We start from the raw sequence: 49015 nt of genomic DNA, 5'->3' as shown, positions 1-49015 counted from the left end.
CTCCCTCTCCCATTCTCCCCCTCTCCCCCTCTCCCATTCTCCCCCTCTCCTTCAACTAACTAAGTTCTCATCTTTAATTCATCCTGTGCTTCCCGTCGTAGTTTAGAGGCAATTCTAAACAGTTCTTGACCTGTGTGTAAGTGGCGATCGTCATAATTGAGGGTAAATAAATGCAATTCTTCTATGCCATCGCCGACTTGATTGATACAATAGTAGAGATGGGCGGCTACTCCGGCTAGATTAGATGGATTGGGCATCGATCTAAGACTGTTATGAGCTTTTTCAAGAAATTCGCGGCTGTTATCGATATAGGCTTGAAACTTTTCTATCAGTTCGTCATCGAACGGATCTGCTGACAATTCGTTTATTTCCTTTTTCAGCGGCTTCAAAATGTTGTTGAGCATTCTATTGACTGGTTTATATACTTTAATCAGCCACTGTTCCATTTGTTCGTCGGCATCCCGCGCTGTTTGTTGTCGCTGGCGGCTGAAGTTGGACGTGCTGGGCGATCGCAATTCTTCGCTTTCTGGGGAAATTTGGCGATCGTAGGATTGTCTTTGCTTGGCATCTCCTAATATTTCATAGGCTGCATTGAGGCGGATAATTTCTTCGTGACCGGCTATTTTACTCTGGCTGTCTGGATGAAATAATTTGACTAAACGGCGGTATGCTTGTTTAATCTCGGCTTGTGTTGCTGTTGGACTAATTTTTAGGGTTTTGTAGTGATTGCTAACGGAAGACACGCTCTTATTTCCTTGAAATCTAGATAATCTGCGAAAAAATTCTTGACAAAAATATCATTTTTTGCTAAAATATTAGTTATTTATTTGATATCAATGTCAAAAGTTGTCGGTAAAAAACTTTTGTTTTCAAATTATTATAAATCGATTTTATAAAAATATTGAGTTTTGAAAAAGTTCGCAGCATCCGACTTTGCTCTTCTCTTGACGGATTTGTGTTAAACAGGACTTGCATTCCTCTGACTGGCACAATTGCGATCGCCGACAATATTCTTTCTGCAAATTTGATATTAATCATGACTTGCATTCCTCACTACAAACAACAGCAGGGCGTAAACTCTACGCCCTGCTAAAAGTTGCTGCGACTTGCGCCGGAAGCTGATTTAGTTGACAGCCACCGCTAGATTGAGTTCTGGATCTTGGAACAAGGGAGTGCTCAGATAGCGTTCGCCAAAGCTAGGCTGAATCATCACGATCAATTTCCCGGCATTTTCTGGACGCTTGCCGACTTTTAAGGCCGCACAGAGTGCCGCACCGCTGGAAATACCCGACAAAAGTCCTTCTTCTCTGGCTAGGCGACGCCCGTAGGCGATCGCCTCGTCATCGGTAACAATTATCACCTCGTCGATCGCCTCCACATTCAGCACCGGCGGCACAAAACCCGCACCAATACCTTGAATTTTGTGAGGCCCGGGCTTTCCGCCCGACAGTACCTGACTGTTGGCCGGCTCAACGGCGATCGCCTTAAACTCGGGTTTCCGCGACTTGAGTACCTCTGCAACACCCGTAATCGTACCGCCAGTGCCGACTCCAGAAATCAGGAAATCCACCTCACCGTCGGTATCTGCCCAAATTTCCTCAGCCGTTGTCGAACGGTGAATCTCCGGGTTGGCTGGATTCCGAAACTGCTGCAACATATACGCATTCGGAGTTTTGTCCACAATTTCTTGAGCGCGGCGGATGCAGCCGCTCATGCCCTCAATGCCGGGAGTCAGTTCTAGTTGGGCTCCGTAAGCTCGCAGCATCGATCGGCGTTCCGTACTCATAGTATCCGGCATTGTCAAAATCAACTGGTAGCCCTTCGCCGCCGCCACCATTGCCAAAGCAATTCCGGTATTGCCAGAAGTCGGTTCTACTAAAACCGTTTTTCCTGGAGTAATCAGCCCTTCGGCCTCGGCTTGATTGACCATACTGACACCAATCCGGTCTTTTACCGATGCTGCCGGATTCATGCCTTCGAGTTTGACCACAATCCGAGCCAAGCAGCCTTCGGCTTGGGGAATGCGGTTGAGTTGCACCAGGGGTGTGTGTCCGACCAATTCTGTAATGTCGCCAGCAATACGCATAATCTTTGTCTGTTTGTTGAGAGTAAATTGTTAATTGCTCGTTGGCAATAGTAACTAGATGTAATACATAATATCGAGCTGCCGCCTGCCATTGCGCTTTTCGCACAGATCCTGTAGCGTATATTTTTGCAAAACCGAGTTGGCCTGCGATCGGGCTTCTTGCCAAACTTCCCAAATTACAGCACTTTCTACAGTTTGAGCCGGCGAGTCTTTTTGGGAGCGATCTAATTCTGAACCTTCGAGACAGTTAATAATTTCCAGCAGTGTAATTTTCCACGGTTCCCTCGCCAAGATATAACCGCCCTTAGCTCCTCGCTGGCTGCGAATCAGCCCGCAGCGTCTCATGGTAGCCAGCAACTGTTCTAAATATCGATCGGGAATATTTTGCTGAGCCGCTATCTGGCGAATTTGCAGGGGCTCGCCCTCATCGTAGCAATCAGCCAGCTCCAGCAAAGCTAAGATTGCGTATTCGCTTTTACAGGAGAGTTCTACCATGATTTCACTTTTAAATACCAGAATGCTCAACTTTGAAGTTAGATTTTAGAATCATTCTCAATTTTGAGTTCCAAATTCTCACTCCTCACCTTTGATTATACCCCGGTTCTCCACTGGAGTTTGTTGAGTTTCATAGATTTATTGCAAAAGAGGCTCGCAGGGCGATCGTATGTATCGCTCATTAATCCACAGTCTTATTCTCGTGGTGGCTTCCGTCAAGCACTCTCATCTACAGTAGAAAAGTTAAGTAATGATGGAACATCAAAGCAGGGAAGTTCAACTTGCAAATACTTATCTCCACACAGATTCTCTGGCTTACCATCTCTATACATAATCAGAGCTTGAGCCTCTGCCCACGTTACCACTTCTGAACGTTCCGTGTCATTAAGTCTAGAGGCAATTGTTTGCAAAGCTTTCAGCGTCAACGATCGATCAATTACCCCAGATAGCATCGTTGCTTCATAACAATGTTCCATATATTCGTAGGGAATCTGCTCGTATGGAGGTGGTGGAGCAACACGCTTCAAAGCGTCCCCGATCTCGGTTCTGCGATCTAGAGCTACCATTTCAGCAATAAGAGGCAATATCGGCACTAAGACGGCGGGTGGAGGAATTTTTCTCTGATACTTACGGGAATTTGGCGAAAAATAGGCAATCCGAAGAGTTCTTTCCCACTCTCTCATCGCTCTTTTGGCTTCAAGACAGAAGAAGTGAAACCTGACCCATTTCTCTAAATCAATTGCCACATTCCGTCCCATCTGCTGTGCTAGCAGGGGCAACGCCTTCACAATTACCTGCCGTACAAGCTCGCCTCGCTCACCATGTGTACCTGTCCAATCTCTCATCCGATAGCGAGTCTCATGCTCAATAAAAGCCTGGGTATAAATAGACTCCCAGATAGACGGTTGCTCTAATAGAGCATTTGGCCATCCTAGCAGCGGTAGAAAAGGAGCAGCCCACGGTAGAGTTGGTAAAGACAAAGCCTTAAAATATTCTCCGCTTTCCCCATCTTTCCAAGAAAAATCAAGTTCCAAACTGTTCTGTTTTGTCATAAATAATAGTGTCTATAAAGACATCACGCAATACTAACCCCAGAAGCCTTGCAATTACTTCCAATGCGATCAGAACAGCTCCTGCTACCCCCGCTCCTACCCATAAAACAAAGTGGGGAAAAAAGTTTTTAAATAAGATTTATAAGATACGACGATCGCGCGATCGCTTCTTTGAGCAATTAGACTTTCGGGTTTTGGAGTCAGGTGAAGAAGGTGTCACCTTTAACGTTTAGCCCTCTGCAAAATATGGGCTTCTCGCAAGTTTTTTGAAGGGATTAATTTCCTTATTCGTCCACCTCACAAAAAAGCCCTGCAACAAGCAGGGCTAAATTTGGCTAGAGTTGCAGAGATGGTATGACCCGTCCTGCCTCCTCTAATCGGCTCTTAGAACGTGAAAGTAGTTCTCAGAGTACCAATAATGATGTCATCGTTGCGATCGTTTTGATTAGGGTTAGTAATCCAAATTACGCCCGGAGTCACAGCAATGTTATCCGAAACCTTGAACTTGTAGAAACCTTCAAAGTGCCACGAAGTATCGTTTTTGAAGTTATCCAAATTGCCGGGAGCATCAAGTTTATCCAAGTAAGGCTCGCGACCTACCACAAAGCCCAGCAAGTTGCCTTCTTTTCCTAAATCAGGCAAAGCCAAGGTGACAGCGTAGTTCCAAATTTTCGCATCGCCGATGCCGAGAATGCGAGCATTCGTTAAACCACCCCAGCCGCCAATGATAAATCTCGGGCTGAGACGGAAAGAAGCCTGAGCGCCGTAGGAGTTGCTGACCACTTTGCGAGCCCGGAAACCGGGGAAGCCGTCGCTCAAACCGTTGAGGGAATTAGCCACACCGGTACCAGTGAAACCGCCGAGATTATCGGGGCCGCTTCCCAAAGCATTGTCAAACCCGAAGTTACCTCGGCTAAAGTAACCGTGGTTGTAGTTGAAAGCAACTTGCAAGTTGCGTCCGGGGGTAAAAGTCAACTGTCCCATCGCGGCGTAGTCGCCGTTGAACAAGCCTGAACCCTTAGCAGGACTGGCTGCACTTGAGGCCAAATAGCCGAAGGACAGAGAAGTCGGGCCGAACACGCCGCCCAGCAAGCCCCTGCCACCGAAGGCATAGTCAAAGCCGATACCCGCACCGCCACCCAAGCGGTAAATCGGGTTGCGCTGTCCGAAGGCGCTCAGGGAGCCGTTGCCACCGTCATAGTCTTCAAAGTAAGGGTTGACAGTCGGCATAATGTCGTCCCAAACGCCAGCGTTAGCTGCCAAGGTAACGTTCAGGTTTTGACCTACAGGAAACTTGTATAGCAAGCTGTCTAGGGCAACAACGTTGTCGGTTCTGCCAACTACGTTCCAAGTTTGAGTGCCTTCGCTGGTAGCCCCAAGGTTAAATCTTTGACCGTTGCCGACTTGAAGTCTGGTAAGTAACAAGTCTCTGCCGGTAAAGCTGGTATTTAAGTTGAGACGTACCCGCTGTTGGAAGACGGTCTCATTGTTACCCTTGCCGATGATTCTGTCATTGCCTCTGCCAAACAAGCCATCGTTGCCGCCAAAGTCGTCGCTGAGGGCAAAAATTGCTTCCCCAGTCAGCTTGGTAGTAGTTGAGAATTGGTTGGCTTCTAGTTCGGCTGTCCGAGCATCGAGAGCATCGACGCGGCCGCGCAGGGTTGCCAGTTCTGCTGCAAATTCTTCTTGGAGCCGTTGGAGGGCTGCCAAGTCATCTTTCGTAGCTAAGTTGCCGCTGCCTGCTCTGATCAGCTCGCTAACCTTGTCTAAGCAAGCGTTTAAACCGGCTGCGAATTCGTAGCGGGTCATTGCCCGGTTGCCGCGGAATGTGCCGTCGGGATACCCGGCAATACAGCCGTAGCGCTCGACTAGGGATTGCAGTGCTTGGAATGCCCAGTCTGTAGGCCGCACGTCAGAAAGTTGAGATACTGAGGTGACTTGACCTTGAGTTTCGCCACCTGCTGCACCTTCGCTGCTGTACTGATTGAGCTGCTCTAAGGTGGCGGCTGGGTTTTGAGCTTGTGGTGCGACAGTTTGGGCTACAGGTTCAGCCTGTGCTGTTTGGGCTACAGGTTCAGCCTGTGCTGTTTGTTCTGCTGGCGCTGCCGCTGTTGGTTCTGCCGGGGCTGCCGCTGCCGGGGCGGTAGTTTCTAATTGAACTGCACCGAGGAACTCTGGGATAGCCGTAGCTGTCGGGGCTGGATTTTCTAGTTTCGCAGCCGCTGAATTTTCTACCGGTTGAGCGACTGTGGGCTCAACTGCTGCTAGAGATTCAGTTGCAGGTTTTGGTGGTGCCGCTTCGGGATTTTCCGCTGCGGGGGCTGTGTTGGCTGTGGCGATCGCGCTTTCTGTTGCAGCCGTGCTTGAAGCTGCAATCGCTGGCTCTGTTTCGATGCCAGCGGCTGGGGAATTTTCTGCGATTCGATCTGCTGCTGCGGTAGTTTCGTCAACCGCTGCTACAGCATTGACTTTCGCTTCCGAGGTTTCAGCAGTTTCAGCTTTGGCAGCTTGAGGCTTGAGCGCATCAGCACCGGGCTGAGCGTTTGCTGCCATCGCGCTCGAAGAAACTACTAGGGTAGCTCCTAAGACTGCTGGGCTGATTAATAGGTAACTCCACAAAAATTTCGACATATTCACTCTCATCCTCACACCGATTACAGAGAAACTTTTCTAGTCTTCTATGCCGTCAGTAGTTGCTCCACTAGCATACTGCAAAAAAAGACCTAAAATTCACTTTTTCTTTTGATTCTTTTGGTCTGACTGAGTGTATGGATGCGATCGGCTGCTGCTGAGGGCGTATTTTTTACCCTGCCATCGACTGCCTCAAAACCTGACAAGACTTAGGCTGTCGATTGATTTGACTGCTTGCATCCAAAAGCCCGATCGCCTCTGTACTTTTTTAGCACAGCACGCCCGAATCGTCTAGGCTGATTCGACTTTACCATCCAAGCTGTGTCCGAGGACGCTAAAGACTTGGCGGCAATCGAACAATTCTAACAAATCGGCGTTAATTTTGTTGTGAGCTGCTTCTTGCCGCAAAATTTTCATCGCTGCCTCTGTCTGCAGAGCTCGTTTGTAGGGACGATCGCCCGCTGTCAGGGCGTCGTAAATATCCGCGATCGTCATTAATTGCGCCTGAATCGGGATTTCAGAGTTTTTCAGTCCTCGCGGATAGCCGGTACCGTCGAGTTTTTCATGGTGTCCGTAGGCGATTTGGGGAACATTTTTTAAATCTTTTGTCCACGGAATTTGGCTGAGAAATTCGTAAGTGTGAATTACGTGAGATTCTATTGCCGATCGTTCTTCCGCTGTCAGGTTGCCCCTCGACACCATCAATTGCACGATCTCGTCGGGAGTCAGCAGGGGTTTAACTGCCCCGTCGATATCTTTATAAGTTTGCCCAGCAATTTCTCGCAGTTGAGCTAAGGGTTCTTCTGCCAAAATGTGAGGTTCGTTGGCTTCGATCAGGATTTCCCAATATTGAGCCAATCTGGTTTTTGCTTCTGCTAGTTTAGTGTCTAGCTGTTCTATTTGCTGGCATTGAACGCACTCTGGCTCTTCGCTGGGATGTTTTCGGTAGGCTGAATGCTCTAGCAAATATTTATATTTAGACTGGACGCATTCCATTTCCATTGTCCGCTGAGCTAAGCCAAAGCGGTGGCGGATGATTTCTAGCTGTGCGGGGTAGAGCTTTTTCTGTTTGGTCAAAACTGCTTCTGGCACTCCGATTTTACCAAAATCGTGCAGCAAGGCTGCGTAGCGAATTTCTTGAATTTGGCGGTTGTTAAAGTAGACCGAGCGCAGCCATCCGTTGCTGACTGCGTTTACTTCTTCTGACAGGCGCACTGTCAGGGCTGCTACTCGTTCTGAATGGCCGTAGGTACAGGGGTCTCTGGCTTCTATGACTTGCACGCTGGCTTTGACGAAGCCCTCGAACAAATGTTCTATACTTTCTTGGAGATGATTGCGCTCGATCGAGATTGCTGCTTGAGATGCGAGCGATCGAACTATTCTTTCTTCCCATAAAGAATACTCCTGCGTCGATTCCCAGGCATTCTCGGCTGTCAGCACCGCATCTGCCTTTGTTTTGCGATTGATCAGTTGCAGTATGCCGATTGTCTCGCCTTCTCTGTTTTGCATCGGTAACACCATTACCGAGCAAGTGCGGTAATTAATATCCCTGTCAAAACTGGTATCTAGCTGGTAAGGTACGGCTGGGGGTAAGTCGTAGGCATCCGACAGGTTCAAACTTTGACCTGTAATTGCTACGTAACCTGCCAAACTTTTGTCTGTCAGCGGCAGCGCAAACTCCTTAAACGACAGGCTCGGTTTAGAAGCATTTTGGGCTACCTTGAACAGCAGCTTAGGTTTTTCGTCGCTGCGGTCTACTAAGTAAACGCTACCCGCATCGCTGCTGGTAATTTCCCTACTTTTGGATAAAATTAAATTTAACAAACCGCCTAAATCTTGAGCGCTCGACAGAGCAGCACCAATATCCAGAAGCTTTTCTATCAGATCGGTTCTTTCAGCAGGCTCGTTCAATAACTCTGGCTTTTCAAATACGATCATGGTCGGAGGATGGCGAACAGCCTTTCATACATTGGACTTTTTGCATCTCGACTTTCTCACCCCCGATTTTAACCCAGAGTCGATTTTTTTATTGGCGAGCTTGTGGCGATTGTGGACTGTCGCTAGATGCAGCGGCTCCTGTCGGACAAAGCCGAACTGTTTTAATGTAGCGTAGAAATTTCTTGGGCTAGGGCAAAGTCTTTTTCAGTTAACCCTCCGGCATCGTGAGTTGTCAAATTAACTGTTACTTTGTTGTAGGAGATTTTGATATCTGGGTGATGTCCTGCGGCTTCTGAGGGGGCGACCAATTTATTCACAAAGGCGATCGCTTCGATAAAATCTTTAAATAAACGGGTACATTGCAGTTGCTTGCCTTCAACTGTCCAGCCTGACAATTGACTAGCGCGCTCTTGAATTTCCGTATTGTTAAGTAGGTCAGCCATATTTTTTTTGGTATTTTGGGATGAGTGTGGCATATTCACAGCCCACCTGCGGAAAATCCTACAAAAAACTATCCGCTCTCAAAAATAGTGTTGAGGCTCAAGTTTTAATACTCAAGATGTAACACTATTTATGAGAGCGGTCTAGCGGGTCTTCAGATTAGAACCTGACTGCCGGGAGAATCCCTAGCTCAGCCTGGTTCCCCGTGGAATTCGTTTCCCGTTGGAAACGACGGCTGACTGCTAGTGAGCGGCCCCGGCGCACAGCCGGTAGTTTCCAATCTGATGACCCATGCGTTTACTACTTTCTATCATGGGCATCACCTCCAAGTTTTACTAAATGGTTTATATTTGAACGCACCTGACCCAAATACAAGATTTGGTGTCAGGATTTGTGCGCTAGCTATTGCCAGCGTTACTGAAAGAACCTGCGTTCTGAGTATCATTCCAGCAATCACAATTACTAGAATAACACAAGGAATCAGAAGTGGGGGAATTCAAATTGATATTTTTGCCAGCTTTGGGCAAATTACTGCTGCGGCGAGATTTTCGCTCGATCGTCCAATTACCAGCGGACGATCGAGCTTTTGAACGGATTGCGGGGCTGTTGGGTTCGGTGTCAAGCGGGAAATGCGCGGCTTTGAAACAAAAAAAGCGAAACAAAAAAGCTCCCACCAATCGGTGGGAGCTTTTTCAACATTGAGGATAAAACCTAAATTGCTTGATCTTAATCCTTTGAGAATGTTGACTTTTTTGATAACTAGCGCTGATTACAGTGCGTTACCGCGAGGAAGAACTTCTTCTGGGAACATGAAGTTTTCGTGAGGTTGGTCGATCGGAGACATCCAAGCACGAATACCTTCGTTAATCAGAATATTCTTAGTGTAGAACGTTTCAAACTCAGGATCTTCAGCCGCGCGCAATTCTTGAGAAACGAAGTCATAGGCGCGGAGGTTTAATGCTAAACCTACGATGCCAATGGAACTCATCCACAAGCCTGTTACAGGTACGAACAGCATGAAGAAGTGCAACCAACGCTTGTTGGAGAAGGCAATTCCGAAGATTTGGCTCCAGAAGCGGTTAGCTGTAACCATCGAGTAGGTTTCTTCTGACTGAGTTGGGTTGAAGGCGCGGAAGGTGTTTGAACCTTCGCCATCTTCAAACAAGGTGTTTTCTACAGTTGCACCGTGGATAGCGCACAGCAGCGCGCCGCCCAAGATACCTGCTACCCCCATCATGTGGAAGGGGTTGAGCGTCCAGTTGTGGAAGCCTTGCAGGAATAGCAAAAAGCGGAAAATTGCTGCTACGCCGAAACTAGGGGCGAAGAACCAACCTGATTGACCCAAGGGGTAAAGCAGGAACACCGACACAAACACGGCAATCGGGCCGGTGAATGCTAGGGCGTTGTAGGGACGGATGCCGACTAAACGGGCGATTTCGAGCTGACGCAGGCAAAACCCGATCAAAGCGAAGGCACCGTGGAGGCCGACGAAGGTCCACAACCCGCCGAGTTGGAACCAGCGGGTTAAGTCCCACTGTGCTTCCGGGCCCCACAAGAACAGCAGGGAGTGTCCGAGGCTGTTGGCTGGGGTGGATACTGCGACGGTGAGGAAGTTGGCTCCTTCGAGGTAGGAGCTTGCCAAACCGTGGGTGTACCAGGATGTGACGAAGGTGGTGCCGGTCAGCCAGCCACCGATGGATAGGTAGGCGCAGGGAAATAGCAGAATCCCAGACCAGCCTACGAAGACGAAGCGATCGCGCTTGAGCCAGTCGTCGAGTACATCAAAGATGCCTCTTTCGGTCTGGGCGCGTCCGACTGCGATTGTCATTTACGCAAATCTCCAAATAGATATAATTACAACGGATTTTTCTCTAATCATCAGTCTGCTACCGTTGCCTCTGCTTAGCAGAAAACAAGTAGGATTATGAACAGAGTTTACTTTTCTTTACCGTATTCACAATTATAAAGGTAATTCTTTACAAAAGCAAGCCTTTCTTAAATAACTTCCTGATTTTGACTTGTCCTCGGAAGTTCTCGAAGTTCTCGAATCAACCGGGAATGGGAGCATCTGGGGCTTGGCAAAAAGCATTTTTTTATTTTAGTGCTGTCCTCCTACAGCGCTGGTTATAGGAGCTCGAAGAGTTCGTGAGGACACGCTAAAATGCTGGCGCGCCAATGCTGGCGCGCCCAGCAGGGCGCGCACTCACGAGCATTGGGCTACAGAAACTGGGTTTTTTCTACACAATACTTCGTTACATCTATATATACTGAGGAGAGAGCTCCAAACTTAGGTTTTTAAGACTATATGTTCAGCATTGACATGATTGTGAAGAACACGCCCGTCTCGCTGTCGGTGCAGCGGAAGCTAGCCGAGGACGCTGAGGCTGTTTACCAGCAGGTTGTAGAAGCGATTCGCAACTCGCAACCGCAAATTTTGGAACTCACTTGCGAGAAAAATCCTGAGAAAAAGGTAGCTGTGCTCAGCAGCGAGATTTCTGGGGTGGTGATTTCTCAGAAATCGGGGGCGGCTTCTTCAGGTAGGGCTCCCGGTTTTGTCTCGATGACATTAGGAGAATGAGGGCTGGGGGTGTTGGTGCCGGTATGGGCCAGTCAGCGGTTGCTGTGCGGGATTTGGGTTTTTGCTGGCCGTCGGGCGATCGAGTTTTGCAAGGTTGCTCTCTGGATGTACCAAAGGGCGAGTTTTGGATGCTTTTGGGTACTAACGGTAGCGGCAAATCTACGCTGCTGAGGCTGATGGCTGGGCTGCTGCACCCCCAGTCGGGCGAAATTGATCTGGGCGGGCGTGTGGGTTTTGTGTTCCAAAACCCGGATCACCAGTTGGTGATGCCGACGGTGGGTGCTGATGTGGCTTTTGGTTTGGTGGAGGAAAAGCTTTCTAATCTTCAGGTGCGCGAGAGGGTGGCTGAGGCTTTGGAGGCTGTGAATTTGCTGGATTTGCAACGGCGGCCGATTTATGCTTTGAGTGGGGGACAGAAGCAGCGGATTGCTTTGGCTGGGGCGATCGCCCGTCACTGCGAAATTCTGCTGTTGGATGAACCGACGGCTTTGTTAGATCCTGATTCTCAGTTGGATTTGGTGGCGGCGGTGCAGCGGTTGGTGAAAAATCGCGGGATTACTGCTTTGTGGGTGACTCATCGTTTGGATGAGTTGAATTATTGTGATGGGGCCTTTTTGTTGGAAAAGGGCCAAGTTGTCGATCGGGGAGATCCGGCGCGTTTGAAGCAGCGGTTGATGCAAAGCCAGGATGTTTAACTATTTGATGAGGTTTGTAGTTAAGGACTTGAGTCCTAATTCATCAAAAGAGGACTGCAATCGGAACGATCGAACAGGTGTTCATCGCAATTGGCGATCGCGCAACCAAGCATCAGCCAAACAGGGATTACTCGCCAATACCAAAGAAACCGCGTTTTTATCTAATCGGCGGGTGACAGAGAAGGATTTTCGTAAAAAACCCGGTTTCTGGCTGCTCGTCCGTTCAGGATTGGCAGATAATTTCAAGAAGTGCGATCGAATGAAAGCCATCTTATCTAGTAGAATAGTTGTTACGCAACCTCTTCTAACTCAGGAATATGTTCAGCTTCATAGTTTTCGATTAAAACACCAATAACATCCATCATCGAAGCAAGGGGATGGCTTTTGTTCTCGCCGATTCTATCGATTAGACTATCTAGAAGCTCGACTAAATGCTCGTATTCTTCTTCTGTGCAAGGAACAAAAACCGTTTTAGAAATAGATGACCAAGCAGCAATTGTTCGATCGATATCAAGATTTTGCATTATTTTTTCCACCTCTCTTCTTCTTTGGTATCAACAACAAGGCAATGCCCATTGGTATCAACTTAAGGTAAAACTCATAGTCCGGCAAGGGTTGAAACCCCTGCCTCAAAGCGAAAGTCCTCTCAAAGAGGACTAATGAGTTCTTCAGTCCTCTGAACAGGACTTTAGCTATTAGACAGGGAATTCATTCCCTGGCGGACTCGCGGGATGACTAACAGACTTGGTGGGCTGATAGCTTAAATTCACATTAATGGGCATTACCTAACTCCCTTACCTCATCTCATATCCAAACAAATTCGGATCGACTTCTCCCAAATTCAAATCAGCCAAACCGTACTCCGCCCAACGCCTTTCTACCATCGCCGCCACATCCGGATCGGACTCCAAAACTTCACCCCATTCGTGATCCGTTTCCGGCGGCATCTTCGTAGTAGCATCAATCCCCATTCTGCCGCCCAAACCAATCTTTTCACTGGCAAAATCTAACGTATCAAAAGGCGTATTCGGCAGAATAAATACATCCCGAACTGGGTCAACTTTAGAACTAATTGCCCAGACTACTTGACGCGGGTCGCGAATGTTGATACTTTTATCCACAACAATCACAAACTTAGTGTAAGTAAACTGCGGCAATGCACTCCAAAATGCTAAAGCAGCCCTCCGCGCTTGACCGGGATAGGCTTTATCGATCGAGATAATTGCTGCTTTGTAACTCAGCGCTTCCATCGGTAAGAAGAAATCGACAATTTCCGATACTTGCTGCCGCAAAATAGGGGTATAAATGCGGTTAAGGGCGATCGCCATCATCGCTTCTTCCTTCGGCGGCCGCCCGCTAAATGTCGTTAGATAAATCGGGTCTTTGCGGTGCGTCATGCAGTTGAACCGAACCAGCGGCGAATCCTCCACGCCGCCGTAATAACCCATGTGATCCCCAAAGGGCCCGTCTGGCAGAACTTCACCCGGAGTAATCGTTCCTTCTAACACGATTTCCGAGTCCGCCGGTACTTCCAAATCTACGGTTTTGCACTTGGCCAATTGCACGCCGGAACCGCCATAAAGTCCGGCAAATAACCATTCCGATAAATCTACAGGAATGGGGGTTGCTGCGGCGAGAATGATTAAAGGATCGACTCCCAGGGCGATCGCAACTTCCAACTTTTTACCAGCCTGCGCCGCTTTCCGCAAGTGCCGCGCGCCTCCCCGGACAGATAACCAGTGGACAGTCATCGTGTTTTTTGACTGCAATTGCAACCGATAAACGCCCACATTCGGCGTGCCGGTTTCGCAATCTTTGGTAATTACTAAACCGAGGGTGATAATTTTGCCCGCATCTCCCGGATAGGGGCGAATCATCGGGATTTTGTTCAAATCCACGCCTTCTCCTTCAAACACCACTTGCTGACAAGCTGGGAAGAAATCGCGCCCCGGTTTGGCTTTCACTACGTCGAACAAGACTTTGCCAAATTCTATGGCTTGGGATATCTTTTTCGGCGGTTTTGGCTGTTGTAGCATTCCCAATTTTTTGCCGAGCTCTTCTAGTTCGATCGGCTTTTCCATGTTCATCGCCCAGCAAACCCGTTCTTCCGTGCCCAACAGGTTAATCGCCACGGGGAATTCTGCCCCTTTGACATTTTCAAACAAAAGTCCGGGCCCGCCCTTGATTAGCATTTGGTTGGAAATTTCGGCAATTTCTAGGTCGGAATCGACTAAGGCGCTAATCCGGCGCAGTTGTCCCCGTTCTTCTAGGAGTTTCAGGAATCCTCGCAAGTCTCTAGCCATTTTCTTTAAGAATTGTTAAGTGTATTTATTTTATTATTAGCCCATCGGCCACCATAAAGTTAAGCTACCCTTGTCAGTTAATGAAAAATCCCCGACGTTCGCCCGATCGATTTCGCCACAGCCGTCGTTCCCGCGGCCAGCAGTTTTATCTGTCCCAAGCTGTTAGCCAACATGGTTTTCAGCCTCAATCTCCGTTGAGTTGCGAAGGCGCCGACAGTACGAGTTCCCCAGAAACAGCCGTAAAGTGCGATCGGGAAATTGCGATTTTGCTGCTAGATGCAGAAAACTTGAAACTCGACATTAATGCGGAAAAGTTTTTAGCCAGTTTGTGCAGCTATCCCCTGCAAGTTAAGATTGCTTTTGCTAACTGGAAAAACCCCAGCACCGGTAAGCTGGATACTGAATTGTACGATCGCGGTTACGAACTAATTCACGCTCCGGGCGGCGCTAACACCGCTGATGGTAAAATGATTGCCTTTGGTGCTGCTATTTTATACCGATATCGGGATGTCCGACAAGTTTTTGTTTGTTCCTCCGACGGTTTGTTAAATCACCTCTGCAATCAACTCCAAAATCAGGGAATGACTGTGTTTCGGGTACGCAGTCAAAATGCTATCTTGTCTGTAGAAAATCATCTGACTGGGGAGAGCAATCACTATTCTTGCAAAGAAGAAGTGGAACTCCCTACTTTTACAGAACTGGCAGATAAAATTGCCGAGTTGCTGAAGGCAGAACACCAATCTATTGAGGATCGGATAGCTTGGTTTTCTAGTGTTACTCAGCTTTTTCAAGACCGCCGCGCTATCGAATTAAACTCTATAAATTCCACCAATTTAGGATTGTTTTCATCACTTCAAAACCCAATCAATCCGACAGAAGAAGCCGCAATTTCTCTTCCCGCCGATCGAAATATTGAATATCAGAACTTGCCCGACAATTTACCGGCTAATTCAATTACCATTGATTCCATTGATACAGTAGGAAAAATACTGGTAGAGATGATTGAAGCGGCGATATTTGAGTCTAAAGAGGATGTTATTTCTGTAACAAGACTTAAGAAACTGTTTTTTAAGAAATATCAATGTCACGCCGATGTAATTGTCAAACATTTTTTGGCTCATTCCAGTTTGATTAAATTCTTGCAATCTCGACCTTCGGTTTTTCGATTAACATTAAATGGCAGCGAACATCAAGTGGCTATTGCTCAAAAAGTGGATTAAATCGAAAATTCAAAATTTGTTCGCTCGCGACTTTTTCGCTCGCGTAGTCGAAGCAAGTCGCAGAATCCAAAACTTGTACACTCGCGACTTGTGTTGAGCGTAACCGAAGCAAGCCGAACTATCCAAAATCCACTGACTTCTGGAGGTTTACCTTTACATCTGAATCAGAATTATACCTGACCGTGCGATCGCGACGGCCAGGTATAATTCTGATTACTGCAAACCATTTTGATATGTCTCCCCCACTTTTAAAGCGAGAATTGGGTGTTTTCGGTGCAACTCTCATGGGCCTGGGCTCGATTGTTGGTACGGGAGTATTTGTGAGTATCGGTATGGCGGCGGAAATTGCGGGGCCGGGGGTGGTTTTGGCTGTGGGTATCGCTGCTTTGGTTGCTGTTTGCAATGGCCTCAATAGCGCTCAATTGGCGGCGAGTCATCCTGTTAGCGGCGGTACTTATGAATACGGTTACAAATATCTCAATCCTTGGCTGGGTTTTACAGCCGGCTGGATGTTTCTGTTGGCTAAAACGGCTTCGGCTGCTACTGCTGCTTTGGGTTTTGCGGGGTATTTTTTAAATGCAGTTGGTGTTGCCGATCGCACTTACCCGATCCTAACAGCATTAATAGCCCTCGCTGCCCTAACTTTAATTGTCCTGACGGGAATCAGGCGATCGAATATTGCCAATACCGCCACAGTCTCAGTTACACTCTTATCTCTGGCTGTCTTTATCGCTGCAGGTATACCAGAAATTAGATGGGAAATAGCCACTGTACAAAATGATAGTTCGATCGGCTCCATCCTCCACGCCACCGCCCTAATGTTTGTCGCCTACACCGGTTACGGCCGCATCGCCACAATGAGCGAGGAAGTGCGGGAGCCGAGTAAAACCATTCCCAAAGCCATAATTTTTACTTTGGTGCTGACAATGGTGCTTTACATGGCGGTAGCAATAGTTGTCGCAGGCGCGGGGGGAGCTGATAAATTGTCCCTGCAAGCAGGCGCTGCGGCTGCACCCTTGGAAGTCCTCGCCCGCAGTTTCCCCACTCCGGGAGTTTCGCAACTGTTAGCCGTCGGGGCAATTACCGCTATGTTGGGAGTATTGCTGAACCTAATTTTAGGCTTGTCGCGCGTCTGGCTGGCGATGGGGCGGCGGCTGGATGTGCCCAGAGTCTTGGCGCGGCTGAATCCTTCGGGTACAACGCCCTATGTAGCTGTGGTATTTGTCGAAATTACGATCGCACTTTTAATCCTCGTCGGCGATGTTAAAATCACTTGGTCATTCAGCGCCTTTAACGTTTTGATATATTACGCCATCACCAACCTCGCAGCGCTGCAACTTTCCCCCGCCCAAAGGCTTTACCCGCAGTGGCTGGCTTGGGTTGGATTGGCTGCGTGTCTGTTTCTGGCTTTCTGGGTGGAGAGGGAAATTTGGCTGACTGGATTGGCGTTAATTGCAACAGGTTGGGTTTTGCGGGCGATCGTCCGGCAGCCGACAAGAAACTAACATTATGATAGATTGAGACACCATCCCGCATTGTAGAGGGCCATGCCCGATCGAACTTCCTTCCTAGCCACTCAAGAATCAGTCGTATTCAGCGCCATCAGTCGCTATATCGCTCAAACACTAATTGCCATTCAGGAACAACATCCCGAATGGATAGCTGAAAAATACAGGAAAACCCCCTGGGCCAAACCTGATTTTCAGTCAGTTTTGATTGAAAAATTGACCAAAAGTTTCCAAGTAGCCAGCGATACCAAATCCCTGCTGCAGACTGCGAAAAAATATCTCCAAATTCTGCTGATTCCAGAATTCATTAATTCATCTCAATTCAGCAAAATATTTGCCCAAATTCAGCAGCTAGCCACAGCCCCAAAAGCACCAGCCCCATCACCAAACTCAGTTTCCCCAAAACCTCCAAATCCCACCGCAAACCAAACACATTCGCTTCCTGTCGGCATAGCCATCTTGCTGCTAGATGTCGAAAACTTGCAACTCACCATCGAAACCGAAAAATTCCTAGAAGGAATTTGCCACTATCCCATCCAAATCAAAGTAGCCTTTGCCAACTGGCGCAGCATGGGCAAAAAAGATGCCGAATTTCACCAGCGCGGCTATCAACTGATTCACGTCCCCCCCGGCAAAGACAGCGCCGACTTAAAAATGGCAACAGTAGGCGCATCAATTTTCGTACATTATCCCACAGCAAAAGAGATTTTTGTCTGTTCGTCCGATCGCGCCCTCACCCACCTCAGCAATACACTACAAGCCCACGGATTAACCGTATTTCAAGTCCGCAAGCAAATAGATAAAATCATAGTTTTAAACAGCAAAACCGGACAAGTGGAAACCCATTCCCTCGTGACTTTACCAGAAATAACACCCGTAGAACAATTAGTTATTCAGCTAAAAGAATTAATCAAAAAAGAGCAAAAAGTCACCTCAACCCAGTGGATTAAAATTTCCAAAATTTCAGCTTTATTTACAGAAAATTACGGTTTAGTCCTAAGTCAAATAGTTGCCCAGCATCTCCTAGGAACTAAAACCAGAGATATATTTCTCAAATATCCCACCGATTTTGTTCTTCACAAACCCTCAGAAAAATCTCAAACTTATGTCACTCTCTTTGAAGTTAAATCGCCCCCCCCACCGCCCATACTTAACAAAGAAAATGTGAATCACACCCAAGCAGCACCGACCAGCTTAACCAATATTAATTCTCTCGAAGACTTGGAAAAAGCTATAGTCAAAATAGTTAGCGACTTAACCGATAACTCTCCTCAAAATTCTGTATTTCTCTCCAATGTAGGCAGCGAATTTCACAGACAATACGGCAAACAAATTACCCAAACAATTAAAGAGTTTAATTTTGGTAGAAAACTCCCTAACTTTTTGCAATCATGCACTTCTCTCAAGCTAAAAAAAAGCGAAAAAGGCTGGCAGGTTTCCCTAAATTAATTATTGGTTATTTGTTATTGGTTATTTATTATTGGTTATTTGTTATTGGTTATTTGTTATTGGTTCCCCAATTTCCAATTTCCAATTCCCAATTCCCAATTCCCTATCCCTCCGCTTCGCGCTCGCCCAATTTCCAATTCCCAATTCCCAATTCCCAATCCCTCCGCTTCGCGCTCGCCCAATTCCCAATTCCCAATTCCCAATTCCCAATTCCTAATAACTTGAGTTATCATACAATCTGGACGTAAAGAAATGTAAAGGGATATGCAGGACAAAGTTGTGGTTGTGGTGGGTGCGACTGGCGGCATCGGTTCAGCAGTCGCCCGCAAACTCGCCGATGCGGGTGCGACGCTAGTGCTCGCCGCCAGAGACAGCAGTAAATTAGACGCTTTAGCAAGCGAACTTTCAATAACAGAGGTACTGTGCCTACCTACAGACATCACCGACTTGTCGCAAGTCGAGACGCTGATGCAAAAAACTGTCGAACATTTCGGACAAATTGATGCCCTCATAAACGCCGCCGGTGCCGGAATTCTCAAGCAGTGGAACAAGTTAGAACCCGCTGATTTAGATGCGATGCTTGACTTGAACTTGAAAGGGAGTTTTTACACATCTCAAGCCGCCGCGAATGTGATGAAAGAACGCAAATCCGGTCACATCTGCAATGTCATCGGGATTTTGGGCAAGCATTCGATGGCGATGGGAACTGCTTATTGTGCTTCAAAGTTTGGAGTAGTTGGTTTTAGCAAGTGCATGGCAGATGAGCTGCGCCGCTACGGCATTAAATTTACGCTATTCTATTTTGGCGGGGTGGATTCTCCGTTTTGGGATAATGTGAGTTTGAAGGTAGACCGCTCAAAAATGCTGAGTACCGAAACCGCTGCAAATGCGATTATGTTTGCTCTTTCGTCTGACCCGCAAGCTGTGCCGCTGGAGATTAATATTCAGCCGGAAAGTCATTTATTTTTCTAGTAGTTTGTAGGGTGCGCCGAGGCGCACCGATTCAGTTTGTATAATGTTCTTATCGCACCGATTGACCCCACAATAGGTACAAACCCAGCCTTGATTCATAGATTATCCCAACATTTTAGACAAAACTTCAATGTTCCAGATTCATCTGTGGAGTCAAGCTAAAATCTCAAATCTACTGGGCTAAGGCATCGCCACCAAACTCAAGTTCTCCCAGACACCTATTTTTTTTTAAGTGCCGATGTATTTATACCTTGAGAGGGAGTTATAATATTCAACCTTGAGGTTATTATTAGTAGCGCGCACGAGAAAAATATGAAAAATATCCCTTACTCTGTCCCTATCTGGCAGTTTTCCACTGAAAATCAGCCGATTTTCCATTCCTCAGTTTCCATTTTCAATTATTGATTATGGAATTCGATCGCATTCTGTTTTACGTTGAAAATGCTAAAGTATCCCGCGACTGGTTTGTCAGCCACTTAGGCTTTAAATCAATCGCAGGTTCTTCCAACAGCCACACTAGCACTGAATCTGTCAGCAGCGGTAATGTATGTTTTGTTTTATCTTCGCCGCTGACACCCGCTAGTCCCGCCGCTAGTTGGTTGAAGTTTCATCCTCCCGGAATTGCCGATGTGGGTTTTCGGGTAAAAAATATCGAATTAGCAGTAGCTAGAGCGGCTGCTGCAGGCGCTCAAATTCTGGAACCGATTCAAAAGAACCTAACAGCAGCAGGTTGTTTTAAACGGGCAAAAATCGCTGGCTGGGGAGATTTAAGCCACACGCTGATTGAGCAAATAGAAGAAAATTTAGTGCTACGGGTTTGTGGTAAGCTGTCGCTGTTTACCTTAATCGACCACGTAGTTTTAAATGTTGAATCGGGCGATTTGTCAAGTGCTGTTAGTTGGTATCAAAAAATATTAGGTTTTACGCCGCAGCAAAATTTTGACATTAAGACTGAAAATTCGGCCTTGCGAAGCCAAGTTATGATGCACGCTGAAGGTGGGGCGCAATTCCCGATTAACGAACCGGCATCGACTAATTCTCAAATTCAAGAGTTTTTGACTGCAAATCGGGGGTCAGGAATTCAGCACATGGCTTTACAAACTGCTGATATTGTAGGGGTTGTTACCGATTTGCGATCGCGCGGTTTGCCTTTTCTGCCCGTTCCTGCAACATATTACTCCCAATTGCAAGAGCGGCAAAACGATTTGCCCGCAGATTGGCAAGCAATTGCAGCTTCTCAAGTTTTGGCAGATTGGCAAGACAATACTCCCGCCGCGATGCTGCTGCAAATCTTTACTCAGCCAATTTTTTCCGAACCAACTTTCTTTTTCGAGATTATTGAGCGCCGAGTTGCTTTAATTAACGGCAAAAAGGTGCAAGCTGGAGGTTTTGGGGCTGGCAATTTTCGAGCTTTATTTGAAGCAATTGAACGGGAACAAATGAAGAGGGGAAATTTAATCGATAATTGATAAGAATGCCAATTTTGGAATCAAGCAAGCCTGTCTTTCAGCAATGCGAGATCGTTCCACCCGTAGGCAATTTCTTTGACTGCAACTCCTGCTTTATTGGTTTGGTGTTCGTCCACTTTTTCACCTCCTAAAAACTCATAAAATTTGCAGGCTGAATTGTCTCCCAGTACCCAAGCCAGCATCGAATTCAAGCTTGATTCAGTCAATTTTGTCACAACTGCTCGCACGAGTTGCTGTCCGATTCCCTGACGCTGATATTCCTCCAAAATATAGATAGCAAATAATTCTCCTTGATAAGCATATTTGCCAGTACGCTCGCAACCGCCGGCAGCAAAACCCACAATTTGCCCGGAGTCATTCTCTGCAACGCAGACAAAATCCCCAGTATTTTTGACGTTTGACAGGATTTCTTGCCAGTTTTTTTCTCGTTTTTGATATGACAGTTGCGCGAGGTAATCTGCTGGTAAAAATTTTCGATAAGCTGTCCGCCAAGTGTCTAGATTAACTCGGGCAATTGCAGGTGCGTCAGCAATTTTAGCTTCTCTCACGATCATCAGAAAATACTCCTTTCGGGCCCTGAAATTCTTGATTGTATTCTAAGCAAACTATGCGATCGCGCCCTTCTAGTTTAGCTCGATACAGCGCGCGATCGGCTTCTCCAATTAACCCCTCAATGGATAAACCGACAGCAGGCACAACATTAGTGACCCCGATACTGAGAGTCACAAATTTACTTACCTTGGAATCAGCATGAAGAATTGCCGCAGCATTCAAATCGCTGCGAATTAATTCAGCTACCCGCATAGCCCCCTTAACCTCAGTCCGCGACAAAATTACCGTAAATTCCTCGCCACCGTAACGGGCTGATAAATCGCCTCCCCGTCTAGCATTTTTCTCTAAAATTTTAGCTACTTTTTTTAAACATTCGTCGCCTCCTTGATGCCCGTAGCGATCGTTGTAAAGTTTGAAAAAATCGATATCCAGCAAAAGCAAAGACAGTGGCGCTTTCTCTCTAGCCATCCGCTGCCACTCCGATTTTAATGCTTTGTCAAAGCTGCGGCGGTTAGCAATCTGAGTCAAACCGTCAATAGATGCGAGTTCCTGCAATGTTTGGTTAGCAGCTTCTAACTCTAATTTCGCCTGTTCTAAAGCTAAGTTTTGCTGGGCTAATTCTTCGCTTTGCCGTTTTTCTTGCTCGTACAAAAATCGAATTGAAGCTTCGGCTTCTTGCAGTTCTTTCTCTGCATATTTGCGCTTGACAAACTGCCCTAATTGAGAACCGACAGCAGCCATCATCTCAAGCAAATCTTCATCGAGAGGCTGTTTTTCCTGGCAGAAAAAAGTCATTACCCCTACCACTTGACCGCTGGCGCGAATCGGGAAACCAAAAGCCGATTGCAATCCTGCTTTGGCTGCTAAGTGCGATCGCACAAAATTGCGATCTTTGAGAATATCCGTAATCCATTGCGGAAAACCAGTGTTCCAAACTATTCCCGGTAAACCCGCACCAGGCTCTAGATTAATCTGCTGGCAATTTTCCACAAACTCCCCAACTTCAGTCCCCCTGCGCCAAACTCCCACTCGCAACAAAAAAGGAATATTTTCAATAACATTATCTGGTGCAGCCAACAAAAAAGGTATTTTGTCGCGACTATTTTCCGCATCAAATTTACTCTCTTTTTCATCCACAGGCGTCCAAAGCTCGCCAACATCCCATCCCAAACTTTCACAAATAGCTTGCAAAAATTTCGGAGTGGCGCTCTCTAAAGAACCCGATTCTGACATAATACGAGCTACTGCATACTGTGCTGCTTGACGTTTTTTGATCCGCTGTTCCTCAGTGATATCCCTACCCACACAGACAAAATCTTGTATGCTTTTGTTGTCATAGTGCTTGCTTTCTATGCTTGTGTCGATAGTAGAGCAGGAAAAAGCAACTGTCAGCTTTGAACTATTTTTAGTTGTACAAGTTACTTTTATTTGATGCCAAGATTCTGTTTTCAGTTCAGGAGGTAGCTGGCTAATTTGACGCAATAATTCCCCATCAGGAGTAATCATTGAGATTTGTTTACCGATTAATTCTGATTCGGTATATCCAAATAATATTTCGGTAGCTTTATTGACTTTTTTTATTTTTCCCGACCCCGTTGTTACCAATAAAATATCGTTAAGTGAGTTAAGAATTTTATCAATATAATCACGAGCAGTAGCCAAATAATCGACTTTAATACTGTTTTCGTTGACTGCTTGAACCATAGTTTGCTGAAGAGAGGCACTGTCCGTTACGTCTTCGCAAAAAATAATTAATCTCTCAGGTTTAAGCTGCTCCTTATGACAAAAAATATATAAATCGAGATAGAAATAAGTTCCATCTTTTAAGATTCTGGTAACTGATTTTAAATGGAAACTTGACTGTCGTTGTTCTAGAATATCGTCAAGCAGTTCTTCAATTCCGATCAGTTCGGGAAAACAGTCGCGCACATCTCTGCCTTTTTCGATTTGATTGGGAATCTCGGCAAAGTCTTGCGCGTTTAAGGATGTTTCTTGAATTTTCAGTTCTCGATCGACTGCGAGGAATTCTATGCGACGCAAAGATAATAGTTTGTCTAGAAGATTGTTAATACTTTTGGGGCATATCTGTGAATTCAATGGTGGCAGGATTTCGTTATTGTGTAACATTCAGGTCAAAGGTGAGTAGAAAAAATAATTTTTACGTTTTTTGTGCTGATGGAACTGTTAGGATAGATCGAGAGATTTCTGTTCTCACAGTTTCTAAGCAAGCAGGCTCTTAGCTGATTGCACAAGGGGAGCATCTCAGTTTTACAAAAAGCATTTTTTTATTATAGTGCGAGCTGTCGCGAGTTCGCGACAGCTCGCACTATAAATGCAAAACTGAGATGCTCCCTTGTACAAGCATTATTGGAGATGTCTGAGGTTTGTGAAAGCTTTTAGTGCTGGACGTATTACAGCCAAATAAACCGGGTTTTTTAACCTTACTGCGGGCCGGAATGAAATATTTTTGTAAAAAACCCGGTTTCTGACTATCCATGCGTCCAATATTTACTTTGCTTTCCCTCGCAACGATCGATAAATACGCGCTGGATACGTAATATTATGCCCGATCCATTACCATACCAAAAACGTTTCGTAGTGCGGATTTTAGTCCGCTCTTGGGTTGCGGACTAAAATCCGCACTACGAACCAAATCTTATTGTTGTGAATTGAACGGACAGGATCTAATATCAAATCCTCTCTTCATCGGAATGATTCAGATATATATTCTCGGACTCTGTGTACTCTGTGTTCTAGCGCCGGTTAAATCACCTGACGATCCAACCGGAAACGATATAACTCCAGAGCTATTTATATGCGAGTTTTAACTTTTGACAGCCGACGATTAACAGTTATTTAATTGTCATTTATAACATTTTTTTCTTTGACAACGCTAACTGAATATGAGTTCGAGCAAATGTTTTGAACAAGCATTTAAGCTCGGTCTGAATTAAGCGGTTAATGGCTATAATGATTAATTAAACAAGCAATTTGCATTATTTATAGTGCAGTTTTTAATTGTAGACTTCCCGATCTTGCTAACAACTTTTATAGTTGAGAATTGGTACAATTCAATTCAACTGTTGCCTTTAATTAGCGCCATTGTTCTACACTTTACCTCCCCTGGGTATTGGTGTCAAATTTTGTAAATAACCTGTTACCTTGAAGTGATATGATATTGAACAATTTGTATAAAAACTGGAAAATATTCTGCTAAATGCTGAGACTTATTACTGACTTTGACGGCCCGATTATGGACGTGTCCGATCGCTATTACCGAGTTTACCAGCAGTGTCTGGCCGAGACTCAGCGTGAGGGTCAAGCAGTGCGCGAACTCACCTTAGCCGAGTTTTGGGACATGAAACGGGCACGGGTTCCTGAAACCGAAATCGCCCTCCTCTCAGGATTAGACGCAGATCAAGCTGTCGATTTTGCCCTCAAACGCCGTCAAACTGTCCACACTCTCCCTTTTCTGATGTACGATCGACCCGCTCAGGGTGCAGTAGAAACTTTAGAGAAGTTGCAGCGCGCTGGAGTAGACTTAACGGTGATGACCATGCGCCGCGTCAGGGAACTAGACGAAGCCTTCACCCGCTGCAATTTGGCGCAGTTTTTCCCAGAAAACCGCCGCTATTGTCTCCCCAACGATTACGTCAAAACTGGGGATGTGAAGGATAAGCCCCTGCTGATGGCTAGAGCTCTGGCCGAACTGCCACCGGCTTCTGATTTTTGGATGGTGGGGGATACCGAGGCGGATATTGTAGCAGCAAAAACGCACGGTGTCAAGGTAATTGGTGTTTTGTGCGGAATTCGCGATCGCACCCAATTAGAAATGCACCAACCGGATTTTATTGCTAATAATTTGAGCCAAGCAGTTGAGATGGTTTTAGGGAGTCATTAGTTATTGGTTATTAGTTATTGGTTATTGGTTATTGGTTACTGGCTCTTAATGGTTGTTAGTTGTCATTAAGAATCAACCAATAACACTGAAGAACTAGGAACCAACAAATCACAAATAACTAATTACAAATAACCACTAACTACTGACTATCGCAAAAAACTGCTGACGAGCCACAGAGTTAAAAACGTAAACAAAGCAATCAGTTTCTCTGTTGAGACCAATGCTGTACTGAGCAAAGGGCCGAAAACACCTCCCAGCACCAAGCCTAAAACCAAGCCCGCCACAGTCAGCAGCACGGCCCGACCAAATTTTTGTTCCTTGCGATTAAGAAAATAAAGACAAGAGCCGACTCCAAGAGCCAGAGTCAACTGTAGCAAAGAATCATTAGCCGCCGGATAAATACTCAGTCCGCCCAACGCCACATAAACCCCAGCCGGCCACAAAATGTCCGATCGACTAGGAGTATCGATTAGCCGCTGCAACCAAGCAGGACTCCCCGACGGAGTAGACGGAGTAAAGCTTGCGGGTGGGGGAGTCAGCCGATCGGGAAAGCGGATGCCTTCGGGTACTTTAATTTTACCTTCCTGTCGCTGTCGCAAGCGATCCATGAGAATCGCGTCATAAGCAGCTTCGATCGATTCCAAACGTTTCTTGTCGCCGCTGTGCTGCTCGGCTTGACGGGTGCGGGCCTCTTGCACTTCATCAAAGGAAGCATCTTCATCGACTTCAAGCAGTTGATAGGGAGTTGGCTCACTCATAAAACTTGTTGGTATGCGGAAAACTCAGCGTCTTTAGACCTGAGAGGGATGCGAGCGGGCGGTGTTAACCGCCGTGGTTTGAAAGTGTAGGATGATATCCTAAACCATTGGCGTCAATTTAAGTTTAAAAACCTTTGTTTCTCTCGTTTATAGCTGAGTCTCGATCCCCTGCTAATCTCCATTAAGAATGGGAGTAGGGTTGATGCAAGAGCGCTTTTTGTCCTCCCAAATAGTCGGGCGGCCAGGGGAGGTTCTAGGTTTTAATCGTCAGATAGTATACCTGTACTGCATTTGACTTGGTTGTTGACACCAATGATGGTTAACCTTGCGGTCGCTAAGCATTTTTGATCCACCAGTGATCGGTCATTAAATTTAATAACCTGCTGAAGGCTCTCGTTAAAAATAGTGCAATTTTAACAAGAGAGGAAAGCCGCGCCGCTTTCCCCAAAGTTTTACTGGTAGTTTTTAGTGCTTTGAGACAGAAACCAGCAAACATTAGGAAGGTAGAAGGCATTGGGCAACAGGAAATAAAAAATTATGAACCTAAAGATTTTTGTTTTTACCTTAGCTTAGCCGTCTACAATAATTTTACCTGTTGCCGAAGGCTTTCAACGGGGATTTTTCCCGCAGGCGCTGACAATTCCCGACCACTGGATTTTTTTTAGTCGATCGCGGCGGTAGGAAAAAAAGCGAGCCGAGTCAGAATAGGTACAGAAAGGAGCGATCGCCACTTGAGAAAGATCGATTCCCAATTTCTGCAATTGCAGAGCATTGCAGAGGCGAACATCCAAGCGTACTTTTCCAGGTTCTGGATCTGCTAGTACAGGAGATTCTGGCAGTTGGTGCAAAAACTCTAGAATGCCCTCTGCTGTGGCACTAACAGCACTCTGGGGATTAATCGCGGCTAAGAGAGACGCGGCAACTTCCACAGATACCTGGTAAACCTCTCCAGAGATCGCCGGCCCCATAGCAATCTTGAGATTTTCTAGTTGACTGCCGACGGCCACAAGTCGATCGATTGCCTCTGGTAATATCTTAGCAGCAGTGCCGCGCCAACCAGCGTGAACTGCCGCAACCAGTCCAGTGCGATCGTCAGCAATCAGCACCGGCACGCAGTCAGCCGAGCAAACCCACAGCGCCTCACCCTCTAGTTCGGCCACCAACCCATCAGCCTCAACATAGCTTTGAGCCGCGCTTTCCGAAACCGGAGGCACAACCGGGGACAACTGACCGGTTTTGAGGACCGCATTGCCGTGTACCTGCTGAAGGCGGTAAACCTTGGCTCCTGGTTCGAGAATTTCCGTCAGTTCGATCGGGCCTTGGGGCGAGAAATCGCGAGTAAAAAAGCCGTGAGACCATCGAGAGAGCAAGCTACAAGTCAGATAAGGCAAACCTTGGGAGTTTTGCCACTCCCAACCGATCCCCGAAGGGGATCCGGTCGCCGGTAAGGAGTCAGGAAAATTGGTCAAGCGATCGCCAGCTACAGTCATTAAAGCCATCCATCCCCAAACGAATCAATTTGCATTCTATTCTAAGCAATCAACAATTTTGGCGGCTGAGGTTTAAATGCGCGATCGGCTTTCATCAAAAAAATCGGGATGAAAGAAGCCGCCCAGTGGCGGTGGACGCTGGTGAAATTTGGCATAACCCGAAAAATAGAGGGAAATAACTAACACAACAGATACTTGCTTGAAGACTCCTGTCGCCAGCAGCCCAAAACTTTAAACTTTAGTTCCGGCGACTGAGATTCACTCGTCTGCAAGTAAATCTAAAATCTAAAACTTGTTCGCTCGCGAAGTCGAAGAATCTCAAATCTCAAATCGACCGAGGCGGTGGACGCTGGCGAAATTTGGCACGACCCGAAAAATAGAGCGAACTAACTAACACAGACGAACGTCAAAGCGCTATCATCAATGTGGCCTTCACAGACTCCGCCAGCCAGTGCGATCGTCGGCCAAAAAATCAGGGCATCGATCGCGAATCGACGCCACAGCATTCGAGCTGGTTCGACGCGCCAAAAAATTGCCTCAAGCCGGGTAAAATCAGTTAAGTCTGTATTAAAGATTGGGATTGCCATACAGTCGATCCAGGCCCCGCCAAAAAAAACAGATACTTGCTTGAAGACTCCTGTCGCCAGCAGCCCAAAACTTTAGACTTTAGTTCGGGCTCCTTTGATTCACAAAGTTGCAAGTAAATCTAAAATCTAAAATCTAAAATCGACTGACTTAGATATCCTTGCGTCCCCTGTTGAGTTGGGAAAAAAAATCGTGAAACCAGTTCCAGACAAGCAAATAGCAGCCCATTTGAACACCAAACATCACAAAAATAACCCGAAAGGCGCTCGGACTCGATCGCGCCTTTTGTCCGATCGCTCGCTGCTGGTAGGACTGGGTTGCCTCGCCAGTCTGGGACTGCTCAGCAAAGGCCTAGTGTGGGCCCAGACCGAAACACCGCCAGCAGAACAAGCAGTCCCCGGTGCAGCAGAACTCCAGCCACTGTATGAAGCGCCTCTGGCCCCCCCGGAACCAGCAGTTAGCCAAGTAGAGCCAGAACCGTACTCCCCACCGCAGGCAGAAGCTCCGGCTCCCGAGCCTGTCTATGCCGAACCGCCTCGGGAGTCAGATTACGTCACCGAAGCACCTCCGGCCTATTATCTGCCGGAGCCTGCGCTGATTCCCCTGCCAGAAGCCACAGCCCAAGAGCCTCCTTTTGAAGCGCCAGTTAACCCAGTCCATACTGCTGAAGCCGACCATACAGACTACAGCGCTGGCGCTGAGGGCGGCTACGAACCGCCGACGAGAATCGAGTTTGCAGAACGATCGAGCGGTTGCGAAGGTTCCGGTGGCGGTTCGTGCGGGCCTGCTGCTGTGGACGAGCCTGTCACTGCAGAAGCAGCCCCTCCCAGCTACAGCCCCCAAACCCCGATCGCACAAGAACCCAACGACAGTCCCCACAGCCCGATCACCGGTAACTCGTATATTGCACCCCCGCCTCGAAATCTGCCACAAAACCTGGCGGAGAACGTTCCGAGCAATGTTCCGAGCAATGTTCGGGGAAATGCGGGCGATAACGATCGGGGTTATTCTGCCAATAAAGTCGATCGAGCCATTCAACAAGTAAGCAACAAGCTTTGGGGACAAGGAAGCAGCGGAGAATCTGCTTATGGGCCCAAGGGCTACTCGCCTAACTCTGGATATTCGGCTAACTCTGGATATTCGGCTAACTCTGGATATTCGGCTAACTCTGGATACTCCGCTAACTCTGGATATTCGGCTAACTCTGGATATTCGGTCAACCCTGCATCCTACGGCGTCCCTCCCGAACCCAGCATGGGACTAGGGCCGGTGCAAGTCGGTGCCGTTAGTGTCAGCAGCGGCAGCAATACAGGTTTTGCTTACTACAATCTCACGCCGCGTCCTTTAGGAATGCCCGGAAACGGCAACACCAGCCTGTTGTTTCCGCTATCTATTGCTGCCGACATTACTTCGCCGTTTGGGTGGCGGACTCACCCGGTTATGGGTTACGGCAGGTTTCACACCGGAACTGACTTGGGAGCTCCGATGGGAACGCCCGTACTGGCGGCCTATGCGGGTCAAGTGGCGATCGCCGATTGGTTGGGCGGCTACGGTTTGACGGTGGTTCTCGACCACAACAAACAGTCTCAGGAAACTCTGTACGGACACCTTTCGGAACTGTTTGTCAAACCCGGAGAGTTTGTAAAACAGGGAGAAACTATCGGCCGCGTCGGTAGTACGGGAATGTCTACAGGGCCTCACCTTCACTTCGAGATTCGGCAAATGACCGATCGGGGTTGGGTGGCGGTAGATCCGGGCGCTCAGCTAGAATTCGCCGTAGCCAAAATGATGGGCAGTTTAGAAACCGCCAAAGTACCCCTAATGCCGAAAATCGTGGAAACACTAAGCGCTAGGGGACTCAAGGATTTAGAAAGCGATCTGCCCATGCTTCCACCTCTGCCGCTGGGAATGGACATCGAAGTTCACAACCTCCAGCCACCATTCCCAGAATTGTTAAAAGCTGACACTTCAGCGCCCAAAGACAAGGAAGCTCTCAAACCCAAAACTCAGAAGCAAGCAAGCAGATAGGCTTTTGATAATGACTTGCATTCCTCACTACAAACCAGACAAGTTTGTAATGAGGAATGCGAGTCCTCTCCCAAGAAGGCTCTCAATCGATTACCATCACAAAAACCGCGAACCTGATAGATTTCTCGTTACCATTAAGAGCCTGGTAGCGAGGAAAAACCCATAAAAATTGGTAAATAGTAGCTTATGCTAATAACGCAGCATTTGTGGGAATTAACTTTATTTCTAATAATTGTATTCGGGCCAATTCCCTTAAGCTTGTTTCTGGCTTTCGAGAATCAAAAAGCAAACAGTAACTGTTCGTTTCCCCATTTTCTCCTCGTACTTCTGACGGGATGGAGCATCATACAAGTTTGTATCGGCTTGATTTTAGGAAGTGTCGATCGCCTAAATCTCGCTCAAGTCATTATAGCAGAAATTTTGATTTGCGCGATCGGCACAATCCCGATCTATACCAAAAAAAACAGAGCTTTTACCTTATCGCATTGGCAGATCCCCAAACTCAAACAACCCCTCAACAACTCCGAAATTCTAATTGTTTTGACCGCCGCTTTTGCGGGAATTGTGCTGTGTTACACCCTAGCAACCAAACCCACAACCAATTATGACTCATTGTGGTTTCACCTGCCCGCGATCGCCCGATGGTATCAAACCCATTCCTTTACACTATTAGATGCCGCCGGAAACTGGATTTTTGAACAGGAGCAAGCCCGAGTATATCCCTACAACTGGCACGTTTTATCTGCCTTGTGTGTAATCCCATTCAAAGAAGACTTTCTCGCAGCTTTTCCCCTGCTAATAGCCTGGGTGCTGGAAGGAATAGCCGTCTATCTATTGAGCGTAAAATTTGGCTCTACCAGAATTCACGCTATGGCAGCATCAACATTAGTATTGACAGTACCGATGGTGCTCAACCAAATTAACACCATTCACCCAGACTTACCGCTAGCTGCCATATTTACAGTCGGTTTGTATCTGGGTTTATCCTATCATAAAAGCCGCTCCGTCTGGGAACTCTCCCTATTTTTTGCATCGGTAGGAATGCTAGCCGGAATAAAAATTACTGGCCTAGTTTATGCAGCCTCACTCTTAGGAGGATTAGCAATATTAGAAATTACAAGATTCGCCCTTACTCAAGATTCCACACCAGCTAATTTGAGAATTCGCCGCTTTCTCAAACCAGTCTTGCTGTGCGGCGTAGCTTGTTGCTTGCTTTTAGGATGTTTTTGGTATGCGAGAAACTTGCTGCAAATCAATTATCCTGTCGGCGAAGTCGGCGATATTAAAATTCCCTTAGAGCCTGTTCGCATACAGTCTCCCATACCTGCACCAATACCTTCTGTAAAGCAGCCGCCCGCTTCGCCAGTTCTAAATATTTGGCAAAGCACTTTAGCAGCTCAATTTAATCCCAGCAATATTTCCCACTGGAAAACTGTCGGCTTACAAATCATTATTAGATTGCAACTGCCCTTTCTGGCGATCGCACTTCAGGTATTAGCAGCACCTCTGGCTTTGTTGCAAACTAAAACCAGAACAATCAATCAAAATAATATCATTTTAATTGTACTTCTTGCCAGCACCGGAATTCTGTATCTAATTACACCTTACACCTCCGGTACTGCTGGAGAGTCGATCGGTCAACTCAGCCCTATACTCGGTTTTAACCTCAGATACGGATTTTCCTTCCTAAGCTTGCTAGGTATAGCAGCAGCAGCTACAGCAACCAAATTAAAAACTCCGAATCAACTTGTCGTAGCAGTTGTTTTAATTGGCAGTATTTCCGGCATTATTAGCAACATAATTTTTGACTTGATTAAAAATGCTTCTTTTACCGGCAACAGTATTGTTTGGGGAAGCGGGTTGATTGACCGGTTTAAATCCGAGCCAGTGGAAGCCCTCAATATGGTGATGAAAATATTAGCTCCCTACGGGCTAGATTTAGCAATCTACCTATTAGCTTATATTGGCTTCATGCTGTTAGGTTGGATTTTGTTTAAGCAAAGTTCAAGTTTAACCGAGTTAAAAAATAAACTGGTAAACTTGAAAAAATCGAGTTATATCATGATAATTTTTCTGTGTATAGCATTAATCGCAAGTGCGAGTTGGGTGGCGAGGGAAAAACGAGATATTGCTAGAACCCAACTGTATCGAGGCATTTACGAATATATTGACAAAAATACAGTAGCTGATGAAAAAATAGGATTCTTTTTAAGTTCCCGCAGTTACTTGTTTTACGGGAGAAATTTAGACAGAAAAGTTTTATACATACCCTTTAGAGCCGATCGACTTCCGGCATGGATTGACAACCTCCGAAAAAATAAAATTAGCCTTGTGGGATTCGGGCCCATGACTGAGACAGACGAATACACCAAACAAGGTTTATCTTGGCTGACAAGTCCCGATGGCCCGCTACAACCAGTTTTCGGCAAAGATTTTAATACTGAGTCGGTGTTATATCGCTTGAAAAATTAAAAGTTATTAGTTATCATGAACCAAGCTAAAACTCTATTTTCAATTATTGTTCCGACGTACAATCGACCTGAGAAATTAGCGCAGTGTCTTCAGTCTTTTGTTGAACTAGAATATCCGCGCGATGGGTTTCAAGTCATTGTGGTTAACGACAGCACGGAAATATCTGTAGAAAGTACAATTTCTCCTTTTCAAAATCAGCTAAATCTCACACTTCTGACACAACCAAATTCTGGCCCGGCTACGGCGCGCAATACTGGGGCTTTTGCAGCCGAGGGCAAATTTTTAGTGTTTACTGACGATGACTGTACTGTGGCGGTAGATTGGCTGCGAAATCTGGAACGGCGATTTATGGAAACACCAGATTGCTTAATCGGAGGTCGGACTGTTAACGCGCTGCAGGATAACATCTATTCTACGGCCAGCCAGCAACTTATCGATTATCTTTACAGTTATTACAATGCTATTGGCGATCGCGCGCAATTTTTCACTTCTAACAATTTTGCTCTTTCGGCTGAGGCTTTCCAAAAAATCGGCGGGTTTGACACGACTTTTTCGCTAGCGGCGGGAGAAGACCGGGAATTTTGCTTTCGCTGGCTCAATGCCGGAGGCTGCGCGGTCTACCGTCCTGAAGTTACAGTTTATCACTTTCACGCCCTAACTCTGGGCAAATTTTGGCGGCAGCAGTTCAATTACGGTAGAGGTGCTTTTTTGTTTGGGAAAATTATCTCGAACAGCGGGGCTAAGGGGAAATTGCAACATCCGTCGTTTTATTTGAATTTGCTCGCTTATCCATTTTCCCACGCAGCGGGTATTCAAAAGCTATTAATTGCAGCATTGTTTTTTGTTTCTCAGGCTGGAATTGCGGCGGGTTTGTTTTGGGAGAAAAACAATGTTGTTGAGGAATAAATTTGGATTTTTTAACCGCATAGAGCGCAGAGAGCGCAGAGAGAGAAGTTAGTTTTAGTTGATAGTTTTTGGTTTCGCAGGCGGCAATTGTAGCGGGTTTGTTATGGGAAAAAACAATTTTGTTGGGGAATAGATTTGGATTTTTTTAACCGCATAGAGCGCAGAGAGCGCAGAGAGAGAGGTTAGTTTTAGTAGGTGCGTCAGCTTTGAGTGGTCGATTATTGATGGAATAGTTCGCTGTCGCACTCTACAACTTTATTCTTTAGTCTGCGGAGGCGGACTTCGTTTCTGTAGTAGCGGTTTCAACTGCCGAGTTATGCGATTACATGAATCCGTGTTCGGCTAAGAATTCTGGTGTAATTGTTCCCAAACTTTTGATTGCGGGGGTTTCTTCCCAGGATTCGGGATGCGGTTGTCGGCCGCTGCGGAGAAATTTTGCTACGTATTTGCCGAGTATATCTGCTTCTAAGTTTACTAAACTTCCTGGTTGCAAATATTTGAGATTGGTTTCGGAAAAACTGTGGGGAATTACGGCAATTTCAAACCAATTTCCGTCTGCATCGCAATCGGCCACGGTTAGGCTGATGCCGTTGACGGCGATGCTGCCTTTGGAAACGATGTAGGGTGCGATTTGATGCTGCCATGCCGAATTGGCTGCTGGTGGGGCTGCAAACTTCATTTCCCAAGCGTTGGCGGTTTGGGTTGATGTGGCTAAACTGCCGATCGCATCTACGTGCCCCGTCACAAAATGTCCGCCTAATTTGCTACCGGCGCGCAGGGAGGTTTCTAAGTTGACCAAAGCATCGGGGAACGATCCCAGAGTTGTGCGCCGCAGGGTTTCTGGGGAAGCGACGGCGACAAAACCTTGCGGCAGAACTTCTACTACTGTCAAACAAACTCCATCGACGGCTACGCTGTCTCCAATGGCTAAATCTTGTAAAATCTGGTAGGAGTTGCTTGAGGTGCAGGAAATTTGGAAGTAGTCGTTACCTAGCGACTTCAGTTTTCCGAGAGATTGAATTAGTCCTGTAAACATAGTTATTTTTCCTTGGTCGATCGCTTATTTAAGTCAAACCACAAACCAGACGCAGGAGCTTTGGCCGCCCCCTCTCCCCCCCAAGTCAATCTAAAATCTAAAATCGACTCATGCCGATCGGTTGCAGATTCAGGCGAAGATCGAGTCATACTGGATTTAGCAGGTCATTTTTGTGTCCGAGTTCTTTACCGCCTTGCAGTGTCTTAATTCTATGAGGCCGATCGAATGATTGAAATGAAAGTCGCTGGAATTGCCTTAGATGCAGCCACGCGCAGCCCTATTGTCCTATTGAGAGACGCTACTGAGCGACGCGCTTTGCCTATTTATATCGGTCAGGAGCAGGCTAAGGCTATTATTAGCGCTCTCGAAGGCAACAAGCCTCCTCGACCCTTAACTCACGATCTGATGGTCACTTTTTTAGAGGCCTGGAGTGTTACTTTGGAGCGGATAGTGATTCACTCGCTGCAAGATAACACGTTCTATGCCGTGCTGATTGTCCGTCAGGGAGAAGTTAAAAAAGAGATCGATGCCCGACCCAGTGACGCGATCGCCCTCGCCCTGCGAACGAATAGCCCCATCTGGGTGATGGAAGAAGTTGTCGCCGATGCTTCGATACCGGTCGATCGAGATGCTGATGAGGCCGAACGCCGCGCCTTCCGGGAATTTATCTCAAACCTCCGCCCGGAGGATTTGATCAAGAGAAGCGGCTTTAGCTCCGGCGAAACTTCCTAAAATTTATGCGCTATCGACGGTTTGGCAAAACGCAGTTGCACCTGTCTGTATTTTCCTTGGGAACCATGCGCTATTTGGCTTCTGAGGAAACTGCCCGTCAGACTGTACAACAGGCGCTGTCTATGGGAATCAATCACCTGGAAACGGCGGCGGGTTACGGTTGCAGCGAGGAATATCTCGGTGTGGCCATCTCGGCTGGTTTGTCGATCGATCGATCGCGCTTCCACATCACTACAAAAATCCCCCCAACGGACGATGCTGCTGCAATGGAACGCTGCATCGATTCGTCTCTCAAACGCTTGAATCTAGACTATATCGACTGTCTGGCAATTCACGGTTTGAATGTTTGGGAACATTTGGCGATCGTGCGATCGCCCACAGGCTGCATGAGCGCCGTACAAAAAGCCCTCGCTGATGGCAGAATTCGGCACGTCGGTTTTTCGACTCACGGGCCTCTGGAGCTGATTTTGGCGGCAATTAATACAGATTTGTTTGAATTTGTCAATCTGCATTATTACTATTTTTTTCAGCGCCACGCCCCCGCAATTCAACTCGCCAAAGACAAAGATATGGGCGTTTTCATCATTTCCCCGGCAGACAAAGGAGGGCAACTCTACACGCCCCCGGAAACTCTCACAAAATTGTGTTCGCCTTTCTCGCCTTTAGAGTTGAACTATCGGTTTTTGCTGAGCGATACTAGGATTGGGACTGTGAGCGTGGGGGCTGCAAATCCGAGAGAATTGGAACAACCTCTGAAATATTGCGATCGCGACTTTCCCCTCACCGACAGCGAAATCGCTGCATTTGCGAAGTTAGAATCAGCTATGGTCGATCGTTTGGCAACCGACAAATGCAGCCAGTGCTATGCCTGTTTGCCTTGCCCGGAAAACATCAACATTCCCGAAGTGTTGCGCCTTCGCAATCTCGCCGTTGGCTGCGACATGACGGACTTCGGTAAATACCGCTACGCGATGTTTGAAAATGCCGGTCACTGGTTTCCCGGCAACAAAGGCAACCGCTGCACCGATTGCGGCGAATGTTTGCCCAGATGTCCCGAAGAGTTGGACATCCCAACTCTGCTAAAAGATACTCATCAACGACTAGGCGGTAAAGCAGGGAGGCGGTTGTGGGATTGAGGCGAAGCAGCCAAAACAGGGAAAAGCTCGATCGAGCCGATGTCGAGTGATGCCAGAATTAAGTTAGACTTTTTTTAAGTAAATTTACAATACAGTCGATCGCAAAAGTACCTAGTTTGGGGACTGCCTTCGCTAGTATCCCAATTTTGCAAAAAGCATTTTTGTTTGAGTGCGAGCATCCTGCACAGCCCAGCCTACATCTAAGCGCAAACACTTTTGTGAAAGCGCCTGTTTGGATGCTTCCAACACACTTTAAATAAGAGCCAAAATAATATGTAAAAACAACTAAATAACACAATCAGATCGAACGAAAAAAACAACCATTTTCTGAAATACCGATCATTTTATTACTGGGTTAGGCAGGGCGAAACCGAAGAATTTTATAATGATTGATTAACTAACCGAATTGGACTTCAAATCTCAAGTCTCAAATTGATAATTTCAGATTAATGTATCGCGTGTCATCTAGAACCGATTCAGCATCTACTACTATGAATCAAACTCAGTTAAATGACAGTCAGCTAAATTGTCCGCAGCTAACTCAAGTTGCGACTTCTGAACAACTCAAAGTAACTTCCAAGCCGCACAACTACAACTTTTACTTCAGCAGAAAACAGTTAATCGGACTGCTGGCTTTACAAATAATCTTGCCAGTCGGATTAACGGGAGCAGCTTTTTTGCTAACATCAGCACTTAGCAGCAATCAACTGCAAAATCAAGCTAAATCAGAATTGAGCCTTAGTGAAATTAACGACAATCTCAAACTCGATCGCGCCGTCCACCATTTGCAAAACTCCTCTGACAGCAAAATTATCGCCCAAACAGCCTCAATTTATAACAGCGATAAAAACATTTCAAATTTACAAGAATCTGTTAAGAAGATTCTGGAAAATCAAGTTAAAATAGGGGGGATAGACGGCGCGGTTTTAGTTGAAAAAAATCGGCAAATTGTGGTTAGTGTCAACTCCAACCTGAAGCTAGCAAGTTTTAACCTAGAAAAAATAGTCGATCAAGTATTTGCTGCAAAACAGCCAATTACCGCCACCGAAATTATTGCTCGATCGGAAATTCAGAAACAATTGGGATATTTGCCACCAGCGGGCGATCGCCCTGCGGTAGTCCGCTACACAGCAATTCCCGTAAAAGATCCCAAAAATCAGACAGTGATTGCTGCCTTAGTGTTGGGAAAAATTCAGAATCAAATGCCGGCAGTTGCTATCGGCGAAACAGTCAATTTACGCAGTGGCGGATATCGCGCTATCTACACAGCGCTGGCTGACGGTAAATTTGTTTTGGCAAGCGCGCAAACACTTACAAAAAATCAAGAGTTGCCAGATTTGCTGGCAGACAAATCTGTGCTAATATCTGCACTCGCCGCCGAGGGCAAACCAGTCGCCGCCCAGCTAAAAACAGGCAGTCAAACTTATACAGTAGCAGCCCGATCCCTGGACAATTTAGCCGGAAAACCGACAGCAATTTTAGTGCGGGGCATTCCCAAAACTTCTGAAATTTGGTGGGAGAACAATTGGCTGCTGCTGGCTTTGTCTGCGACAGTCGCCCCCGTAGTTTTGGCAGTTGCAGTCGCCCGCCGGATTGCCAAACCAGCTAACTCTGTTTTACTAACAACCGATGGGAATTGGGCATCTAATTCTAGGGCACAACCGCTGCTGCAATCGGGGAAGTTCGATCGCGCTTCTGATAATTTATCCGATCGGATAAATTTGGCTGAATTTGGTTTATTTTCCAAAAAACCGAGTTTAGACGGTCAATTAGTGGTTGATTTTCAAGATAATTTTTTTTCGGGCGATGGAGGACAAATCGCCAATCCCGAAATTCCGCTAACTTTCCCACCCGGAGAATTGCATGAAAACTGGATTTCTCAGCAGCCGTTGCTGGTAAGTACAGAACTAGAAAAAAGCGCGATCGCCTTAAATCAAGTCCAAGAAGCTTGGCAAGATTTAAATCGCCTCAACTGGGAATTGCAGCAAGAAATAGTCGAACGCCAAAACACTAAAAAAGCCCTGCGAAAGAGCGAAGCACTGCTGCAAGCCATTTTAGACAACTCAACAGCAATGATTTACATCAAAGATGTTGACGGAAAATACCTGCTCACAAACAGCCATTTTGACAGTTTGTTCCACAGGACAAAAGAACAAATAACAGGCAAAACTGACAGAGATATTTTTCCCGAAGACTCTTGGGCAGCCTTGCGAGAAAATGACCTAAAAGTTATCGAGACCTGTACGCCTTTGAGCATTGAAGAAGTCATCCCTCAAGACGACGGGCCGCACACTTATATTTCTCTCAAATTTCCCCTCTGCAACTCCAAAGGCAAAGTTTATGCAGTCGGTACAATTTCTACAGATGTCAGCGATCGCAAAAAAGCTGAACTCACCCTAGAAAAAGCTAAAGCAGAACTAGAAATAGAAGTCGAACAGCGCACGCTATTCCTCAAACAAGCCAACCAACTATTGGAGTTTGAACTGGCGGCTAAGGTTCGCGGGGCGATCGCCGTCAGACAAATGACCGCCCAAGTAGCCCGACACGCCAGAACAGTTGACGGCATTCTCCGCGCTTCCCTCGATTTAATTTTTTTGGTCGATCGATCGGGAAAATACACCTATGTCAGTCGCATGGCCGCTAAAGCTGCCGGCATGAACGCCAGAGAAATGATTGGCAAAACCTGGCAGGAATTAGGCTGGTCGCCAAAAATTATGCAGCGAGTTCACCAAGAATGCGACACCGTATTTGCCACAGCCGAGTCGGTCAAAGGCGAAGTAATAGTCCCCACCGCCACCTGGGGAACCCGCGACTACGAATACATTCTCAGCCCGGTTGGGGGGACAGACGGCAGTGTGGAATCGGTGGTGGCGACGTTGCGGGATATCACGGATCGCAAAAATGCCGAGGAAGCGTGGCAGTTGGCCAAAGAAGCTGCAGAAGTCGCCAACCGCGCCAAGAGTGCTTTTCTGGCAAACATGAGCCACGAGTTGCGGACTCCCTTGAACGCGATTATTGGTTATAGCGATATGTTGGTGGAAGATGCCGAAGAGTTGGGCAATTTAGAAGTTGTCTCGGATTTAGACAAAATTCGCACTGCTGGCAAACATTTGCTGCGGCTGATTGACGACATTCTCGACATTTCCAAAATTGAAGCTGACAAGATGGATATTTACCTCGAAAGCTTTGATGTTGGCGGGTTAATTGAGGAGGTGGCGACAACTATCAAACCGCTAATGGATAAAAACGGCAATACTTTGCAAGTGTTGATTGCTGAGAATGTTGGCGCTATGCACGGCGATTTGATGAAAGTGCGACAGGTAATGCTGAATTTGTTGAGCAACGCGGCTAAATTTTCGACTGATGGGACGATCGTGCTTAATGTCGAAAGAATTACCAGCGCAGAATTAAAAAATAAATATCAACCGAGGGTTGCTCAAATGTTAATTTTGGATTCAGACTTTTTAGTTTTCCGAGTGACGGATACGGGCATCGGCATGACAAAACAGCAGCAAGATCGACTATTCCAACCTTTCACCCAAGCGGACAATTCGACTACTCGCAAGTACGGCGGTACTGGTTTGGGACTGACTATCAGCCAGCGTTTTTGTCAGATGATGGGCGGCGATATTGAAGTTAGCAGCGAGTTGGATTGCGGTTCTACTTTTACTGCTTGCCTGCCTGCTTCGCTGTTTAGGCGATCGGAATTTTAACTTTTTTGTCGCAATAAAATATGATGAATTACCACAAACTGCCCCACATAAATCAAGATTTCCCCCGCAGACCTAGCATTTTGACAAAAAGTTTATTTTTGTTCTCAATTGCCAGTTCTACCTGCATCACGGCCTTGCTGTGGGGACAATCTGCGGCGTATTCCCAGCAGCGGTTTTGCCCGACTGGTAGCGCTGCGAATTTCCCGCCGCCGCCGCTTTCGCAAGCCGAACCAAGCGTGCCGAGTCTGTGGTTAGCTGAAAAACTGTTTGGCGGCAAATTGCTCGATCGCTGGTTTGTCGATCGCAACAACACTGCAGTAATCATCATCGTCAACCGCCAACTGTGGAGTTTGCTAGATTATATCGAACGCTATCAGTTTGTCAACCGCTTCGGCACGGTTTCGAGCGAATACGGTTACAATCTGCGAGTTTGCAACCCTCAAGGGAAGGCTTTGGCGGTTTATTCGTGCAAGGGCGATCGGCTTAACTGTAAAATTGATTTAGATTCTCTCTCAAATCCAGGACTTAGAGGCAAAAAGAAAGGCTTTTAGTAGGGTGCGGCAGTAGCGATTTGTTTTCGGGATAATCGATAAATCAAAAGCTGACGCACCGTGCCTTTGAGCTTAAAAAATGTCGCTTACAAAAATGCAGTTTTGAAAAGATTCAATGTGAAAATAAACAAGCAAGTGTTATAAAAATCACTACCAAAATAACAGAAAAAAATGGCTCTTCCTAAAAAAGCTTCACGTAGTATCACCATAAACGGCGAAAAATATCGTTGGCTTGCTTCAGGTCACGATTGCGGAATTGATTTGTGCATAGAGTTATATGAGAATCCTGCTCAGAGATTGATGACAGGTTGTTCTTATGATTATCAAGCTATTACGCCTGTGATGGTGCGTGAAATAATTCTCTATGGCTTAGCACAAGGATACACGCCTCACAAAAAAGGTCAGATTTTTTGTTTACCTGAAAATTCACCCTTAGTAGTAGAGAATTTAACAACTAACGCAGCTTACAGGTACAACTGGTGACTGACGAACCCTACGGTTTAAGGTGCGTCAGTTTTGATGATTTTCTCGGCGCTTTTGGGCTGGTGACTGACGCACTCTACATTTTAACTTTTAACTACTTGCCGAATTTCTTGCCAGAGCGATCGGTATTGCTGAATCCCCGCCTCCCCGAAAGGCAGCATAAAGTCGCTAGCAGCCAGAATTTTAGCAGGCGGCAACAGCACGGGATTAGCGCGAATATCCGCAGGCAAATCCTCGGGTTTCATGCCAATAATTATGGGCGAACTAGCTTTGGCCAGCAAAGATAATTGAGGCGCAATTTGAGGCTGCAAACAAAAATCAATCCATTTTTCCGCTAACGAAACTGCTTTTTTCGATGCGGGTTCTACCCACAAATCCGTCCAAAGTGCAGTTCCAGAAACCGGAATTACTAAAGCAAGATCCTTTTGAGTTTGTAGCAGCGGCAACAAGTCGCCAGAGGAACCGACAGCCAACCAAGTATCGCCTAAAACTAGCGGCTGCAGGTAAGCGTCGGAACTGTAAAATTTAACTTGTGCGTTCAGATTTGTGAGTTCTTTTTTGAGGTTTGGAACTCGATCTAATTGCTGCGTATTGTAAGATTTTCCCAGTTTTTTTAAGGTTAAACCGATAACTTCTCTGGCGCTGTCGGGTAGAGAAATTCGATCGCGCAATTCGGGCTTCCACAAGTCACTCCAATCTGTCGGAGTCCACCCCAAAGCCTTAAATTTGTCGGTTCGATAGGCAATTACCGTACTTCCCCAGCGGTAAGGTGCCGCCCAAATTTTACCTTTAGCGTCCAATTGACCGTCATCGTTGCGCCGGACGAGTTTTTGCCATCTTTCGGGCAATTTTGACCAATTATCAATTTTAGCAGGATCGATCGGCTTAATCAATTTTTGCCGTATTGCCAAAGTCAGCCAATAATCTCCCAACATCACCAAGTCAGCTTGATTTTTGGCTTTCGGAATTCGTTTCCACTGCTGCAACAGCGCGAATAATTCTTTTAATTGTGCTTCCTGCGTTACCTGCAAAACCGGAGACGGTTGTAAGTCGCGGCTAAATTTGCTTGCGAGTTGGGCCGGAATACCGTTTTTGAGCGATCGAATTTTGAGAATGGGCTTCGAGTCGCATCCTGCCGCCAATTGACTTAAAGTTAGGGTGGCTGCACCCAATAGCAAAGACCTTCGTTTCACCTGTGAACCCGTTTTATCTAAATATTAAGCGATCGTGTTGTATTCAGCCGCCAGAAAAATAATAGTTTATTGAGTCCGGTATTTGGCGCTGAGTTGTTTTAGTCCAGGAGGCGCGGGCGTCCGTCACCTTTGTTTTTAGAGAAAATTATTCTCGCGCTACCCGCAGTCAGGGTAAAAAAACTCAGCTTTGAAGGTCTTCATGCGTCCGGGAGCGTGTTTTATTTTTTTCTGAAACACAGAGCCATTGTACTAGGTTTTGCTGCGATCGGAGTTTGTTTTACCGAAAGCGCTGGTGGCGCACAATTAATTTAACGGAAGACTCCGCCATCCCACTCGCAGAAACCTGATTGTATCATTCTGATTAAAGGTTAGAACGAAGTGTCGGGGTTAACAAACCTCGTTTCAGCCTCCAAGACAAGCTAAAATCTAAAATCTAAAATCCTGAAACTGAGTCCCTAAATCTACCGTCAGGATTTGAAACACAACAATTACCTCAAAAATTAAATAATTTAGTGATAAATGCCAGTTATGTAAAGATTTCCCTAGAATGTAAAGATATAAGTCACGAGCCAAAGGATGATGGTATGGAAGCGCTACGCCAGCAAGTTACAGTATTGAGTCAACAAGTCGAGGCCCTGTACAAACTCATAGAAAATCTCAATGAAAAGTTATTAGAGTCGGCCACGGAAACGAAGCAGGCCCAGCGGCAGATCGACGATCGCCCTGGAACGGTAGGAAATGACCAAACCTCGTCAGATCAAACCTACAGCCGTCTCGACTTGTTCCTCGAACACAAGGACGTACTGTTAGATGACAGCTACTTCGACAAGAATTCTCAAAGCTTTGAAAAAGAGCACAGTACAGAAATTCAAATCCAGCGCCTCACTGCTCAGCTAACAGCAGCATACAATCGAATTGCGGCCTTAGAAGAACAGTTGCTCTCCAAAAGAATATACTCGCACCACGTAGGCGGCGGGTCTAATTAAATATTGCTGCTGGCGATCGGGCATTAATTGCAGAAAAAATACAAGTAGCGTAAATTTCGGCTCGTCAACATATTATAGAGAGATTGCATGGAGTTTTTTCTCTCCCGCAATTAGCATGATAAACACTGCATCTAAGCGAAATATGGTGTAGGAAATTCTGTAAATCTGAGAGCAAAAATGCTACAGAAAATGATATTATCCAGCTAAAACGAAGCGGGTTGAGCGGCACAAGTAGCTTCACAGTTTGAGAGGCGGATCTGAATTTTTAATGTTTAATTCCTAAAAGTTGGATATTTGCAGGCTGCTTCGAGCATCTCCGGCTTGGTAAAAAGTATTTTTTTGCTTGAGTGCTTGAGTGCGATCGCCCCCCGAAGCTAACCCTAAAATATACCTCTTGCAAAAATCACAAATTATCTAAAATTATCTGCGTCGATTTGTGTTTATCTGCCTTTCATCTGCGGTTTATGTATCAGATACTCCCCTAGCTTTGAGAAGATTCGTCTCATGTTTAATTTCGCATCGCGAGGCTAAAGCTTCAACAGCTTGGAGAAGTTGAGCCGGAGTCCAATTTGCACTCAGCCCGCTGGCGATCGCGCACGCTCCAGCACCCACACCCTCTTTAACATACCCGCGATCGTAAGCCTGCAGTTGCCCGTAGCGAGAACCCGCAAAACTGAGCTGCGCCGCCAACAGAGGCACACCGCCGATATCCTTAGCAAGTCCTACCGTGTCCCCTGTCGGGTCTTCGACCACCCAGCGCGTAGTCCCCACCGTGACTTGTTCGGGACACCACAACAGAGCATATTCCCGCGCTAAGGCTTCAATCAAAGCGTAGACTGCCAGCATTTGTGTGCCGCCAGCCAAGAGCACCCCACAAGTCCGACTCGCGGCGATCGCCATTCCCGCCACCGCTATCTGCATCGGATCGCCCACCGCCGCTACCAAATCCAGGGGAGTGCTATTTTCTCCGCCAATTTTCCACTCAGCATTATTGAGTCCCGCTGTCACCGCAGCCAATTTTTGAGCGTGATTGCAGCGAGGGTGAGAACTGTTAACCTTTCCCGCCGCCGCAATTTCCAAACCCATTAACACGGCCAAAGCAGTAGTAGTTCCCCCAACTACGCACTCCCCTAAAATTAAATAACTGCCATTAGTTTGGGCGGCTAATTTAGCTCCCCAAATTAACCCTTGTTCCAGCAAATGTTTGACTGTTTCGAGTTCTAAAGCATTGCCAGAAATCAGACATTTTGCTGCAGTACCGCCCAAATCAATTGCAGGTACGGGAGGCGGCAGGGGTAAACCAGCATTAAACAGGTAAAGGGGAATTTCCAAAGCTTCGACTACAGCGCGAGAGATCAGTACCGGAGAAGCACCGGCTTCTAGGGGCGGCAAAGCATACTGGGGCGAGGGTTGGGGGCCGTTATACAAAAATTCTGCATCCGCCAAACAAGTAAACTGTCGATCGCGCGGTGTTGCTCCGGCTGCGGAAATCCCCGGAATTAAGCCTGTCGCGGTGAATCCTAACACGCAGGCAAATATCGGTTGCTGTCCCCGATGGCGATCGAGCCACCGCTGGCCCCGTCCAATTTCTGTATAAATACCAATCATTTATTAGTTATGAGTTATGAGTTATGAGTTATGAGTTATTTGTTATTTGTTATTTGTTATTTGTTATTTGTTATTTGTTATTTGTTATTGGTGAGCGGGAATTAATTTTTCTTCTTACGTCCCGATTTTCTTTTAAATTCTGACTTCTTACCTCAAAATACCTCCCTTAAATCCGTTAAATTCCTACATTATTCGTTTGCATAACTTCCCTCTTCCCTCAACATCAATCCGTTACATCCTTTAAATCCGCTACATAATCCGTTGCCGAACTTGCTGACATCCGTGAAATCCGTTACAAAATCTTTCTTCATTCTTCTTTCTTCCTGATGACGTTGTACGAAAAGCTCGGAGGCGATAGCACTAATGACTGATGACTAATGACTAATGACAACTAAGAGGGCCCGCACGCACCATCCACCGCCCCTAATGACTAATGACTAATGACTAATGACTAATGACTTCTTCCCTCTTCCTTCTTCCTTCTTCCTTCTTCCTTCTTCCTTCTTCCTTCTTCCTTCTTCCTTCTTCCTTCTTCCCTCGTATTACTCTTCATAATCAATTAAAACCTGCACCCAACGCGGCGGCCGCGGAATCGGATTTCCCAAACGATCGAGCAACAGCAAAGCTACTAAATGTACGACAAATAAATAAACAATATTGTTAACCAAAATCATCCCGGCGGCGATCGCCCCAATTGCGTCCAAACTCGGCACCATCAGCCAGCCCAGCTTCACAAACGCCCATTCCACCATCTCTGTTACCTGCACAGTGATGTAAACCCAGAGATCTTGGCCCACCAAAGCTGACAGCAGCCAAAACCGAAAAAAGAAGCCGACAGTACCAATTAGCGCGCCCACAATAATAGATAAAGACCAACTCGCTTTGCGCCTCCAAAGTCCTCCCAGCGCCACTCCCATAATTCCAAAAGGAATCACGTATAAAATGCTCCGCGTCGGGCCCATGAGTACCGAAAGCAGCAAACCCGATACCAAAGCTGACATCCAAGCGGCTCGGTTTCCCCAGCGCAGGTAAACCAAGGCGATGGGGAGCGGGAAAAAAACCCGCAGCAAAGGCCCCAGCGGAAAGTAATAATTTACCAGCCAAATCAAGCTAGCCGTACTTGCCAAAAATGCGGTTTCTACGAGCCTCAAAGGCGCTTCCGGGCCAGCGCGCGCCCCCGTATCTGGATTTGGGCGATCGCCCGCCAAATTTGAAATATCTGCCGTTTGGGGATCGTTATTTGTACTGGGTGAACTGCTCGAATTAGACGCGGCATCTGCTGACAAAAAATCACTCATCCGATTTTAGATTTTAGATTTTAGATTTTAGATTTTCAGGGACTTGGCGCTGGCTGATTCCCGGTTTTTGATTCCCGGTTTTTGATTCCCGGTTATTTGATTAGACTTGAGTTGCACAAGCCTTCGATCCAGAAACCGCAGATATCGGGCAGATTCAACACACCCTATAGCAGATAATTTCAGGGTATTTTCCGATTTTTGCAATTCAACTCTATTTGGGATTTTTGATTTTAGGAGAAACCGGGTTTAGATGCCTGCGCCAGTCTTATTTTAGATTAATTTTATCCGCCCAACTTTGGGGCAGTATCATTTTTCGGGTTGAGCGTCCTGAATTACAAACACCGAACAAGATGCGTGGTGAACCACATAATTGCTGACACTGCCGAGGAAAGCTTCTGTGAAGCCCGTGCGGCCGCGCCTCCCCACTACTATTAAATCTGCGCCCCAATTTTCGGCAGCTTCACAGACAGAATGCCCTGCATCTCCATCCATTTTGCAGTCAAATTCTACTTGCAATCCTTGTTGAGTGGCAGCGTCGCAGTAATTTTTTAGCAAGCCCGAAGTCTTTTCGATCTCTCTTTCCTGCCGCAAACGTTGAGCTTGATAAGCTCGATCCATTAACTCGACATTCATGCCCAAATCTACTGGAATTGGTACTGCCGTCTCGCCCAGCGTGTTGACAGTAACGCAGTGAAATAGCATCATCTGAGCTCGATCGCCCACAGCTAATTCTAGAGCTTGACTGAAGACGCGCTGGCCCAGTTCAGAATCATCAACGGCGGCGAAAATTTTCTTAAAACTCACAGCTTTACCTCCAGCGGGAAATCATCAATATCAGTTAATTAACAGAGAGTGCTTTTTAATTAGATTCTAATTAGCAATTCTAATTAGCAGTCTCTGATACTTCTAGACTAACAGACGCTCCAAGGCGTGTAGGTCGGGAATGCACAAAACGTCACGTTCGCGCTGAATTGTTCCTTTTTTTTCCAGCTTGCTGAGCACTCGCGTTACTGTTTCCCGAGCCAGCCCGCTGAGGCTGCTCAATTCTCTGTGTGGCAGGTTGGGAATTTCTGTGCCTCCTGTTTCCAGGATTTTTTTGCCTTGCCCCTCTGCCAAAAATAACAGAATATCTGCTACGCGCGAGGTACTGTCCGATTCTCGCAAACGCAGGCGGCGGTTGACTTGTCGCAGGCGGCGAGCCATCAGTTGAGCTAGCCGAATGCCTGCTAGGGGTTCGGTATGAATGAGCTGCACAAAATCTTGAGCTGGCATATTCCCGATCAGTGTCGGGGCTAGGGTGATGACATCTGTCGATCGCGGTGTTTCTTCGATCGCTGCCATTTCTCCAAACAATTCTCCTTTCCCTAAAATATTCAGTGTTACTTCTTTTCCGTCTAGGTTGTAGGTACGAATTTTTACCCAACCATCCAATATAAAATACACAGATGTTCCCCAGTCATTTTCCAGCAAAATCACTTGATTTGACGGATGACTCCGGGTAACGATGTGGACAGTTGCTCTTTCAATTACAGGATCGGGTAAACCTACAAAAAAAGGAGTTGAAACAATCAATTGATTTATATTAGACTGCGGATCTCGGGTGTTAAAGCGGTCTTCCATGAGGCCATTATTTTAATTTACGCGCTTGAGCTGCGCTGGGCAGTTAGAAATAGTTGGCAGCCGAGTCATTCGATGAGAAATTCAAAATTTGAGAAACAACTATCTCAAATCGGCAATTTTACCTCTCAAGTTAGGCGGTCTATCGGTCGAATATGGAAATTAATACCTTCAAGTTCTGATTGCGAGCTAGAAACTAAAGAATATACCATAATTTTTTAGATATATACCGCAGAGCAAATTTTATTAACAAAATTTAAGCAGCGTGGCAAGCTGCTTGTGCCGATCGAGTTAACGAAGACCAGCACTTGACGAAAACAAGCTTAACACTGTTGAGAGATTTGTGGTCAGCCGGCTCAGCAGTCGATCGGCACGGAGAACTAACTAAATAAAAAAATCCCCGGACATCGCCGGACAATATGAGATAATCAAACAAGAGTTGAGGAAAAAGCTATTGTCAGGTACGTCCCACCCAAAGAAGCGTCGTCCATCCTTGGAGTCAACGAAAGAACTCTCCGACGTTGGGAAGAAGCAGGCAAAATCCAAGCAATCAGAACACCGTCAGGGCAAAGAAGATATAACGTTGACAGATTTGCCGCCGGAGCCACTAGAACCGACAACCGAATTGCCGTTGTCTATGCTAGAGTCAGCAGTCGCGCACAACAACCCGATCTCAACCGACAAATCGCTCACCTTAGCAGTCTCTACCCAGAAGCCGAAATCTGTAGTGAAGTTGGAGGAGGACTTAATTTCAAACGGAAAAAGCTTCTTGCCCTATTGGAACGCATCTTCAAGGGAGATGTCCGAATGGTTGTCGTTGCCCACAAAGACCGATTGGCAAGATTTGGGTTTGACTTGTTCAAATGGCTGTGCGAGCAACACCGGTGTGAACTCGTGGTACTCAACGAAACAAACCTTAGTCCAGAGCAAGAAATGGTTGAAGATATCCTGGCAATCCTCCACTGCTTCAGTAGCAGATTGTACGGACTCAGAAAGTATAAAACTCAAATCTCACAAGATCAGGATTTACCCGAGTCAGGAATTAAATAAAGTCTGGCGTAAATGGCTAGCAGCCTGTCGTTATTGTTTCAACCAAGCAATAGCAATGCAGCGCAAAAAGCGTTTAAGCAAGC

General features: G+C 46.5%; 46 protein-coding genes. 21 read left to right on the top strand and 25 right to left on the bottom strand.

Annotation, left to right across the window (positions count from 1 at the left end):
- Window positions 1–59: 59 nt before the first annotated feature.
- Window positions 60–743, bottom strand: coding sequence for a DnaJ domain-containing protein (locus AACV78_RS22105; protein WP_194012703.1), 684 nt, complete (start codon window positions 741–743; stop codon window positions 60–62).
- Window positions 744–955: 212 nt separating this feature from the next.
- Between AACV78_RS22105 and AACV78_RS22100 the strand changes: the two genes are divergently transcribed.
- Window positions 956–1093: a hypothetical protein gene (locus AACV78_RS22100; RefSeq protein ID WP_194074336.1), complete on the top strand. Its 138-nt coding sequence runs from the start codon at window positions 956–958 to the stop codon at window positions 1091–1093.
- Window positions 1094–1123: 30 nt separating this feature from the next.
- On the opposite strand, the gene cysK is transcribed toward AACV78_RS22100, so the two are convergent.
- From cysK to AACV78_RS22070, 6 genes are all read right to left on the bottom strand, one after another.
- The gene (cysK, locus tag AACV78_RS22095; protein ID WP_194012704.1) at window positions 1124–2086 is read right to left on the bottom strand and encodes a cysteine synthase A; all 963 of its coding nucleotides are present in this window, start codon (window positions 2084–2086) and stop codon (window positions 1124–1126) included.
- A 54-nt stretch (window positions 2087–2140) separates the two neighbouring features.
- Window positions 2141–2581, bottom strand: a complete 441-nt coding sequence (locus AACV78_RS22090; RefSeq protein WP_194012705.1) for an RrF2 family transcriptional regulator — start codon at window positions 2579–2581, stop codon at window positions 2141–2143.
- A gap of 215 nt (window positions 2582–2796) precedes the next feature.
- Window positions 2797–3633 (bottom strand): hypothetical protein, encoded by an 837-nt coding sequence (locus AACV78_RS22085; protein WP_194012706.1) that lies wholly within the window; start codon window positions 3631–3633, stop codon window positions 2797–2799.
- A gap of 384 nt (window positions 3634–4017) precedes the next feature.
- A complete protein-coding gene (locus tag AACV78_RS22080; protein ID WP_194012707.1) occupies window positions 4018–6264 on the bottom strand; it encodes an iron uptake porin in 2247 nt (748 codons plus the stop codon).
- A gap of 291 nt (window positions 6265–6555) precedes the next feature.
- Entirely contained in the window at window positions 6556–8202 is a 1647-nt protein-coding gene (locus AACV78_RS22075) for an HD family phosphohydrolase (RefSeq protein ID WP_194012708.1), read from the bottom strand.
- Window positions 8203–8363: 161 nt separating this feature from the next.
- Window positions 8364–8645 (bottom strand): 4a-hydroxytetrahydrobiopterin dehydratase, encoded by a 282-nt coding sequence (locus AACV78_RS22070; RefSeq protein WP_194012709.1) that lies wholly within the window; start codon window positions 8643–8645, stop codon window positions 8364–8366.
- Between the two features lie 499 nt (window positions 8646–9144).
- On the opposite strand from AACV78_RS22070, the gene AACV78_RS22065 reads away from it, so the two are divergent.
- A complete protein-coding gene (locus tag AACV78_RS22065; RefSeq protein WP_194012710.1) occupies window positions 9145–9345 on the top strand; it encodes a hypothetical protein in 201 nt (66 codons plus the stop codon).
- Between the two features lie 67 nt (window positions 9346–9412).
- Here the strand turns inward: AACV78_RS22065 and psbD are convergent, their stop codons facing one another.
- Window positions 9413–10471, bottom strand: coding sequence for a photosystem II D2 protein (photosystem q(a) protein) (gene psbD / locus AACV78_RS22060; RefSeq protein ID WP_194074335.1), 1059 nt, complete (start codon window positions 10469–10471; stop codon window positions 9413–9415).
- A 477-nt stretch (window positions 10472–10948) separates the two neighbouring features.
- Here psbD and AACV78_RS22055 point away from each other — a divergent pair, with 477 nt between their 5' ends.
- Together AACV78_RS22055 and AACV78_RS22050 are read left to right on the top strand one after the other, a co-directional pair.
- Complete coding sequence (locus AACV78_RS22055) at window positions 10949–11221, top strand: UPF0367 protein family (RefSeq protein WP_194012426.1); 273 nt, start codon at window positions 10949–10951, stop codon at window positions 11219–11221.
- Window positions 11218–11916: an energy-coupling factor ABC transporter ATP-binding protein gene (locus tag AACV78_RS22050; protein WP_194012425.1), complete on the top strand. Its 699-nt coding sequence runs from the start codon at window positions 11218–11220 to the stop codon at window positions 11914–11916. The genes AACV78_RS22055 and AACV78_RS22050 overlap by 4 nt, the downstream gene beginning before the upstream one ends.
- An 81-nt stretch (window positions 11917–11997) precedes the next feature.
- Here AACV78_RS22050 and AACV78_RS22045 read toward each other — a convergent pair whose 3' ends face one another.
- The 3 genes from AACV78_RS22045 to AACV78_RS22035 form a co-directional block, all read right to left on the bottom strand.
- A complete protein-coding gene (locus AACV78_RS22045; protein WP_194012424.1) occupies window positions 11998–12186 on the bottom strand; it encodes a hypothetical protein in 189 nt (62 codons plus the stop codon).
- A gap of 20 nt (window positions 12187–12206) precedes the next feature.
- Complete coding sequence (locus tag AACV78_RS22040) at window positions 12207–12440, bottom strand: hypothetical protein (RefSeq protein WP_194012423.1); 234 nt, start codon at window positions 12438–12440, stop codon at window positions 12207–12209.
- A gap of 270 nt (window positions 12441–12710) precedes the next feature.
- Window positions 12711–14219: a UbiD family decarboxylase gene (locus AACV78_RS22035; RefSeq protein ID WP_194012422.1), complete on the bottom strand. Its 1509-nt coding sequence runs from the start codon at window positions 14217–14219 to the stop codon at window positions 12711–12713.
- Window positions 14220–14299: 80 nt separating this feature from the next.
- Here AACV78_RS22035 and AACV78_RS22030 point away from each other — a divergent pair, with 80 nt between their 5' ends.
- From AACV78_RS22030 to AACV78_RS22020, 3 genes are all read left to right on the top strand, one after another.
- A complete protein-coding gene (locus tag AACV78_RS22030) occupies window positions 14300–15439 on the top strand; it encodes an NYN domain-containing protein (protein WP_194012421.1) in 1140 nt (379 codons plus the stop codon).
- A gap of 233 nt (window positions 15440–15672) precedes the next feature.
- Entirely contained in the window at window positions 15673–16944 is a 1272-nt protein-coding gene (locus AACV78_RS22025) for an APC family permease (protein WP_194012420.1), read from the top strand.
- A gap of 42 nt (window positions 16945–16986) precedes the next feature.
- Entirely contained in the window at window positions 16987–18396 is a 1410-nt protein-coding gene (locus AACV78_RS22020) for a PIN domain-containing protein (protein ID WP_194012419.1), read from the top strand.
- A 56-nt stretch (window positions 18397–18452) separates the two neighbouring features.
- Here AACV78_RS22020 and AACV78_RS22015 read toward each other — a convergent pair whose 3' ends face one another.
- Window positions 18453–18629 carry a hypothetical protein gene (locus AACV78_RS22015; protein WP_194012418.1) on the bottom strand — a complete coding sequence of 59 codons (177 nt, stop codon included), beginning with the start codon at window positions 18627–18629 and terminating at the stop codon, window positions 18453–18455.
- A 31-nt stretch (window positions 18630–18660) separates the two neighbouring features.
- On the opposite strand from AACV78_RS22015, the gene AACV78_RS22010 reads away from it, so the two are divergent.
- Complete coding sequence (locus AACV78_RS22010) at window positions 18661–19368, top strand: SDR family oxidoreductase (RefSeq protein ID WP_194012417.1); 708 nt, start codon at window positions 18661–18663, stop codon at window positions 19366–19368.
- Between the two features lie 407 nt (window positions 19369–19775).
- Window positions 19776–20837 carry a 4-hydroxyphenylpyruvate dioxygenase gene (hppD, locus tag AACV78_RS22005; protein ID WP_194012416.1) on the top strand — a complete coding sequence of 354 codons (1062 nt, stop codon included), beginning with the start codon at window positions 19776–19778 and terminating at the stop codon, window positions 20835–20837.
- Window positions 20838–20857: 20 nt separating this feature from the next.
- Here hppD and AACV78_RS22000 read toward each other — a convergent pair whose 3' ends face one another.
- Both AACV78_RS22000 and AACV78_RS21995 read right to left on the bottom strand, forming a co-directional pair.
- Window positions 20858–21391: a GNAT family N-acetyltransferase gene (locus AACV78_RS22000; RefSeq protein WP_194012415.1), complete on the bottom strand. Its 534-nt coding sequence runs from the start codon at window positions 21389–21391 to the stop codon at window positions 20858–20860.
- Window positions 21372–23429, bottom strand: a complete 2058-nt coding sequence (locus tag AACV78_RS21995; protein ID WP_228042388.1) for a diguanylate cyclase — start codon at window positions 23427–23429, stop codon at window positions 21372–21374. The genes AACV78_RS22000 and AACV78_RS21995 overlap by 20 nt, the downstream gene beginning before the upstream one ends.
- 1177 nt (window positions 23430–24606) lie before the next feature.
- On the opposite strand from AACV78_RS21995, the gene AACV78_RS21990 reads away from it, so the two are divergent.
- On the top strand, window positions 24607–25290 hold the full coding sequence (locus AACV78_RS21990) for an HAD family hydrolase (protein WP_194011418.1): 684 nt from the start codon (window positions 24607–24609) through the stop codon (window positions 25288–25290).
- Window positions 25291–25436: 146 nt separating this feature from the next.
- On the opposite strand, the gene AACV78_RS21985 is transcribed toward AACV78_RS21990, so the two are convergent.
- From AACV78_RS21985 to AACV78_RS21975, 3 genes are all read right to left on the bottom strand, one after another.
- On the bottom strand, window positions 25437–26048 hold the full coding sequence (locus AACV78_RS21985; RefSeq protein WP_194011417.1) for a CPP1-like family protein: 612 nt from the start codon (window positions 26046–26048) through the stop codon (window positions 25437–25439).
- A 608-nt stretch (window positions 26049–26656) separates the two neighbouring features.
- Window positions 26657–27538 (bottom strand): peptidoglycan editing factor PgeF, encoded by an 882-nt coding sequence (gene pgeF / locus AACV78_RS21980; protein WP_194011422.1) that lies wholly within the window; start codon window positions 27536–27538, stop codon window positions 26657–26659.
- 386 nt (window positions 27539–27924) lie between these two features.
- Complete coding sequence (locus AACV78_RS21975; protein WP_194011416.1) at window positions 27925–28125, bottom strand: hypothetical protein; 201 nt, start codon at window positions 28123–28125, stop codon at window positions 27925–27927.
- A 190-nt stretch (window positions 28126–28315) separates the two neighbouring features.
- On the opposite strand from AACV78_RS21975, the gene AACV78_RS21970 reads away from it, so the two are divergent.
- From AACV78_RS21970 to AACV78_RS21960, 3 genes are all read left to right on the top strand, one after another.
- A complete protein-coding gene (locus AACV78_RS21970; RefSeq protein ID WP_339383758.1) occupies window positions 28316–30151 on the top strand; it encodes a M23 family metallopeptidase in 1836 nt (611 codons plus the stop codon).
- A 186-nt stretch (window positions 30152–30337) separates the two neighbouring features.
- Window positions 30338–32623, top strand: a complete 2286-nt coding sequence (locus AACV78_RS21965; protein ID WP_194011415.1) for a hypothetical protein — start codon at window positions 30338–30340, stop codon at window positions 32621–32623.
- Between the two features lie 15 nt (window positions 32624–32638).
- A complete protein-coding gene (locus AACV78_RS21960) occupies window positions 32639–33529 on the top strand; it encodes a glycosyltransferase family 2 protein (RefSeq protein ID WP_194011414.1) in 891 nt (296 codons plus the stop codon).
- Between the two features lie 322 nt (window positions 33530–33851).
- On the opposite strand, the gene ribE is transcribed toward AACV78_RS21960, so the two are convergent.
- Window positions 33852–34565 carry a riboflavin synthase gene (ribE, locus tag AACV78_RS21955; protein ID WP_194011413.1) on the bottom strand — a complete coding sequence of 238 codons (714 nt, stop codon included), beginning with the start codon at window positions 34563–34565 and terminating at the stop codon, window positions 33852–33854.
- Between the two features lie 2 nt (window positions 34566–34567).
- Window positions 34568–34714 (bottom strand): hypothetical protein, encoded by a 147-nt coding sequence (locus tag AACV78_RS21950; RefSeq protein WP_194011412.1) that lies wholly within the window; start codon window positions 34712–34714, stop codon window positions 34568–34570.
- A gap of 76 nt (window positions 34715–34790) precedes the next feature.
- Between AACV78_RS21950 and AACV78_RS21945 the strand changes: the two genes are divergently transcribed.
- From AACV78_RS21945 to AACV78_RS21925, 5 genes are all read left to right on the top strand, one after another.
- Entirely contained in the window at window positions 34791–35297 is a 507-nt protein-coding gene (locus AACV78_RS21945; RefSeq protein ID WP_194011411.1) for a bifunctional nuclease family protein, read from the top strand.
- A gap of 5 nt (window positions 35298–35302) precedes the next feature.
- Window positions 35303–36433: an aldo/keto reductase gene (locus AACV78_RS21940; protein ID WP_194011410.1), complete on the top strand. Its 1131-nt coding sequence runs from the start codon at window positions 35303–35305 to the stop codon at window positions 36431–36433.
- Window positions 36434–36924: 491 nt separating this feature from the next.
- On the top strand, window positions 36925–40146 hold the full coding sequence (locus AACV78_RS21935) for a PAS domain-containing sensor histidine kinase (RefSeq protein ID WP_194011409.1): 3222 nt from the start codon (window positions 36925–36927) through the stop codon (window positions 40144–40146).
- Between the two features lie 20 nt (window positions 40147–40166).
- Complete coding sequence (locus tag AACV78_RS21930) at window positions 40167–40697, top strand: hypothetical protein (RefSeq protein WP_228042387.1); 531 nt, start codon at window positions 40167–40169, stop codon at window positions 40695–40697.
- A 171-nt stretch (window positions 40698–40868) separates the two neighbouring features.
- Window positions 40869–41180, top strand: coding sequence for a hypothetical protein (locus AACV78_RS21925; protein ID WP_194011408.1), 312 nt, complete (start codon window positions 40869–40871; stop codon window positions 41178–41180).
- An 83-nt stretch (window positions 41181–41263) separates the two neighbouring features.
- On the opposite strand, the gene AACV78_RS21920 is transcribed toward AACV78_RS21925, so the two are convergent.
- Window positions 41264–42373 (bottom strand): extracellular solute-binding protein, encoded by a 1110-nt coding sequence (locus AACV78_RS21920; protein WP_194011407.1) that lies wholly within the window; start codon window positions 42371–42373, stop codon window positions 41264–41266.
- 512 nt (window positions 42374–42885) lie between these two features.
- Between AACV78_RS21920 and AACV78_RS21915 the strand changes: the two genes are divergently transcribed.
- Window positions 42886–43359 (top strand): hypothetical protein, encoded by a 474-nt coding sequence (locus AACV78_RS21915; RefSeq protein ID WP_339383757.1) that lies wholly within the window; start codon window positions 42886–42888, stop codon window positions 43357–43359.
- A gap of 462 nt (window positions 43360–43821) precedes the next feature.
- On the opposite strand, the gene cobT is transcribed toward AACV78_RS21915, so the two are convergent.
- The 5 genes from cobT to AACV78_RS21890 form a co-directional block, all read right to left on the bottom strand.
- Window positions 43822–44967: a nicotinate mononucleotide-dependent phosphoribosyltransferase CobT gene (gene cobT, locus AACV78_RS21910; RefSeq protein WP_194011406.1), complete on the bottom strand. Its 1146-nt coding sequence runs from the start codon at window positions 44965–44967 to the stop codon at window positions 43822–43824.
- A gap of 188 nt (window positions 44968–45155) precedes the next feature.
- On the bottom strand, window positions 45156–45278 hold the full coding sequence (locus AACV78_RS21905) for a hypothetical protein (protein ID WP_255512995.1): 123 nt from the start codon (window positions 45276–45278) through the stop codon (window positions 45156–45158).
- Between the two features lie 231 nt (window positions 45279–45509).
- On the bottom strand, window positions 45510–46265 hold the full coding sequence (locus AACV78_RS21900; protein ID WP_194011404.1) for a DUF2232 domain-containing protein: 756 nt from the start codon (window positions 46263–46265) through the stop codon (window positions 45510–45512).
- Between the two features lie 306 nt (window positions 46266–46571).
- A complete protein-coding gene (locus AACV78_RS21895) occupies window positions 46572–47069 on the bottom strand; it encodes a universal stress protein (RefSeq protein WP_194011403.1) in 498 nt (165 codons plus the stop codon).
- A 102-nt stretch (window positions 47070–47171) separates the two neighbouring features.
- A complete protein-coding gene (locus tag AACV78_RS21890; RefSeq protein ID WP_194011402.1) occupies window positions 47172–47885 on the bottom strand; it encodes a Crp/Fnr family transcriptional regulator in 714 nt (237 codons plus the stop codon).
- Window positions 47886–48335: 450 nt separating this feature from the next.
- Here AACV78_RS21890 and AACV78_RS21885 point away from each other — a divergent pair, with 450 nt between their 5' ends.
- Together AACV78_RS21885 and AACV78_RS21880 are read left to right on the top strand one after the other, a co-directional pair.
- Window positions 48336–48932, top strand: coding sequence for an IS607 family transposase (locus AACV78_RS21885; protein WP_194074337.1), 597 nt, complete (start codon window positions 48336–48338; stop codon window positions 48930–48932).
- On the top strand, window positions 48880–49015 hold a 136-nt coding region (locus tag AACV78_RS21880), incomplete at its 3' end, for a helix-turn-helix domain-containing protein (RefSeq protein ID WP_339383760.1). The genes AACV78_RS21885 and AACV78_RS21880, both read left to right, overlap by 53 nt.

Origin of the sequence: Tychonema sp. LEGE 07196 (assembly GCF_963890365.1) — a bacterium.
Classification (GTDB): Bacteria; Cyanobacteriota; Cyanobacteriia; order Cyanobacteriales; family Microcoleaceae; genus Microcoleus.
This window is presented reverse-complemented; position numbering and strand designations above follow the sequence as displayed.

Excerpts from the sequence above, each read along its gene's own strand:
- AACV78_RS22020 (WP_194012419.1), top strand. The coding sequence starts at position 16,987 with ATGCCCGATCGAACTTCCTTCCTAGCCACTCAAGAATCAGTCGTATTC.
- AACV78_RS22090 (WP_194012705.1), bottom strand. The coding sequence starts at position 2,581 with ATGGTAGAACTCTCCTGTAAAAGCGAATACGCAATCTTAGCTTTGCTG.
- AACV78_RS21990 (WP_194011418.1), top strand. The coding sequence starts at position 24,607 with ATGCTGAGACTTATTACTGACTTTGACGGCCCGATTATGGACGTGTCC.
- cobT (WP_194011406.1), bottom strand. The coding sequence starts at position 44,967 with ATGATTGGTATTTATACAGAAATTGGACGGGGCCAGCGGTGGCTCGAT.
- AACV78_RS22010 (WP_194012417.1), top strand. The coding sequence starts at position 18,661 with ATGCAGGACAAAGTTGTGGTTGTGGTGGGTGCGACTGGCGGCATCGGT.
- AACV78_RS22015 (WP_194012418.1), bottom strand. The coding sequence starts at position 18,629 with ATGATAACTCAAGTTATTAGGAATTGGGAATTGGGAATTGGGAATTGG.
- cysK (WP_194012704.1), bottom strand. The coding sequence starts at position 2,086 with ATGCGTATTGCTGGCGACATTACAGAATTGGTCGGACACACACCCCTG.
- AACV78_RS22000 (WP_194012415.1), bottom strand. The coding sequence starts at position 21,391 with ATGATCGTGAGAGAAGCTAAAATTGCTGACGCACCTGCAATTGCCCGA.
- AACV78_RS21930 (WP_228042387.1), top strand. The coding sequence starts at position 40,167 with ATGATGAATTACCACAAACTGCCCCACATAAATCAAGATTTCCCCCGC.
- AACV78_RS21905 (WP_255512995.1), bottom strand. The coding sequence starts at position 45,278 with ATGAAGAAAGATTTTGTAACGGATTTCACGGATGTCAGCAAGTTCGGC.
- AACV78_RS22050 (WP_194012425.1), top strand. The coding sequence starts at position 11,218 with ATGAGGGCTGGGGGTGTTGGTGCCGGTATGGGCCAGTCAGCGGTTGCT.
- AACV78_RS21940 (WP_194011410.1), top strand. The coding sequence starts at position 35,303 with ATGCGCTATCGACGGTTTGGCAAAACGCAGTTGCACCTGTCTGTATTT.
- AACV78_RS21945 (WP_194011411.1), top strand. The coding sequence starts at position 34,791 with ATGATTGAAATGAAAGTCGCTGGAATTGCCTTAGATGCAGCCACGCGC.
- AACV78_RS22040 (WP_194012423.1), bottom strand. The coding sequence starts at position 12,440 with ATGCAAAATCTTGATATCGATCGAACAATTGCTGCTTGGTCATCTATT.
- AACV78_RS21965 (WP_194011415.1), top strand. The coding sequence starts at position 30,338 with ATGCTAATAACGCAGCATTTGTGGGAATTAACTTTATTTCTAATAATT.
- AACV78_RS22075 (WP_194012708.1), bottom strand. The coding sequence starts at position 8,202 with ATGATCGTATTTGAAAAGCCAGAGTTATTGAACGAGCCTGCTGAAAGA.
- AACV78_RS22070 (WP_194012709.1), bottom strand. The coding sequence starts at position 8,645 with ATGGCTGACCTACTTAACAATACGGAAATTCAAGAGCGCGCTAGTCAA.
- AACV78_RS21975 (WP_194011416.1), bottom strand. The coding sequence starts at position 28,125 with ATGGCAATCCCAATCTTTAATACAGACTTAACTGATTTTACCCGGCTT.
- AACV78_RS22080 (WP_194012707.1), bottom strand. The coding sequence starts at position 6,264 with ATGTCGAAATTTTTGTGGAGTTACCTATTAATCAGCCCAGCAGTCTTA.
- psbD (WP_194074335.1), bottom strand. The coding sequence starts at position 10,471 with ATGACAATCGCAGTCGGACGCGCCCAGACCGAAAGAGGCATCTTTGAT.
- ribE (WP_194011413.1), bottom strand. The coding sequence starts at position 34,565 with ATGTTTACAGGACTAATTCAATCTCTCGGAAAACTGAAGTCGCTAGGT.
- AACV78_RS21985 (WP_194011417.1), bottom strand. The coding sequence starts at position 26,048 with ATGAGTGAGCCAACTCCCTATCAACTGCTTGAAGTCGATGAAGATGCT.
- AACV78_RS22045 (WP_194012424.1), bottom strand. The coding sequence starts at position 12,186 with ATGGCTTTCATTCGATCGCACTTCTTGAAATTATCTGCCAATCCTGAA.
- AACV78_RS22030 (WP_194012421.1), top strand. The coding sequence starts at position 14,300 with ATGAAAAATCCCCGACGTTCGCCCGATCGATTTCGCCACAGCCGTCGT.
- AACV78_RS21950 (WP_194011412.1), bottom strand. The coding sequence starts at position 34,714 with ATGACTCGATCTTCGCCTGAATCTGCAACCGATCGGCATGAGTCGATT.
- AACV78_RS21935 (WP_194011409.1), top strand. The coding sequence starts at position 36,925 with ATGAATCAAACTCAGTTAAATGACAGTCAGCTAAATTGTCCGCAGCTA.
- AACV78_RS22055 (WP_194012426.1), top strand. The coding sequence starts at position 10,949 with ATGTTCAGCATTGACATGATTGTGAAGAACACGCCCGTCTCGCTGTCG.
- hppD (WP_194012416.1), top strand. The coding sequence starts at position 19,776 with ATGGAATTCGATCGCATTCTGTTTTACGTTGAAAATGCTAAAGTATCC.
- AACV78_RS22035 (WP_194012422.1), bottom strand. The coding sequence starts at position 14,219 with ATGGCTAGAGACTTGCGAGGATTCCTGAAACTCCTAGAAGAACGGGGA.
- AACV78_RS22085 (WP_194012706.1), bottom strand. The coding sequence starts at position 3,633 with ATGACAAAACAGAACAGTTTGGAACTTGATTTTTCTTGGAAAGATGGG.
- AACV78_RS21960 (WP_194011414.1), top strand. The coding sequence starts at position 32,639 with ATGAACCAAGCTAAAACTCTATTTTCAATTATTGTTCCGACGTACAAT.
- AACV78_RS21900 (WP_194011404.1), bottom strand. The coding sequence starts at position 46,265 with ATGAGTGATTTTTTGTCAGCAGATGCCGCGTCTAATTCGAGCAGTTCA.
- AACV78_RS21890 (WP_194011402.1), bottom strand. The coding sequence starts at position 47,885 with ATGGAAGACCGCTTTAACACCCGAGATCCGCAGTCTAATATAAATCAA.
- AACV78_RS22025 (WP_194012420.1), top strand. The coding sequence starts at position 15,673 with ATGTCTCCCCCACTTTTAAAGCGAGAATTGGGTGTTTTCGGTGCAACT.
- AACV78_RS21925 (WP_194011408.1), top strand. The coding sequence starts at position 40,869 with ATGGCTCTTCCTAAAAAAGCTTCACGTAGTATCACCATAAACGGCGAA.
- pgeF (WP_194011422.1), bottom strand. The coding sequence starts at position 27,538 with ATGACTGTAGCTGGCGATCGCTTGACCAATTTTCCTGACTCCTTACCG.